Source organism: Pseudomonas sp. UM16 (genome assembly GCF_050312595.1).
Lineage (GTDB): Bacteria > Pseudomonadota > Gammaproteobacteria > Pseudomonadales > Pseudomonadaceae > Aquipseudomonas.
Map to the genome: position 1 here is coordinate 57,672 of NZ_JBNPJT010000013.1, position 57,011 is coordinate 114,682.

Annotated in this window: 58 protein-coding genes (2 of these 58 cut by a window edge); 25 read left to right on the forward strand and 33 right to left on the reverse strand. The window is 59.7% G+C overall.

Annotated features, from left to right (window positions below; genetic code table 11):
* Positions 1–2,100, forward strand: partial view of a valine--tRNA ligase gene (locus ACQRAX_RS16700; RefSeq protein WP_412038747.1) — the 3' portion only. Its footprint begins 747 nt before the window's first position; only the last 2,100 of its 2,847 coding nucleotides appear in the window; its start codon lies beyond the left edge, outside the window; it ends in the stop codon at positions 2,098–2,100.
* A 158-nt stretch (positions 2,101–2,258) separates the two neighbouring features.
* The gene (gene rlmF / locus ACQRAX_RS16705; protein WP_412038746.1) at positions 2,259–3,221 is read left to right on the forward strand and encodes a 23S rRNA (adenine(1618)-N(6))-methyltransferase RlmF; all 963 of its coding nucleotides are present in this window, start codon (positions 2,259–2,261) and stop codon (positions 3,219–3,221) included.
* 51 nt (positions 3,222–3,272) lie between these two features.
* Here rlmF and ACQRAX_RS16710 read toward each other — a convergent pair whose 3' ends face one another.
* Complete coding sequence (locus tag ACQRAX_RS16710) at positions 3,273–3,554, reverse strand: HU family DNA-binding protein (RefSeq protein WP_009398256.1); 282 nt, start codon at positions 3,552–3,554, stop codon at positions 3,273–3,275.
* Between the two features lie 406 nt (positions 3,555–3,960).
* Here ACQRAX_RS16710 and yejK point away from each other — a divergent pair, with 406 nt between their 5' ends.
* Entirely contained in the window at positions 3,961–4,968 is a 1,008-nt protein-coding gene (gene yejK / locus ACQRAX_RS16715; RefSeq protein ID WP_412038745.1) for a nucleoid-associated protein YejK, read from the forward strand.
* Here the strand turns inward: yejK and ACQRAX_RS16720 are convergent.
* From ACQRAX_RS16720 to ACQRAX_RS16785, 14 genes are all read right to left on the reverse strand, one after another.
* On the reverse strand, positions 4,949–5,242 hold the full coding sequence (locus ACQRAX_RS16720; protein WP_412038744.1) for a GIY-YIG nuclease family protein: 294 nt from the start codon (positions 5,240–5,242) through the stop codon (positions 4,949–4,951). The two genes, yejK and ACQRAX_RS16720, sit on opposite strands and share 20 nt — an antisense overlap.
* Positions 5,243–5,285: 43 nt before the next feature.
* Entirely contained in the window at positions 5,286–5,756 is a 471-nt protein-coding gene (locus ACQRAX_RS16725; RefSeq protein ID WP_412038743.1) for a nuclear transport factor 2 family protein, read from the reverse strand.
* Positions 5,757–5,894: 138 nt separating this feature from the next.
* Entirely contained in the window at positions 5,895–7,178 is a 1,284-nt protein-coding gene (locus ACQRAX_RS16730; protein ID WP_412038742.1) for a CynX/NimT family MFS transporter, read from the reverse strand.
* Between the two features lie 15 nt (positions 7,179–7,193).
* Complete coding sequence (locus ACQRAX_RS16735; protein ID WP_412038741.1) at positions 7,194–7,844, reverse strand: FadR/GntR family transcriptional regulator; 651 nt, start codon at positions 7,842–7,844, stop codon at positions 7,194–7,196.
* 139 nt (positions 7,845–7,983) lie between these two features.
* On the reverse strand, positions 7,984–9,030 hold the full coding sequence (hisC, locus tag ACQRAX_RS16740) for a histidinol-phosphate transaminase (protein WP_412038740.1): 1,047 nt from the start codon (positions 9,028–9,030) through the stop codon (positions 7,984–7,986).
* A 2-nt stretch (positions 9,031–9,032) separates the two neighbouring features.
* Positions 9,033–10,358: a histidinol dehydrogenase gene (gene hisD / locus ACQRAX_RS16745; RefSeq protein WP_412038739.1), complete on the reverse strand. Its 1,326-nt coding sequence runs from the start codon at positions 10,356–10,358 to the stop codon at positions 9,033–9,035.
* A 126-nt stretch (positions 10,359–10,484) separates the two neighbouring features.
* Positions 10,485–11,120: an ATP phosphoribosyltransferase gene (gene hisG, locus ACQRAX_RS16750; RefSeq protein WP_412038738.1), complete on the reverse strand. Its 636-nt coding sequence runs from the start codon at positions 11,118–11,120 to the stop codon at positions 10,485–10,487.
* Positions 11,121–11,227: 107 nt separating this feature from the next.
* Positions 11,228–12,493: a UDP-N-acetylglucosamine 1-carboxyvinyltransferase gene (gene murA / locus ACQRAX_RS16755; protein WP_107023556.1), complete on the reverse strand. Its 1,266-nt coding sequence runs from the start codon at positions 12,491–12,493 to the stop codon at positions 11,228–11,230.
* A 24-nt stretch (positions 12,494–12,517) separates the two neighbouring features.
* Complete coding sequence (locus ACQRAX_RS16760; protein ID WP_028942843.1) at positions 12,518–12,757, reverse strand: BolA family protein; 240 nt, start codon at positions 12,755–12,757, stop codon at positions 12,518–12,520.
* A 115-nt stretch (positions 12,758–12,872) separates the two neighbouring features.
* Positions 12,873–13,178, reverse strand: a complete 306-nt coding sequence (locus tag ACQRAX_RS16765; protein ID WP_412038737.1) for an STAS domain-containing protein — start codon at positions 13,176–13,178, stop codon at positions 12,873–12,875.
* Positions 13,175–13,825 carry an MlaC/ttg2D family ABC transporter substrate-binding protein gene (locus tag ACQRAX_RS16770; RefSeq protein WP_412038736.1) on the reverse strand — a complete coding sequence of 217 codons (651 nt, stop codon included), beginning with the start codon at positions 13,823–13,825 and terminating at the stop codon, positions 13,175–13,177. Before ACQRAX_RS16770 ends, ACQRAX_RS16765 begins: the two co-directional genes overlap by 4 nt.
* A gap of 9 nt (positions 13,826–13,834) precedes the next feature.
* On the reverse strand, positions 13,835–14,305 hold the full coding sequence (gene mlaD / locus ACQRAX_RS16775; protein ID WP_412038735.1) for an outer membrane lipid asymmetry maintenance protein MlaD: 471 nt from the start codon (positions 14,303–14,305) through the stop codon (positions 13,835–13,837).
* Entirely contained in the window at positions 14,305–15,102 is a 798-nt protein-coding gene (mlaE, locus tag ACQRAX_RS16780) for a lipid asymmetry maintenance ABC transporter permease subunit MlaE (RefSeq protein WP_412038734.1), read from the reverse strand. Before mlaE ends, mlaD begins: the two co-directional genes overlap by 1 nt.
* Positions 15,102–15,911, reverse strand: coding sequence for an ATP-binding cassette domain-containing protein (locus tag ACQRAX_RS16785; RefSeq protein WP_412038733.1), 810 nt, complete (start codon positions 15,909–15,911; stop codon positions 15,102–15,104). The genes mlaE and ACQRAX_RS16785 overlap by 1 nt, the downstream gene beginning before the upstream one ends.
* Before the next feature lie 245 nt (positions 15,912–16,156).
* Here ACQRAX_RS16785 and ACQRAX_RS16790 point away from each other — a divergent pair, with 245 nt between their 5' ends.
* The 10 genes from ACQRAX_RS16790 (at position 16,157) to ACQRAX_RS16835 (ending at position 23,163) form a co-directional block, all read left to right on the forward strand.
* Positions 16,157–17,131, forward strand: coding sequence for a KpsF/GutQ family sugar-phosphate isomerase (locus ACQRAX_RS16790; protein ID WP_412038732.1), 975 nt, complete (start codon positions 16,157–16,159; stop codon positions 17,129–17,131).
* The gene (locus ACQRAX_RS16795; RefSeq protein WP_412038731.1) at positions 17,132–17,656 is read left to right on the forward strand and encodes a KdsC family phosphatase; all 525 of its coding nucleotides are present in this window, start codon (positions 17,132–17,134) and stop codon (positions 17,654–17,656) included.
* Positions 17,657–17,664: 8 nt separating this feature from the next.
* Positions 17,665–18,237 (forward strand): LPS export ABC transporter periplasmic protein LptC, encoded by a 573-nt coding sequence (lptC, locus tag ACQRAX_RS16800; protein WP_412038730.1) that lies wholly within the window; start codon positions 17,665–17,667, stop codon positions 18,235–18,237.
* Positions 18,224–18,751: a lipopolysaccharide transport periplasmic protein LptA gene (gene lptA / locus ACQRAX_RS16805; RefSeq protein ID WP_412038729.1), complete on the forward strand. Its 528-nt coding sequence runs from the start codon at positions 18,224–18,226 to the stop codon at positions 18,749–18,751. Before lptC ends, lptA begins: the two co-directional genes overlap by 14 nt.
* Positions 18,752–19,477, forward strand: coding sequence for an LPS export ABC transporter ATP-binding protein (gene lptB / locus ACQRAX_RS16810; protein ID WP_123564347.1), 726 nt, complete (start codon positions 18,752–18,754; stop codon positions 19,475–19,477). It abuts the gene before it with no gap.
* Positions 19,478–19,656: 179 nt separating this feature from the next.
* Complete coding sequence (locus ACQRAX_RS16815; RefSeq protein ID WP_412038728.1) at positions 19,657–21,150, forward strand: RNA polymerase factor sigma-54; 1,494 nt, start codon at positions 19,657–19,659, stop codon at positions 21,148–21,150.
* A gap of 77 nt (positions 21,151–21,227) precedes the next feature.
* Positions 21,228–21,536, forward strand: coding sequence for a ribosome hibernation-promoting factor, HPF/YfiA family (hpf, locus tag ACQRAX_RS16820; RefSeq protein WP_028942831.1), 309 nt, complete (start codon positions 21,228–21,230; stop codon positions 21,534–21,536).
* 12 nt (positions 21,537–21,548) lie between these two features.
* A complete protein-coding gene (gene ptsN / locus ACQRAX_RS16825; protein ID WP_412038727.1) occupies positions 21,549–22,013 on the forward strand; it encodes a PTS IIA-like nitrogen regulatory protein PtsN in 465 nt (154 codons plus the stop codon).
* A 2-nt stretch (positions 22,014–22,015) separates the two neighbouring features.
* Complete coding sequence (rapZ, locus tag ACQRAX_RS16830) at positions 22,016–22,870, forward strand: RNase adapter RapZ (protein ID WP_412038726.1); 855 nt, start codon at positions 22,016–22,018, stop codon at positions 22,868–22,870.
* Between the two features lie 20 nt (positions 22,871–22,890).
* Positions 22,891–23,163 carry an HPr family phosphocarrier protein gene (locus ACQRAX_RS16835; protein ID WP_412038725.1) on the forward strand — a complete coding sequence of 91 codons (273 nt, stop codon included), beginning with the start codon at positions 22,891–22,893 and terminating at the stop codon, positions 23,161–23,163.
* A gap of 11 nt (positions 23,164–23,174) precedes the next feature.
* Here ACQRAX_RS16835 and ACQRAX_RS16840 read toward each other — a convergent pair whose 3' ends face one another.
* The 6 genes from ACQRAX_RS16840 to pmbA all read right to left on the reverse strand — a co-directional run bounded on the left by ACQRAX_RS16840 (position 23,175) and on the right by pmbA (position 28,427).
* Complete coding sequence (locus ACQRAX_RS16840) at positions 23,175–24,068, reverse strand: ZIP family metal transporter (RefSeq protein WP_412038798.1); 894 nt, start codon at positions 24,066–24,068, stop codon at positions 23,175–23,177.
* Between the two features lie 11 nt (positions 24,069–24,079).
* Positions 24,080–24,691 carry a superoxide dismutase gene (locus ACQRAX_RS16845; protein ID WP_412038724.1) on the reverse strand — a complete coding sequence of 204 codons (612 nt, stop codon included), beginning with the start codon at positions 24,689–24,691 and terminating at the stop codon, positions 24,080–24,082.
* A 2-nt stretch (positions 24,692–24,693) separates the two neighbouring features.
* Positions 24,694–25,155 carry a hypothetical protein gene (locus ACQRAX_RS16850; protein WP_412038723.1) on the reverse strand — a complete coding sequence of 154 codons (462 nt, stop codon included), beginning with the start codon at positions 25,153–25,155 and terminating at the stop codon, positions 24,694–24,696.
* A gap of 20 nt (positions 25,156–25,175) precedes the next feature.
* Positions 25,176–26,552, reverse strand: coding sequence for a class II fumarate hydratase FumC (gene fumC, locus ACQRAX_RS16855; protein ID WP_412038722.1), 1,377 nt, complete (start codon positions 26,550–26,552; stop codon positions 25,176–25,178).
* A complete protein-coding gene (locus ACQRAX_RS16860; protein WP_133217071.1) occupies positions 26,545–26,946 on the reverse strand; it encodes a FagA protein in 402 nt (133 codons plus the stop codon). Before ACQRAX_RS16860 ends, fumC begins: the two co-directional genes overlap by 8 nt.
* Before the next feature lie 134 nt (positions 26,947–27,080).
* The gene (gene pmbA, locus ACQRAX_RS16865) at positions 27,081–28,427 is read right to left on the reverse strand and encodes a metalloprotease PmbA (protein ID WP_412038721.1); all 1,347 of its coding nucleotides are present in this window, start codon (positions 28,425–28,427) and stop codon (positions 27,081–27,083) included.
* A gap of 108 nt (positions 28,428–28,535) precedes the next feature.
* On the opposite strand from pmbA, the gene yjgA reads away from it, so the two are divergent.
* Entirely contained in the window at positions 28,536–29,057 is a 522-nt protein-coding gene (yjgA, locus tag ACQRAX_RS16870; protein ID WP_412038720.1) for a ribosome biogenesis factor YjgA, read from the forward strand.
* A gap of 42 nt (positions 29,058–29,099) precedes the next feature.
* On the opposite strand, the gene tldD is transcribed toward yjgA, so the two are convergent.
* The 8 genes from tldD to mreB form a co-directional block, all read right to left on the reverse strand.
* Entirely contained in the window at positions 29,100–30,539 is a 1,440-nt protein-coding gene (tldD, locus tag ACQRAX_RS16875) for a metalloprotease TldD (RefSeq protein WP_412038719.1), read from the reverse strand.
* 2 nt (positions 30,540–30,541) lie between these two features.
* A complete protein-coding gene (locus ACQRAX_RS16880) occupies positions 30,542–31,393 on the reverse strand; it encodes a carbon-nitrogen hydrolase family protein (protein WP_412038718.1) in 852 nt (283 codons plus the stop codon).
* 14 nt (positions 31,394–31,407) lie between these two features.
* Entirely contained in the window at positions 31,408–35,217 is a 3,810-nt protein-coding gene (locus tag ACQRAX_RS16885; RefSeq protein WP_412038717.1) for a YhdP family protein, read from the reverse strand.
* Between the two features lie 85 nt (positions 35,218–35,302).
* Positions 35,303–36,760 (reverse strand): ribonuclease G, encoded by a 1,458-nt coding sequence (rng, locus tag ACQRAX_RS16890; RefSeq protein WP_412038716.1) that lies wholly within the window; start codon positions 36,758–36,760, stop codon positions 35,303–35,305.
* An 81-nt stretch (positions 36,761–36,841) separates the two neighbouring features.
* Positions 36,842–37,438, reverse strand: coding sequence for a Maf family protein (locus ACQRAX_RS16895; RefSeq protein ID WP_412038715.1), 597 nt, complete (start codon positions 37,436–37,438; stop codon positions 36,842–36,844).
* A 34-nt stretch (positions 37,439–37,472) separates the two neighbouring features.
* Positions 37,473–37,961 (reverse strand): rod shape-determining protein MreD, encoded by a 489-nt coding sequence (gene mreD, locus ACQRAX_RS16900; RefSeq protein ID WP_412038714.1) that lies wholly within the window; start codon positions 37,959–37,961, stop codon positions 37,473–37,475.
* Positions 37,961–38,986 carry a rod shape-determining protein MreC gene (gene mreC / locus ACQRAX_RS16905; protein ID WP_412038713.1) on the reverse strand — a complete coding sequence of 342 codons (1,026 nt, stop codon included), beginning with the start codon at positions 38,984–38,986 and terminating at the stop codon, positions 37,961–37,963. Before mreC ends, mreD begins: the two co-directional genes overlap by 1 nt.
* 202 nt (positions 38,987–39,188) lie before the next feature.
* Positions 39,189–40,226: a rod shape-determining protein MreB gene (gene mreB / locus ACQRAX_RS16910; protein WP_008371426.1), complete on the reverse strand. Its 1,038-nt coding sequence runs from the start codon at positions 40,224–40,226 to the stop codon at positions 39,189–39,191.
* 202 nt (positions 40,227–40,428) lie between these two features.
* Between mreB and gatC the strand changes: the two genes are divergently transcribed.
* The 6 genes from gatC to ACQRAX_RS16940 all read left to right on the forward strand — a co-directional run bounded on the left by gatC (position 40,429) and on the right by ACQRAX_RS16940 (position 45,579).
* Positions 40,429–40,716, forward strand: a complete 288-nt coding sequence (gene gatC, locus ACQRAX_RS16915) for an Asp-tRNA(Asn)/Glu-tRNA(Gln) amidotransferase subunit GatC (RefSeq protein ID WP_412038712.1) — start codon at positions 40,429–40,431, stop codon at positions 40,714–40,716.
* Positions 40,717–40,732: 16 nt separating this feature from the next.
* Positions 40,733–42,184, forward strand: coding sequence for an Asp-tRNA(Asn)/Glu-tRNA(Gln) amidotransferase subunit GatA (gatA, locus tag ACQRAX_RS16920; RefSeq protein WP_412038711.1), 1,452 nt, complete (start codon positions 40,733–40,735; stop codon positions 42,182–42,184).
* Between the two features lie 11 nt (positions 42,185–42,195).
* Positions 42,196–43,641: an Asp-tRNA(Asn)/Glu-tRNA(Gln) amidotransferase subunit GatB gene (gene gatB / locus ACQRAX_RS16925; RefSeq protein WP_412038710.1), complete on the forward strand. Its 1,446-nt coding sequence runs from the start codon at positions 42,196–42,198 to the stop codon at positions 43,639–43,641.
* Positions 43,642–43,710: 69 nt separating this feature from the next.
* The gene (locus ACQRAX_RS16930) at positions 43,711–44,085 is read left to right on the forward strand and encodes a septal ring lytic transglycosylase RlpA family protein (RefSeq protein ID WP_412038709.1); all 375 of its coding nucleotides are present in this window, start codon (positions 43,711–43,713) and stop codon (positions 44,083–44,085) included.
* A gap of 62 nt (positions 44,086–44,147) precedes the next feature.
* A complete protein-coding gene (locus ACQRAX_RS16935) occupies positions 44,148–45,191 on the forward strand; it encodes a calcium/sodium antiporter (RefSeq protein ID WP_412038797.1) in 1,044 nt (347 codons plus the stop codon).
* A 10-nt stretch (positions 45,192–45,201) separates the two neighbouring features.
* Positions 45,202–45,579: a carboxymuconolactone decarboxylase family protein gene (locus ACQRAX_RS16940; protein ID WP_412038708.1), complete on the forward strand. Its 378-nt coding sequence runs from the start codon at positions 45,202–45,204 to the stop codon at positions 45,577–45,579.
* 23 nt (positions 45,580–45,602) lie between these two features.
* Here the strand turns inward: ACQRAX_RS16940 and ACQRAX_RS16945 are convergent, their stop codons facing one another.
* The 4 genes from ACQRAX_RS16945 to ACQRAX_RS16960 form a co-directional block, all read right to left on the reverse strand.
* Positions 45,603–46,976: an amino acid permease gene (locus ACQRAX_RS16945; protein WP_412038707.1), complete on the reverse strand. Its 1,374-nt coding sequence runs from the start codon at positions 46,974–46,976 to the stop codon at positions 45,603–45,605.
* 51 nt (positions 46,977–47,027) lie between these two features.
* Positions 47,028–47,969, reverse strand: coding sequence for an AEC family transporter (locus tag ACQRAX_RS16950; protein WP_412038706.1), 942 nt, complete (start codon positions 47,967–47,969; stop codon positions 47,028–47,030).
* Between the two features lie 77 nt (positions 47,970–48,046).
* The gene (locus ACQRAX_RS16955) at positions 48,047–48,607 is read right to left on the reverse strand and encodes a response regulator transcription factor (protein WP_045184713.1); all 561 of its coding nucleotides are present in this window, start codon (positions 48,605–48,607) and stop codon (positions 48,047–48,049) included.
* The gene (locus ACQRAX_RS16960) at positions 48,607–49,863 is read right to left on the reverse strand and encodes an ATP-binding protein (protein ID WP_412038705.1); all 1,257 of its coding nucleotides are present in this window, start codon (positions 49,861–49,863) and stop codon (positions 48,607–48,609) included. Before ACQRAX_RS16960 ends, ACQRAX_RS16955 begins: the two co-directional genes overlap by 1 nt.
* A gap of 202 nt (positions 49,864–50,065) precedes the next feature.
* Between ACQRAX_RS16960 and ACQRAX_RS16965 the strand changes: the two genes are divergently transcribed.
* From ACQRAX_RS16965 to ACQRAX_RS16985, 5 genes are all read left to right on the forward strand, one after another.
* Positions 50,066–50,782, forward strand: a complete 717-nt coding sequence (locus tag ACQRAX_RS16965; protein WP_412038704.1) for an SIMPL domain-containing protein — start codon at positions 50,066–50,068, stop codon at positions 50,780–50,782.
* A gap of 329 nt (positions 50,783–51,111) precedes the next feature.
* The gene (locus tag ACQRAX_RS16970) at positions 51,112–52,737 is read left to right on the forward strand and encodes an ABC transporter substrate-binding protein (protein WP_412038703.1); all 1,626 of its coding nucleotides are present in this window, start codon (positions 51,112–51,114) and stop codon (positions 52,735–52,737) included.
* A 256-nt stretch (positions 52,738–52,993) separates the two neighbouring features.
* A complete protein-coding gene (locus ACQRAX_RS16975; RefSeq protein WP_412038702.1) occupies positions 52,994–54,586 on the forward strand; it encodes an ABC transporter substrate-binding protein in 1,593 nt (530 codons plus the stop codon).
* A gap of 164 nt (positions 54,587–54,750) precedes the next feature.
* Positions 54,751–56,130, forward strand: a complete 1,380-nt coding sequence (locus ACQRAX_RS16980) for an OprD family porin (RefSeq protein WP_412038701.1) — start codon at positions 54,751–54,753, stop codon at positions 56,128–56,130.
* Between the two features lie 75 nt (positions 56,131–56,205).
* Positions 56,206–57,011: the 5' portion of an ABC transporter substrate-binding protein gene (locus ACQRAX_RS16985; protein WP_412038700.1), read on the forward strand. Its footprint extends 790 nt past the window's final position; the window shows 806 of its 1,596 coding nt (coding positions 1–806); its start codon is at positions 56,206–56,208; the stop codon falls past the right edge of the window.

Sequence of the window (57,011 nt, forward strand, 5' to 3'; positions counted from 1 at the left end):
CCACTGGCTGGCCGCCGCATCCCGATCATCGGCGACGATTACTGCGACCCTGAATTCGGCACCGGTTGTGTGAAAATCACCCCGGCGCACGATTTCAACGACTATGAAGTGGGCAAGCGTCACGACCTGCCGCTGCTGAACATCTTCGACAAGAACGCCTTCGTGTTGCCGGCCGCCCAGGTCTTCAACCTCGACGGTAGCGTCAACGAAAGCGTTGACGCCACCCTGCCCGCTCAGTACGCCGGTCTCGACCGCTTCGTCGCGCGCAAGCAGATTGTCGCTGACTTCGACGCCGCTGGCCTGCTGGTCAGTGTCGACGATCACGCCCTGAAAGTGCCGAAAGGCGACCGCTCCGGCACCGTTATCGAGCCGTGGCTGACCGACCAATGGTACGTTTCGACCAAGCCGCTGGCTGAACCTGCGATCGCTGCTGTCGAAGATGGCCGCATCCAGTTCGTGCCCAAGCAGTACGAAAACATGTACTTCTCCTGGATGCGCGATATCCAGGACTGGTGCATCAGCCGTCAGCTGTGGTGGGGTCACCGGATCCCGGCCTGGTACGACGAGTCCGGCAAGGTCTACGTTGGTCGCAGCGAAGAAGAAGTTCGCAGTAAGCACAAACTCGGTGCCGACGTGGTTCTGAACCAGGACAACGACGTACTCGACACCTGGTTCAGCTCAGGCCTGTGGACCTTCTCGACCCTGGGCTGGCCGCAGCAGACCGAATTCCTCAAGACCTTCCACTCCACCGACGTGTTGGTCACCGGCTTTGACATCATTTTCTTCTGGGTCGCCCGGATGATCATGCTGACCATGCACCTGGTGAAAAATGAGGATGGCACCCCACAGGTACCGTTCAAGACCGTCTACGTCCATGGCCTGGTCCGTGATGGCCTGGGTCAGAAGATGTCCAAGTCCAAGGGCAACGTCCTTGATCCGCTGGACATCGTCGACGGCATCACCCTCGACGAGCTGCTGGAAAAACGTACCAGCGGCTTGATGCAGCCAAAGCTGGCGGAAAAGATCGCCAAACAGACCAAGGCCGAGTTCCCTGAAGGTATCGCCAGCTACGGCACCGACGCCCTGCGCTTTACCTTCTGCTCGCTGGCGTCTACCGGTCGCGACATCAAGTTCGACATGGGCCGCGTCGAAGGCTATCGCAACTTCTGCAACAAGATCTGGAACGCCGCCCGTTACGTGCTGGACAAGGGCGAAGACTGCGGCCAGAACGGCGAAGCCTACGAGCTGTCGCTGGCTGATCGCTGGATCATCTCTCAACTGCAGCGCACCGAAGCCGAAGTGACCCGCCAACTGGAGCAGTTCCGCTTCGACCTGGCCGCCCAGGCGCTCTACGAGTTCATCTGGAACCAATATTGCGACTGGTACCTGGAGCTGTCCAAGCCGGTTCTGTGGGACGAGAACGCGCCGGTCGAACGCGCTCGCGGCACCCGTCGCACGTTGGTGCGGGTGTTGGAAGTGGCGCTGCGCCTGGCCCATCCGTTCATGCCGTTCATCACCGAAGAAATCTGGCAGCGCCTGGCGCCGCTGGCCGGTGCTGAAGGCAAGACCATCATGCTGCAGCCATGGCCGGTGGCCAACGAAAGCCGCATCGATGCCGCTGCCGAGGGCGATATCGAATGGCTCAAGGAGCTGATGCTCGGCGTGCGTAACATTCGCGGCGAGATGAACATCGGCCCGGGCAAACCGCTGCAATTGTTCCTCAAGAACGCCAGCGCCGAAGACCAGCGTCGCCTGCAGGAAAACGAAGCGCTGCTGAAAAAGCTGGCGAAGATCGAGTCCTTCACCGTGCTCGGCGAGCAGGAAGAAGCACCACTGAGCGCTACCGCGCTGGTGGGTGACCTGCAAGTGCTGGTGCCGATGGCTGGGCTGATCGACAAGGACGCTGAACTGGCACGCCTGAACAAGGAGATCCAGCGCCTGCAAGGCGAAGTACAGCGTGTGGGTGGCAAGTTGTCCAATGCCGCCTTTGTCGACAAGGCCCCGCCGGCCGTGATCGACAAGGAACGCGCCAAGCTGGCTGAAGCCGAACAGGCCCTGGCCAACTTCACCGAGCAGCATGCGCGGATTGCCGCGCTGTAACGATCGCTGCCTGTAGGAGCCGGCCTTGCCGGCGATGGCTGCATCAGCAGCCCCTTCATGCAGCAAGGTCATGCATCAGACGCGACCGCGGTTAATCGCCGGCAACGCCAGCTCCTACGGGAGCAGGGCTTGCCGGCGATGTTTTTTACAGGACAGACATGACCACACCAGACAAACCGACCCTGCACCCGCGTAACCGCCATCAAGGTCGCTACAACTTTCCCGAGCTGATCAAGAGCAGCCCAGAACTGGGCCGGTTCATGATCACCAACCCCCACGGCAAGCCGAGCATCGACTTCGCCAATCCCGAGGCCGTGCGGGTGTTCAACCGAGCACTGCTCAAGGCCCAATACGGTATCCAGCATTGGGATATCCCAGCCGACTACCTATGCCCGCCGATTCCCGGTCGTGCTGACTATATCCACGTAGTTGCCGACCTACTGGCTCAGGACAACAACAGCGAGATTCCTCGCGGCGCACAGGTACGTGCCCTGGATATCGGTGTCGGTGCCAACTGCATCTACCCGCTGCTGGGCCACAGTGATTACCGCTGGCGCTTTCTGGGTACCGACATCGACACCACAGCGCTGGCTGCAGCCAAGGCCATTGTCCAGGCCAACGGCCTGGATAAAGCCATCAGCCTGCGTCAGCAAGCTAACCGAAAGCACATCCTGCTGGGTTTGCTCAAAAACGACGAGCGCTACGACCTGACCCTGTGCAACCCGCCCTTCCATGCCTCCCGGGAAGAAGCCACGCGCGGCAGCCAGCGCAAATGGCGAGCACTGGGCAAAGCCGATCCCAAGCGCAAATTGCCGGTGCTGAACTTTGGCGGGCAAAACAACGAACTCTGGTGCGAAGGCGGTGAGATCCGCTTCGTCAGCCAGTTGGTGGCGGAAAGCGCTGCCCTCGGCCAGCAAGTGCTGTGGTTCACCTCACTGGTGTCCAAAGCGTCCAACCTGCCCGGCATCCAGGCGGCGCTGAAAAAGGCCGGCGCTGCGGATGTGCGCGTCAGCGAAATGGGCCAGGGGCAAAAGCACAGCCGCATGGTCGCCTGGACCTTCCAGGATGCCAACGCCCGCCAAACCTGGCGGCAACTGCGCTGGGCCAGCAACAAGGCATAAAAAAACCGCGCCCGGGCAACCCGGACGCGGCTTTTTCGAAGCTGTTTACAATTACTTGTTTACAGCGTCGGTCAGCACTTTGGCTGGCACGAACTTGACGACTTTCTTGGCAGCGATTTCAATCGCAGCGCCAGTCGAAGGGTTACGGCCGGTACGGGCAGGGCGCTCGGTGATTTTCAGTTTGCCGATGCCTGGCAGAGTGATTTCGCTGCCATTTTCCAGTTGATCAGCAACGATCTGACCCAGTTGCTCCAGAGCGTTACGCGCGGTGGTTTTTGGCGCGTCGATAGCTTCAGCGATATCGGCGATCAGTTGGTCTTTGGTCAATGCCATGGTGGTGTTCCTTCCCTATCAAATTCAGTGAGTATGCAGAGTGCTACGTCAGTCATCGAGCCAGACCTGCGGGGATCCGGCGGTCCGGTGTTACAACCACATCAACGCGTATGTAGATACACAAATTGACGTTTGGTTCGACGTGACGCGAGCGGTCTGCCAGCAATGCGCCACACACGGGGCACAAGACCGGGCAAAACTACCACAGGAATGGATAAATATCCGCTGCTGACAGGCTAAATGTGCAGGTTTTTCGGGGGTTTGCGCGAAAAAACGCAAAAAACTGAACAAAAAACGAACAACCGCCATATCTGCCAACATCTGGCCGCTGAATCACCTCTGCGCTGAGGTACACTTGGCAACTTTGCAACGCGGCCTGCACCGCCCATTTTCAACCGAGAATCCCATGCCGATCCGTCATTGCATTGTCCACCTGATCGACAAGAAGCCCGATGGCAGCCCCGCTGTGCTACATGCACGTGATACTGAGCTTGCTGAGTCCAGCGCCATCGAAAACCTCCTGGCCGACCTCAACGACAGCTACAACGCCAAACAAGGCAAAGCCTGGGGCTTTTTCCACGCTGAATCCGGCGCCCACCCGTTCAGCGGCTGGCTCAAGGAGTACCTGGAAGACGGCAGCACCTTCACCGCCTTCAGCCGGGTGGCCGTCGAGCACCTGCAAAAGCTGATGGAAGAATCCAACCTGTCGGTGGGGGGGCATGTGCTGTTTGCCCACTACCAACAAGGTATGACCGACTACCTGGCGATTGCCCTGCTGCACCACAGTGAAGGGGTGGCAGTGAACGCCGACCTGGATGTCACCCCGTCGCGCCACCTGGACTTGGGGCAGTTGCACCTGGCTGCCCGCATCAACATTTCCGAGTGGCAGAACAACAAGGCGTCCAAGCAGTACATCTCGTTCATCAAAGGCAAGAACGGCAAGAAGGTCTCGGAGTATTTCCGCGACTTTATCGGCTGCCAGGAAGGCGTCGACGGCCCCGGCGAAACCCGTACCTTGCTCAAGGCATTCAGCGATTTTGTCGAAAGCGAAGACCTGCCTGAGGAAGCGGCCCGGGAGAAAACCCAGACCCTGGTCGAGTACGCTACCAGTCAGACCAAGGCCGGTGAACCGGTGACGCTCGAGGAGTTGTCGGGTCTGATCGACGAAGACCGTCCGCGGGCCTTCTATGATCACATTCGTAATAAAGATTACGGCCTGTCGCCGGAAATCCCCGCTGACAAACGTACCCTGAACCAGTTCCGGCGCTTCACCGGTCGTGCCGAAGGCCTATCGATCAGCTTTGAAGCCCATCTGCTAGGTTCAAAGATCGAATACGACGAAGAGAACGGCACACTGATCATCAAAGGACTGCCGACGCAGCTCACCGATCAGCTCAAGCGTCGCAAAGACTAAGCCCCTGCCAGGAGGCCACCAAGGCTTCCTTGGCGCTCTTGCGCAATTTTTTCACCAGGCGCTCCTGGCGCAATGCCTCGCCCTTGTCCGGCCATTGCTCGACGTAGACCAACGCGATGGCCGGGCTGGTTTTGAAGTACCGTGCGCCAATGCCCTTCTGGTGGGCGGTAAAACGCCGTTGCGGATTATCACTGATGCCGCAATACAGCGAGCCGTTGGCAGCGCGCACCAGGTATACGAACCAGGGTTTGGGAATAGCTGATAGATCGGTCACAGGTAACATCGTGGCGAGGCGGCAAAGCCGACAGCTTACCGCGTCAGCGACCGGCCTGAAACGCGCGTAAGCCCTTAGTTGCCTGCGCCCGTACTTTATCCGCCAGCAGCGGCGTCCAGCCCAATACAAGACCTTTAAAGCCCAATGCCTGCCGCGACCAGCGCCACAGATCAAAGCTGTCGTGGTGCTCGCAGATTTTGCCGTCACGGAAGACGAAACGGGCCTGGATGTCATTGACCACGGTGCGACCGGTCTGGCTGAACAAATAGCTGGCCACCCAGTGCACTGCGCCGCTGTGTTCATCCGCCCGCACGTCGTCGAAGGTCAGGGAAAAGTTCTGGGCGCGGGTGGTGAGCATGCGCCACATGTCACCGGCATCCTTGCCGCGCAAGGTGCCGAAGACCGGGTCGCTGAATGTGATGTCGTCACTGTAGCAAGCGATCATGGTTTCGGCGTCCAAGCGTTGGAAAGCTTGGTAGAAACGGTTGATCAAGGCACTGTTGGCGTCGCTCATGCGGCAGGTCCGTTGCGATGGAGTAAACACGCACAATAGGTCGCTCATGGAGCAAAAAGCTATCGGCATTTACCGGACGAATACCGAGGTAGATTCATCCGGAGTATCGGACCTGCATGTGACTTTGTGGGAACGTTTTCAAACCCGCTCGCTGACCGCCTGTACATGTAAGTTGCGACCGGCCTTCAAACCAAAGCCAATGGCGCCAATACCCAGTACCGCAAAGATCCAGCCAACGGCATCCCAGCCACCAGTCAAATCGTGCACAAGCCCCACCGCAAACGGCCCCATCGACGCCAACGTGTAACCCACACCTTGCGCCATGCTCGACAGGTTGGCGGCAACATGGGCGTCCTTGGAGCGCAGGACGATGAGGGTCAATGCCAGCGCAAAGGTACCACCCTGCCCCAGCCCGAGCACAATGGCCCAACCCCACAAGCCATCGAGCGGCGCATACAGGCAACCAAACAGCCCGGCCAGGGCCAGTAACATGACCACGACAATGGCCAGACGCTGGTCCTTGCCTCGTGTGGCCAGCCAAGGCGCGCTGAGCGAGCTGATCAACTGCACGATCACCGAGCCGGACAGCACCAGTCCCGCCTGGGTCGGCGACAAGCCACGGCCGATAAGAATCGAGGGCAGCCAGCCAAAGACGATATAAGCCAACGACGATTGCAGGCCCATGTACAGGGTTACCTGCCAAGCCAGCGGATCACGCAACAGACCACGCACCCGATAAGCCACATGATGCGCTCCATGGCCTTGGCGCGCCTGCGGCAACCAGATCAACGCTGCCAACAGGGCTGGGATCAGCCAGAAACCCAGACCCAACGACCAACTGTCGCCGAAGTGCTCGCTCAAGGGAACCGTGGCACCAGCGGCCAGAGCGGCGCCCAGACACAGCGCCATGGTGTAGACCCCGGTCAAAGTGCCAGCATGCTTGGGAAAGTCGCGCTTGACGATACCTGGCAGCAGTACACCAATCACGCCGATACTTGCCCCAGCCATAATACTGCCGACGAAGACCCCGGTGCTGCCAAAGGCACTGCGCACAGCAATGCCCATGGCCAGGGTGAAAAGGATGCCGAGAATCACCCGTTCGCTGCCGAAGCGGCGGGCCAGCACCGGTGCCAATGGCGCAAACAGACCCAGGCAAAGCACCGGCAAGGTGGTCAGTAATCCGGCTTGGGAAGCGCTAAGCCCAAGGCTATCGGAAACCAATCCGAGTAGAGGCGCCAGGCTCGATAGCGCCGGACGCAAGTTCAGCGCCACCAGCACCAAGCCTACCAGCAGCAGCCAGGGGCGCTTGAGCAGCACCGGCTGTTGTTGCACTTGTTCGTCGTCGACTTCAGCGTCGATCAGCAATTCTTCAAGTTCCGACCCATTGGCCGGTGCAGCAGTTCGGGGAGTGTCATGCGCCATGGCAATCTCGTAAGGTCAGGATTCGTTGATCAGGGTCCGGCTCAGGGCCTTGGCCTTGGCTGAATCGCGTTGTTCGATGGCAGCGAGAATCTGCCCGTGCAGGTCAAACACCAGCTGGCAGCGAGGGGCGTGGCTGAGGTTGTGATGCACGGTGGCAGCCACTACCCCGGAAAAGTAGCGATACAGCTCGCTCAAGGCCGGGTTATGCGCAGCATCCACCAGGCGCTGGTGGAAGATCAGGTCGCAGCACACGTACTGCTCCAGGTCAGCGTGAAAATGCTTGCTGCTATGGGCCAACGCTTCACGCAACCCCAGCAAGTCTTCTTCGGTACGCCGCAACGCTGCCAGGCCAATGGCCTCGGCCTCGAGGATGTGCCGGGTTTCCCGCGCCTGTTCGAGGTTGCAGCGTGACAGCGCCTGGACAGCCTGTAGCGGATCGACCGCTGTACGCAGGTAGCTGCCATCGCCCTGGCGAACTTCGACCAAACCACTGAACGCCAGCACCCGCATCGCTTCGCGCACGGTATTGCGGCTGATGCCAAGCTCGCTCGCCAGTTCCGCCTCGGTAGGCAAGCGCTGGCCCACGGTCCAGCTCCCCGAGGCGATACGTTCACGCAATTGCTCAACGGCCTGCTCGACCAGAGAGCGTTTGATTATCAAGGTCATGTTTACATCCAATCATCGGATGAATTAAGCCGAAGGAGCATAGCCCTAGTGTGCAGCTTAGAAAGACGCCTGCCTCCGTTCGCAGCACGGCACCGGAGGCAGGCAAACGTCCCTAGGCGCGGGTTTGCCCCGCGATGAATCAGTTCAACGCATCTAGCAACGCCTGGTTCTGCTCCGGTGTGCCGATGGTAATACGCAGGAACTGGGCAATGCGCTGTTGCTTGAAGTGACGCACGATCACCCCCTGTTCTCGCAACTTGGCAGCCAGCTCGCTGGCATCGTGCTGCGGATGCCGAGCGAAGATGAAGTTAGCCGCCGAAGGCAACACCTCGAAACCACGAGCAGCAAGTTCACCCACCAACTGCTGGCGGCTGTCGATCACCTTGCGGCAGGTTTCATCGAAGTAGGCACGGTCCTCGAACGCCGCCGCAGCGCCGACAATCGCCATGCGATCGAGCGGATAGGAGTTGAAGCTGTTCTTGATCCGCTCCAGGGCTTCGATAAGGTCCGGGTGACCAACCGCCAGGCCCACCCGCAAGCCAGCCAACGAACGCGACTTGGACAGGGTTTGGGTAACTAGCAGGTTGTCATAGCGGTCAACCAGGCTGATCGCCGTCTGGCCACCAAAATCGATGTAGGCTTCATCGACCACCACTACCGATTGCGGGTTGGCCTTAAGCAGTTGCTCGATCGCCTCCAGCGCCAACAGGCAACCGGTCGGAGCATTGGGGTTGGGGAAGATGATCCCGCCATTGGGCTTGGCGTAATCCTCGACGCGAATCTGGAATTGTTCGTCCAGCGCTACCGTCTCGAAGGGAATCCCATACAAGCCGCAATACACCGGATAGAAGCTGTAGCTGATATCCGGGAACAGCAGGGGGGCGCCGTGTTGGAACAGGCCGTGAAAAATGTGCGCCAGCACTTCGTCCGAACCATTGCCGAGGAATACCTGATTGCCCTTGACCCCGTAGTACTCGGCCACCGCCTGCTTGAGCAGGTCGCTATTGGGGTCCGGGTACAAGCGCAGGTTGTCGTTCAACTCGCCACGCATGGCCTGCAACGCCTTGGGCGACGGGCCATAAGGGTTTTCGTTGGTGTTGAGCTTGACCAGCCTGGCCAGCTTTGGCTGCTCACCCGGAACGTAAGGCACCAGGTCCTTGACGAAGGGGCTCCAGAATTTACTCATGTTCAGTTTCCCTCTTGGTCGGCAAGGATACGGTATTCAGCGCTGCGGGCATGGGCGGTCAGGGATTCACCCCTGGCCAGCACCGAGGCAGTGTGGCCGAGCTCCGACGCGCCCTGCTCGGAACAGAAGATGATCGACGAGCGCTTCTGGAAGTCATACACCCCCAACGGCGACGAGAAGCGCGCGGTGCCAGAGGTGGGCAACACGTGGTTGGGACCTGCACAGTAGTCGCCCAGGGCTTCGCTGGTGTGACGGCCCATGAAGATTGCACCGGCATGACGAATCTGTGGCAGCCAGGCTTGCGGATCAGCCACCGACAATTCCAGGTGCTCAGGCGCGATGCGATTGGCAACCTCCATGGCCTGTTGCATGTCCCGCACCTGAATCAGCGCGCCACGCGCATTGATCGAGGTCTTGATGATCTCGGCACGCTCCATGGTCGGCAGCAATTTGTCGATGCTGGCAGCCACCTTGTCGAGGAAATCGGCATCCGGACTGACCAGGATCGACTGGGCATCTTCGTCGTGCTCGGCTTGGGAAAACAGGTCCATGGCGATCCAGTCGGGATCGGTCTGACCATCACAAACCACCAGAATTTCCGAAGGCCCGGCAATCATGTCGATACCGACCTGGCCGAACACATGACGCTTGGCCGTAGCCACATAGATGTTACCGGGGCCCACTACCTTATCTACCTGCGGCACGCTTTCGGTGCCATAGGCCAGCGCCGCGACAGCCTGAGCGCCACCGATGGTGAACACCCGGTCAACGCCGGCAATGCAAGCGGCGGCGAGCACCAGTTCGTTAACTTCGCCGCGTGGCGTCGGCACCACCATCACCACTTCGCCGACACCGGCCACCTTGGCCGGGATCGCGTTCATCAGCACCGAAGACGGATACGACGCCTTACCGCCCGGGACATACAAGCCAGCACGGTCCAGCGGCGTGACCTTCTGCCCAAGTACGGTACCGTCCGCTTCGGTGTAGCTCCAGGAGTCCTGCTTCTGCCGTTCGTGGTAGCTGCGCACACGGCTGGCAGCCTTTTCCAGGGCTTCGCGTTGGGCTGGTGTGATGCGCGTCAGGGCCAGCTCCAGACGCTCGCGGCCGAGGATCAGGTCGTCGATCGACTTGGCTTGAACACCATCGAAACGTTGGGTGAACTCCACCAGCGCCGCATCACCGCGCTCACGCACGGCCTTGATGATGTCGAGTACGCGTTGGTTGACCGCGTCGTCAGAGACACTTTCCCAGCTCAACAGATGATCCAGATGTCGGGCGAAATCCGGGTCAGCGGCATTGAGTCGGGCAATTGCAGTGGACGTGGTCATAGCGAGGGCCTCAATAAATGGCGGATGCTCAGGCGCCCTAAGCTACCAGTCCATCCGCGCGGGCACCCGAGAAAATTGGCTATGACGCGGATAGACGGGCGCGACAGCGAAGGTCGCGCGCAGAAGTCAGCCGCGGTGTCGCGATTCGACAGCCTGGCGCAGGGTGTCGATCAGGCTTTGGATGCGGGCGTGCTGCATCTTCATCGAAGCCTTGTTGACCACCAGCCGGGAGCTGATGGTAGCAATCAGTTCCTGGGGTTCCAGGCCATTGGCACGCAGGGTGTTACCGGTGTCGACGACGTCGATGATCTTGTCCGCCAAGCCGATCAGCGGCGCCAGCTCCATCGAACCGTACAACTTGATGATATCGACCTGACGGCCCTGTTCGGCATAGTAACGCTTGGCGACATTGACGAACTTGGTCGCCACGCGCAAACGGCCCTTGGGTTCAACAGCGCCGACAGCACCGGCGGTCATCAGCTTGCACTGGGCGATTTGCAGGTCCAGTGGCTCATACAGACCCTGGCCGCCGTACTCCATCAGCACGTCCTTGCCGGCCACACCCAGATCGGCGGCGCCATGCTCGACATAGGTCGGCACGTCGGTAGCCCGTACGATCAGCAGGCGCACATCGTCCTGGGTCGTCGGGATGATCAGTTTGCGGCTCTTGTCCGGGTTCTCGGTCGGCACGATACCGGCTTCCGCCAGCAGCGGCAGGGTATCGTCGAGAATCCGACCTTTGGATAGCGCGATGGTCAACATGGGAAACGTCGGTCCTTATGCGGCTACAGCCGATCAGGCCCGATGGGGCCCGACCGCATTCAATTCGGTGCAGCAATGGGCGGGCGCGTCCCTGCGCCGGTCACAGACTAGCCCGGTACGCGACGGATCTTCGCGCCCAGCATCTGCAGTTTTTCCTCGATGCATTCGTAACCACGGTCAATGTGGTAGATGCGATCGATCAGGGTATCGCCTTCGGCTACCAGTGCCGAGAGTACCAGACTGGCCGAAGCCCGCAGGTCGGTGGCCATGACTGGCGCGCCCTTGAGGGTTTTGGTGCCGGTGACGATGGCGGTATTGCCTTCGACCTGGATCAGCGCGCCCATGCGGTGCATTTCGTACACGTGCATGAAACGGTTTTCGAAGATCGTCTCGATCACCGCACCGGTGCCTTCGGCAATGGCGTTGAGGGAGATGAACTGCGCTTGCATGTCGGTCGGGAACGCCGGGTACGGGGCGGTACGCAGGTTGACCGCTTTTGGCCGCTTACCGTGCATGTCCAGCTCGATCCAGTCTTCACCGGTGGTGATCTCGGCGCCGGCTTCCTTGAGTTTTTCCAGGACAGCTTCAAGGATGGTCGGATCGGTATCCTTGACCTTGACTCGGCCACCGGTAACGGCAGCGGCGACCAGGTAGGTTCCGGTTTCGATACGGTCCGGCATGACACGGTAGGTTGCAGAACCCAGACGCTCGACGCCATCGATGGTGATGGTGTCAGTACCGGCACCCTGGACCTTGGCGCCCATGGCATTGAGGAAGTTGGCCAGATCGACCACTTCCGGCTCACGCGCGGCGTTCTGCAGCACGCTGCGGCCCTTGGCCAGGGCTGCGGCCATCATGATGTTCTCGGTACCGGTAACACTGACGGTATCGAAGAAGAAGTGTGCGCCACGCAGGCCACCTTCAGGCGCCTTGGCCTTGATGTAACCGCCTTCGACCTCAATCTTCGCGCCCATGGCTTCAAGGCCACGGATGTGCAGGTCAACCGGACGCGAACCGATGGCACAGCCGCCAGGCAGCGCAACTTCAGCTTCGCCAAAGCGGGCAACCATCGGGCCCAGTACCAGGATTGAGGCGCGCATGGTTTTCACCAGCTCGTAAGGCGCAACCAGGGTCTTGATGGTGCGTGGATCGATTTCCACCGCAAGCTTCTCGTCGATCACCGGCTCAATGCCCATGCGCCCGAACAGCTCGATCATGGTGGTGATGTCGTGCAGGTGCGGCAGGTTGCCGACCGTGACCGGACCATCGCAAAGCAGAGTACCGGCTAGAATCGGCAAGGCCGCGTTCTTGGCACCGGAAATGCGGATTTCGCCATCAAGACGAACGCCGCCAGTAATAATCAGTTTGTCCATTTCTGTCTCGCCGCCAATTTAGGCTCAGTTGCGCTCAGCCCAGGCTGCGCTGCTGAAAAATTTCATGGTTACCGCATGGATGCTGCCATCGGTGATCCAAGGATTAAGATGAGCATAGATCTGCTGCTGACGCTTGACCGGGCTCAGGGCCGCCAATTCGTCGCTGATCACGTTCAACTGGAAGTTGCAGCCTTCGCCTTCAACTTCGACCCGGGTTCCCGGCAACTTTTCTTCAAGGAAGTTCTTAACTTCTACGGCCTGCATGCTCAACCTCAATCGGCGCCCTGTGCGCGCGGGTCGGCCATCATACAAAAAAGCCCCTCGCCTGCGAACCCCGTAATCGAGGACTCTGACAGAGGGGCTGCTCATCGACTGGCGGTCATTGCCCCGCCAGCACCTCGTCGAGGTCATAAACCCCGGCGATTTCACGCATGTCTTGAGGCATCGCCCGCACCTTTACAGCCTTGCCGGCGGCCTTGGCATCCCGCATGAACGCCAGCAGCAGAGACAGGCCAACACTGCTGGACTTCTCGACCTGCGAGCAATCGAGCACCAGCGCCGCGTCCTTGCTGGCCGCGATCAGCGCGCTGCCCTGCTTGCGCAGGGTCGGGCCGGTACGATAGTCCAGCACCCCAGACAAGCTGAGCACACCGTCCGCACCGAGGGTGATTGTGCTGTCGGTCATTGCGCTTGCTTCTCGGACTCTTGCTCGGCGGTTTCCTTGGCTTTGGCCACTTCACCAGCCCAATTGTCGATGGTCATGTCCAGATTGTTGCCATTGCGATTCATGGCGTCGGCGAACTGGTCACGGAACAGCTTGCCGATGTTGATGCCATTGACGATGACGTTGCGCACTTTCCATTCGCCATTGAGGTTGGTCAGGGTGTACTGCACCGGATACACGGCGCCGCTGTTCCCCTTGACCGTCATGTCAACGCTGGCGCGGTCAGGACCGTCCTTCTTCTCGGCCCCGACGGTAATACCTTGATTGTTGTATTCAAGCAGGGCATTGCCATAGAACTGCATCAGGCTGCGCTTGAAATTTTCCTCGAAGCGTTTCATCTGCTCCGGGGTGGCTTTACGCGAGTACTTGACGGTCATGATGCTTCGGGAAATGCCGTCGGCATCTACCACCGGCCCCAGGTTGGCGTTCAAGGCATCGTAGAAGGCACTTGGATTGGCCTTGTACTGTTCCTTGTTGGCCTTAAGGTCAGACAGCAACTGCGTGGTGGTCTTCTCGATCACCTGTTTAGGTGATTCGGCAGCTGCGCCAGCCATCAAGGGCAGCGCCGCCAGCAACACCAGCAAGCCGCGTCGCAGGATCGAAATCATGGAAACTCCTTATTTAGCTTCTTTGCCAACGGTATTGAGCAGGAACTTGCCAATCAGATCTTCCAGCACCAGCGCCGATTGGGTGTCGTGAATGGTTGCACCATCCTTGAGCACCGCCTCTTCTCCGCCGACGCTGAGGCCGATGTACTTCTCGCCGAGCAAGCCCGCGGTGAGGATAGATGCAGTGGAGTCGGTAGGCAGGTTGTCTACGCGTTTTTCCAACTGCAATGTCACCCGACCGGTGTACGTGTCACGGTCCAGATCGATGGCCGTGACCTTGCCGATGGTCACACCGGCCATGGTCACTTTAGCTCTGACCGTCAAACCGGCGATATTGTCGAAGTAGGCATAAACTTTATAGGTGTCGCTACTGCTCGGGCTCGCCGACAGGCCACTGACACGCAGGGCCAGCAGGATCAGCGCCAGGATCCCGGCCAGAAGAAACAGGCCGACACCGATTTCCAGGGTGCGGTTTTGCATCAGAAATCTCCAAACATCAAGGCGGTCAGAATAAAGTCCAGACCCAGGACTGCCAATGAGGCATAGACCACGGTCTTGGTAGTGGCACGACTGATCCCTTCTGAAGTGGGCTCACAGTCATAGCCTTGGAATACGGCAATCCAGGTCACAACAAAGGCAAACACCAGGCTTTTGATCACGCCGTTGAGCACGTCATCGGTAAACGAAACGCTGTTCTGCATGTTGGCCCAGAACGAACCCTCATAGACCCCCAGCCAGTCCACCGCCACCCACGAGCCACCCCAGATACCGACCACACTGAAGATCAGCGCCAGCATCGGTAGCGAGATAAAGCCGGCCCACAGGCGCGGGGCAATGATGTACTTGAGCGGATCGACACCGATCATTTCCAGGCTGGACAACTGCTCGGTGGATTTCATGTTACCGATTTCCGCAGTCAACGCAGAACCGGCACGCCCGGCGAACAGCAATGCCGTGACCACAGGCCCCAGTTCACGCAGCAAAGTCAGGGCAACCATCTGCCCCACTGCCTGCTCCGAACCGTACTTGGTCAGGATGCTAAACCCCTGCAAGGCCAGGACCATGCCGATGAACACGCCGGAAACGACAATGATCGCCAGCGACAGCACACCGACCGAATACAGCTGCTTGATCAGCAGTTGAAAACCGCCGCCGGTGCCGCTGCGCCCGACCAACGAGTGCAGCAGGAACAAAAAGGAACGCCCAAGCACAGCCAGCACGTCGATGGCCGAGCGGCCAAAACGGCGAATTCGTTCGAGTAAGGATTTTCTGCGCATCAACGCTTCCCCAGAAGATCGGCGCGGTAATCCGGCGCAGGAAAGTGAAAGGGCACCGGACCGTCCGGATCACCTTTCATAAATTGACGAATGCGCGGGTTGTCCGAGCCCATCAGCTCATCCGGCGTACCCTGGCCCAGCACCTGCCCATCGCCAACCACATAAATGTAATCGGCAATGCTCGCGGTTTCGGCCAGGTCGTGGGAGACCACGATGCTGGTGATACCCAGAGCATCGTTGAGCAGGCGGATCAGGCGCACGAGCACCCCCATGGCGATCGGGTCCTGGCCGACAAAGGGTTCGTCGTACATGAGGATTTGCGGGTCCAGCGCGATGGCCCGGGCCAGGGCAACACGGCGCTTCATACCGCCGGACAACTCGTCGGGCATCAGCTCAATGGCACCGCGCAGGCCAACGGCCTGCAGTTTCATCAGCACGATGTCACGGATCATTTCGTCGGACAGCTGGGTATGCACGCGCAGCGGAAACGCGACGTTTTCGAATACGTCGAGGTCCGTGAACAGCGCGCCGCTCTGGAACAGCACGCCCATCTGCTTGCGGGCATCGAACAGATCGCTGCGCGACAAGGTCGGCAAGTTTTGCCCGGCCACCCAGACCTCACCACTGGCCGGGCGCAACTGTGCGCCCATCAGACGCAACAATGTGGTCTTGCCGCACCCGGAAGGTCCCATGATGCCGGTGACCTTGCCGCGGGGAATGCGTATATCGACATTACTGAAGATGCTGCGCGAACCGCGCTTGAAGGAAACACCCTTCAACTCGACCGCGTAGGCGTTATCAACGCTCATCTAGACTCCTTGCGATGCAGCCTTCTCACTCAGACGCGCGCCCCCTTCATGGAGGCACGCACGCCCTGAGCGGGCCGAACAGGCGGCGAACTATAGCATTGCTGATAGCAACGCCCCAAGGCCGCCGCCGCGCTTGTTCAGCTAGGGTTAAGGTTGCACAGCGACTGTATGACAATCACAGGGTGAGGGTTTTGCGCATTACCGCTATAATCGCCGCCTTTTCATCAGGCAACCCGATTTCCGACATGAGCCAATCCAGCGACCTGATCCAATCCGCGCAACGCACCATCCGTTTCGAAATCGAGGCGGTTGAGGGCTTGCTAGCCCACATCGACGCCGATTTCGTCAAGGCCTGCGAGCTGATCCTGGCCAGCAAGGGCCGGGTCGTGGTGGTCGGCATGGGCAAGTCCGGGCATATCGGCAACAAAATTGCCGCAACCCTGGCCAGCACCGGCACCCCGGCGTTCTTCGTGCACCCGGCCGAAGCCAGCCATGGCGACATGGGCATGATCACCCGCGACGATGTCATCCTCGCCCTGTCCAACTCCGGCACGACCGCCGAGATCGTCACCCTGCTGCCCTTGATCAAACGCCTCGGGATCCAGCTGATCAGCCTGACTGGCAACCCCGACTCGGCACTGGCCAAGGCCGCCGAAGTCAATCTCGACGCCCGCGTCGCCCAGGAAGCCTGCCCGCTGAACCTGGCTCCGACGTCCTCGACCACAGCGGCACTGGTACTGGGCGATGCCCTGGCCATTGCGCTGCTTGAGGCACGTGGCTTTACTGCTGAAGACTTCGCCTTCTCGCACCCTGGTGGCGCCTTGGGACGCCGCTTGCTGTTGAAGGTCGAGAACGTCATGCACGCCGGCCAAGAGCTGCCTCAGGTGCAACGTGGCACCCTGCTCAAAGACGCATTGCTTGAAATGTCTCGCAAAGGTCTGGGCATGACCGTCGTCCTCGAAGCCGACGGACGGTTGGCCGGGATCTTCACTGACGGCGACCTGCGCCGCAGCCTGGATCGCAACATCGATGTGCACACCACGTTGATCGAAGAGGTCATGACCGCTCATGGCAAGACCGCGCGCGCCGACATGCTCGCTGCCGAAGCCCTGAAAATCATGGAAGACCACAAGATCAGTGCCCTGGTTGTAATCGACAAGGACGAGCGCCCGGTTGGCGCCTTGAATATGCACGACCTGTTGCGTGCGGGAGTGATGTAAATGAGCCAGGACCTGCTCCAACGTGGCAAGGCCATCAAGCTTGCGGTATTTGACGTTGACGGCGTACTGACTGACGGTCGCTTGTACTTCCTCGAAGATGGCAGTGAATTCAAAACCTTCAACACCCTCGACGGACAAGGCATCAAGATGCTCATGGCCACGGGCGTGACCACCGCCATCATCAGCGGCCGCAAGACCCCGGTGGTCGAGCGCCGAGCCAAGAACCTTGGCATCCCCCACCTGTATCAGGGGCGTGAAGATAAATTAGTGGTTTTGGACGAACTTCTTGGCCAGCTCAACCTAAGCTATGAACAGGTCGCCTATTTGGGCGACGACCTGCCTGACCTGCCGGTGATCCGCCGTGTTGGCCTGGGCATGGCTGTAGCCAGTGCCGCAGCCTTCGTCCGCGAGCACGCCCACGGGATTACCAAGGCCCGCGGCGGTGAAGGTGCAGCCCGTGAGTTTTGCGAGTTGATCCTGCAAGCCCAGGGCAACCTCGACGCGGCCAACGCCCACTACCTGTAGAGCGACACATGTTCAGTAAAAAGATTCGCACCATTGCGCTGTTCAGTGTGATTGCCGCCTTGCTGGTGGCTGTCGGCTACTGGAACATCAGCCCGGAGAGCTTTCTCGACAAGCCGGTCGCCAGCGTCGACGAAAAGGCTATCGATTATTACGCCACCAATGCTCACAGCGTGCAGTTTCTGCCTGATGGCAAGATGCAGTACGAGATGACTGCCGACAAGGTCGAACACCTCAAGGTCAGCGAAGTAACGTTGCTGACCAAGCCTGACCTGCAACTGTATCGCGGCACCACCTACCCCTGGCACGTGCAGAGCGACAAGGGCGAGGTCAACCCCGATGGCAGCGAAGTGGAATTGATTGATTCGGTACGGGTCGCCCGCACCGATGAAAAAAACCGCACCATGATCATTACCAGCAGTCGCATGACGGTATTCCCGCAGAAGCAATATGCGCAAACCGAACAAGCCGTTAAAATCGACGGCGCCGGTGGTGTTACTACGGGCAATGGAATGAAAGCGTATTTGAAAGACGGCAGGATGGACCTGCTGTCCAACGTAAGAGGACAGTATGAGGCTCGTTAAAACACTCCCCTTTTTGCTCAGCCTGAGCGCAGCACTGGGAAGCGCGAGCGCCTGGGCCCTGCCGAACGACCGTGACCAGCCAATCCGTATCCAGGCTGACCAAGCGCACCTGGATGACAAGAAAGGGGTCGCCACCTACACCGGCGACGTCATCATCACCCAGGGTTCGATGATCATCAAAGGCAACACCGTGACCATTACGCGTGCCGCCAATGGCGATGTCGACGTCGTGACATCGGTCGGCAACCTTGCCTATTTCGAGCAGCAACAAAGCGCCGAAAAACCGGACAAGATGAAAGGTTACGGCAAGCAGATCCAGTACCAGTCGCAAAAGAATCTGGTGGTATTGACCGACCAGGCCAAGGTGGAAACCAGCGATGGCAACACCACTGAAGGCGAGAAAATCGTTTACAACACCCAATCCCAGGTGGCGACTGCCGGCCGCGGTGGATCGGTGTCAACGCCTCGCCCACGGATCGACATGGTGATCCAGCCGAAGAAGAAGGCCGAGTAAATGGCGACCCTCAAAGCCCAGCACCTGGCCAAGAGCTACAAGAGTCGGCAAGTGGTACGTGACGTCAGCCTGTCCATCGACAGCGGCCAGATCGTCGGCTTGCTCGGTCCTAACGGCGCCGGCAAGACCACCTGCTTTTACATGATCGTTGGCCTGGTCCAGGCCGATCAGGGCCGCGTGCTCATCGATGACCTGGATGTCAGCCACCAGCCGATGCACGGCCGTGCCCGTGCCGGTATTGGCTACCTGCCACAGGAAGCCTCGATCTTTCGCAAGCTGTCGGTTGCCGACAACATCATGGCGATCCTCGAGACCCGTAAGGAGCTCGATCGCGATGGCCGGCGCAAAGAACTGGAAAGCCTGCTGCAGGAATTTCACATCAGCCATATCCGCGACAACCTCGGCATGAGCCTGTCCGGTGGCGAACGTCGCCGCGTGGAGATTGCCCGGGCCCTGGCTACTGCGCCGAAATTCATCCTGCTCGATGAACCCTTTGCCGGTGTCGACCCGATTTCGGTCGGCGACATCAAGCAGATCATCCATCACCTCAAGGCCAAAGGTATCGGTGTATTGATCACCGACCACAACGTCCGCGAGACCCTGGACATCTGCGAAACCGCTTACATCGTCAACGATGGCCAACTGATTGCCGAAGGCGATGCAGAGACCATCCTGGCAAACGACCTGGTGAAAGAGGTGTACCTGGGCCACGAGTTCCGCTTGTAAGTTCGAGGCGACACAGCGCTTGCCATGGGCTGCTAACCCGGTGAAAACCGGCTTTATTGTCACAGCGGCCTAGGCAAACGCTCCAATTTCAGGCATATAATTTGCTTAAAGTTGGCGCTTCGGTGCCCTTGTAGTGGATGGCGCATGTGCGCCGGCAAAAAAGGTGTAAAGCCCCTGCCATGAAACCATCGCTCGTCCTAAGAATGGGCCAGCAACTGACGATGACACCGCAGTTGCAACAGGCTATCCGTCTGCTCCAGCTTTCTACTCTGGACCTCCAGCAGGAAATCCAGGAAGCGCTGGAATCAAACCCGATGCTCGAACGCCAGGAAGAAGGCGACGACTTCGACAACAGCGACCCGATGGCCGACAACGCCGAAAGCAAGCCCGTCGCCGAAGTTCAGGACACCACCTACCAGGAAACCACGCAAACCGTGGACAACCTGGAAGACGGCGAATGGAACGAGCGCATCCCCAACGAACTGCCCGTCGATACCGCCTGGGAAGACATCTACCAGACCAGCGCCAGCAGCTTGCCCAGCAACGACGATGACGAGTGGGACTTCACCACCCGCACTTCGGCGGGCGAGAGCCTGCAAAGCCACTTGCTTTGGCAACTCAACCTGGCGCCGATGTCGGACACCGATCGGCTGATTGCGGTCACCCTGATCGACTGCATCAACAGCCAGGGCTACCTCGACGAAACCCTCGAGGAAGTCTGCGAATCCTTTGACCCTGAGCTGGATATTGAGCTCGACGAAATCGAGGCCGTGCTGCACCGCATTCAGCAATTCGAACCTGCTGGTATCGGCGCACGCAACCTCAGCGAATGCCTGCTGCTGCAACTGCGCCAACTGCCTGCCAGCACCCCTTGGATGGCCGAAGCCCAGCGCCTGGTACGTGACTATATCGACCTACTCGGCAGCCGCGACTACAGCCAGCTGATGCGGCGGATGAAGCTCAAGGAAGACGAACTGCGCCAGGTCATCGAACGGGTTCAGAGCCTCAACCCGCGTCCTGGCTCGCAGATTGAATCCAGTGAAGCCGAATACGTGGTCCCTGACGTGATCGTGCGCAAGGACAACGAGCGCTGGCTGGTCGAGCTCAATCAGGAGGCCGTGCCGCGCCTGCGGGTCAACCCGCAATACGCCGGGTTCGTCCGCCGCGCCGACACCAGTGCCGACAATACGTTCATGCGCAATCAGTTGCAGGAAGCCCGCTGGTTCATCAAGAGCCTGCAGAGCCGCAACGAAACCCTGATGAAAGTCGCCACCCAGATCGTCGAACACCAGCGCGGCTTCCTCGATCACGGCGACGAAGCGATGAAGCCGCTGGTCCTGCATGACATCGCTGAAGCCGTGGGCATGCACGAGTCGACCATTTCCCGGGTCACCACGCAGAAATACATGCACACACCGCGGGGTATTTACGAGCTGAAGTACTTTTTCTCCAGCCACGTCAGCACCTCCGAAGGCGGTGAATGCTCGTCCACAGCGATTCGCGCGATCATCAAAAAATTGGTTGCAGCGGAAAATCAGAAAAAGCCATTGAGTGACAGCAAGATCGCTGGTTTACTGGAGGCACAAGGCATCCAGGTAGCCCGTCGCACCGTCGCCAAGTACCGCGAGTCCCTCGGCATTGCACCGTCGAGTGAGCGCAAGCGACTGATGTAGCCCCTGAGATAGCCATCGCAGTTCAGTGGCAGGCGCAACACCTGCCTCTTATGCTCGGGCAACAAAGGAGAAGCTGTATGCAAGTCAATATCAGTGGACAGCATGTAGAAGTCACCCAGCCGCTGCGCGAATACGTCGAGCAAAAACTCAAACGTCTGGAGGGGCACTTCGACAAGATTACCAATGTGACGGTAATCATGAAGGTCGAGAAGCTGCAGCAGAAGATTGAAGCAACGCTGTTTATTCCCGGCGGCGAAGTTGTTGCAAATGCCGAACACACAGACATGTATGCAGCGATCGATGCTTTGACCGACAAGCTCGATCGTCAACTGAAAAAACACAAGGAAAAACAGCAAAGCCTGCTGCAAGGTGCAGCGGCCCGCTGATCCCCCTCATCCATGATCCGACTTGAAACCATCCTGACCCCCGGCCGTTCCTTGGTGAACGTGCCGGGAGGCAGCAAAAAGCGCGCACTCGAACAGATCGCCAACCTGATCGGCAAAGAAGTGCCCGAACTGGACACCCAGGACGTGTACGAAGCCTTGATTGCCCGAGAAAAACTCGGCTCAACCGGCTTTGGCAATGGCATTGCCATTCCCCATTGCCGCCTCAAGGGTTGCGAATCGCCTGTCAGTGCACTGCTGCATCTTGACGCCCCTATTGATTTCGACGCCATTGATGGCGCTCCGGTCGACCTGCTGTTCGTGTTGCTGGTCCCGGAAGCAGCCACCGATGCGCACCTGGAGCTGCTGCGCCAGATCGCCAGCATGCTCGACAGCAAGGTCGTACGCGACAAGCTGCGTGCGGCCCCCAGCAACGACGCGCTGTACCAGGTCGTTCTGGATGTACAGAGCGGGCCCTGAATATGCGCTTGATCATCGTTAGCGGCCGCTCCGGCTCCGGAAAAAGTACCGCCCTCGCGGTCCTTGAGGACAACGGCTACTACTGCATCGACAACCTACCTGCCGGGTTGCTGCCGCAGTTGGCCGAGAACGCCCTGATCAACACCGAACTGATGCAGCCCAAAGTGGCGGTATCGATCGATGCGCGCAACCTGCCCAGCCACCTCAGTCGCTTCCCCGAGCTGCTTGAAGAGGCGCGCGGGCGCCATATCCAGTGTGATGTGCTGTACCTGGATGCCGACGAAGACACCCTGCTCAAGCGCTTCTCGGAAACCCGTCGGCGTCACCCGCTGACCAACGCCAGCCGTTCGCTGGCCGAAGCGATCAAGGACGAGACCGAGCTGCTGGGGCCGATTGCCGACCTCGCCGATCTTAAAATCGACACCACCAACCTGAACCTGTATCAGTTGCGTGACTCGATCAAACTACGCCTGCTTAACCAACCGGAGCCTGGTACCGCGTTCCTGGTCGAATCCTTCGGCTTCAAGCGTGGCATGCCGGTAGACGCCGACCTGGTGTTCGATGTGCGCTGCCTGCCCAACCCCTACTGGAAGCCGGAGCTGCGTGAGCACTCCGGTCTGGAGCAACCGGTCATCGACTATCTGGCAGCCCAGCCTGATGTCGAAGATATGTTCCAGGATATCTCCAGCTATCTACTCAAATGGTTGCCACGCTTTGCCGCCAGCAACCGCGCCTATGTGACCATTGCCATTGGCTGTACCGGTGGACACCACCGTTCGGTTTACCTGACCGAACGCGTGGGCCAGTTGCTGCAGCAATCCTTGAAGAATGTCCAGGTTCGCCACCGCGACCTCTAGCCCACAGGACCACCGCCGCGATGCCCGCTCGTGAAATCACCATCATCAACAAGCTGGGGCTGCACGCCCGGGCGGCGGCAAAGTTTGTCGGCGTGGCCGGACGCTTCCCTTGCACTGTACGCGTAGGCCGCACACCTGAATCAATGGTCGATGGCAAGAGCATCATGGCTGTGATGATGCTCGCAGCGGGCAAAGGTACCCAGGTACACCTGCATACCGAAGGCGAAGGAGATGACGCAGCGCTCGTTGCGCTGGTCGAGCTGATCAATAACTACTTTGATGAGGGCGAGTAACCGCCCCCTCCTCACGCCAGCGCCGTATCCATCACCATCATCAGACAGAAACCAACGCACAGCCCTAGACTCGCCAGGCGATGATGACCGTTGCTGCGAGATTCGGGAATTATCTCCTGGGTCACTACCAGCAACATAGCTCCGGCTGCGCAGGCCAAGCCCAGAGGCAATAGCAGTTCTGCCACGCTCACCAGCCAGGCACATATCAACGCTGCCACCGGCTCGACCAGTCCAGACGCTGCACCGATGGCAAAAGCCTTGAACCTAGCCATGCCTGCCCCGGCCAGTACCAGCGCAATGACTAACCCTTCGGGCACATCCTGCAAGGCAATGCCCATGGCCAAGCTGTCGGCATCCGGCATCCCGCCACCCGCCGACACCCCGATGGCCATGCCTTCGGGGACGTTGTGAGCAATGATGGCGATGACAAACACCCATATCCGCGCGGCAATCACCGGTTGCTGGGCAGTGCCCACCAAAGCTTCGGGCGAAGCACCCGACACCTTAAGATCGACCAGGTACAGGAAGAACGCCCCGAACAACAAGCCGAAGCTGATCAGTGCGCCTGCGCCCCACTTACCCAGACCAATGGCTTGCGCGGCGTCCAGGCCAGGAATAATCAGGGAGAAGGCCGTTGCCGCCAGCATCACACCGGCGCCGAAGCCGAGCAAGGTATCGGCCAACGCCACCGGCATGCTGCGAATCACCAGCACCGGCACAGCACCCAACGCCGTGCCCAATGCACACAGAGCACCGCCTTCGAGCGCGCGCATCATGCGCGGCTCAAGGTCAAGCCAGGCGATACCCTGCGCCACCAACAAAGCGCTCCCCACCAGCAACAACAGGGTTCCCAGCGCCAGGCGAAACAGGCGCATTCCGCCTATGGACATCACATCGGTACGCATACCGGAACGACTCACGCCAGGGCAGCTAGATAACGGCGCTCTACCTCGGACCAGTCGATCACGTTGTAGAAGGCATTGATGTATTCAGGACGGCGATTCTGGTACAGCAAGTAGTAGGCATGTTCCCAGACATCCAACCCCAGAATCGGCGTATTGCCGCTCATCAACGGGCTGTCCTGGTTACCACTGCTCTCCACTACCAACTTTTTCTCCGGGGTCACGCTCAGCCAGGCCCAGCCGCTGCCAAAACGCGTCAGTGCGGCCTTGGTGAAAGCCTCCTTGAAGGCCTCGAAGCCGCCCAGTTGCTCATCGACTGCCTTAGCCACCACACCTTGAGGCTGACCTCCACCCTTGGGCGACATCACCATCCAGAACAACGAGTGGTTGGCATGACCGCCACCCTGGTTGATTACCGCATTGTGTAGTGCCTGCGGCAGTTGCTTGACTCTGGCGACCAGTTTTTCCACCGGCCACTCGGCGAACTCCGTGCCTTCTACCGCCGCATTGAGGTTGTTGATATAGGTCTGGTGGTGCCTGCTGTGGTGAATCTGCATGGTCTGGGTATCAATGTGCGGTTCCAGCGCATCGTAAGCGTAAGGCAATGCAGGCAAGGTATGAGGCATAGTCAGTGGATTCCGTAGTGAAGGGCTGAAGACCCGGCGCGCTCCTTAACAGCTAAAACTGCCGGTTGCGGGCCGTGGCTATGGAGCAGGCGCTCAGTTCGCGGGTACTGGCCGTACTCACTGATGAAATTGAGCAGCTCGGTGTAGGTCTTGCTACTGTGGCGCAGCGCCGCTTCGCGCAGTGCTGGCGCCAGGCGTTGGTCCTGCAGGGCCTGCAACAGGCGCTGGTGGATAGCGCAGAGGTACTCCGCACTCTCCTGCGGCTGATTCAGGCGCAAATGCAGGTCGGCCAGGTTGTGGTGGGCAATGACACACACAGCCACCGCTTCGTCGGCGTCATGCCAGCGCTCGAACAACACCTGGGCCAGAGCCAGGGCCTGCAGATACAACTCGCGGGCATCGACCAGATCGCCCTGGTCGAACAAGCGATTGGCGATTTCGGTGGTGCGTTTCCAGTGCTGCATGACAAACCTCCAAGGCGCTATCAGATACCGCCAGCCGTGAGCTTTTCCGGATCGAGCAGCACTTCCAGCTGGTTACGCGACAGGTCGGTGTGCTCCAGGGCTACGTCAATGATCGGCCGACCTTGCTTGTAGGCCGTCTTGGCAATCTCGGCGGCCTTTTGGTAGCCGATGATCGGGTTCAACGCCGTCACCAGGATAGGGTTACGCGCCAGCGCTTCCTTGAGCTTGGGTTCGTTGACCTTGAAGCTGGCGATGGCTTTGTCGGCCAGCAGGCGGCTGACGTTGGCCATCAGCTCGATGCTGCTCAGCAGGTTGTGGGCGATGATCGGCAGCATGACGTTAAGTTCGAAATTGCCCGATTGGCCAGCCACGGCAATGGCCGCATCGTTACCGATGACTTGGGCAGCAACCATGGCGGTGGCTTCCGGAATCACTGGATTGACCTTGCCAGGCATGATCGAAGAGCCCGGCTGCAAGCCTTCCAGCTCGATTTCACCCAAGCCCGCCAGCGGGCCGGAGTTCATCCAACGCAAGTCGTTGGCAATTTTCATCAAGGCGACCGCCGTGGTCTTGAGCTGGCCAGACACGGCCACTGCGGTGTCCTGCGAACCGATCAGGGCAAACAGATTCTGCCCAGGCGTAAACGGCACGCTGGTCAGCTCACTCAACTGCTGGCTGAAACGCGCGGCAAACTCGGGGTGGGCGTTGATCCCAGTGCCCACGGCGGTCCCGCCCTGGGCTAGCGCTTGCAGGGCCGGCAAGGTCGACTCTAAATGGCCTGTAACCGCTCTGATCTGCGCCGCCCAACCGCCAAGCACCTGACTCATACGCACCGGCATGGCATCCATCAGGTGGGTACGACCAGTCTTGATGAATGGATGAACTTCTTCGGCTTTGCGCTCGATAACCTGGACCAAGTGCTTGAGTGACGGCAGCAGTTGCTCATGCAAGGCCAAGGCGCCACTGACATGGATAGTGGTTGGAATGATGTCATTGCTGCTTTGGCCGCAATTGACATGATCATTGGGGTTGACCGTGTCACCGAGGATGCGGCTTGCCAGGGTGGCGATCACCTCGTTGGCGTTCATGTTCGAGCTGGTACCGGAGCCGGTCTGGTAGATATCCACCGGGAAATGCTCGATGAAATCGCCAGCCAGCAGTTGCTCGACCGCCTTGACGATGGCCGTGCCCTGCCCAGCGTCCAGTTGCTTGAGCTCGATGTTGGCCTTGGCCGCAGCAGCCTTGGCCAGCAGCAAGGCGCGAATGAACTGGGTAGGCATGCGTTGCTGGCTGATCGGAAAGTTGTTTACCGCGCGCTGGGTTTGAGCGCCATACAGGGCCTCGGCCGGCACCTGCAGTTCACCCATGCTGTCACGCTCGATACGGGTATTACTCATCATCAAGTCCTTGCATCAGTTCAGCGAAAGAAATCGAAGGCAGCAGCGTGCAGTTCGCCAATTGCAGAGCAAAAGGCTGCCAACGCTGGCCATGCTCACCGCCGTCGAGCTTGCGCAGCTGCAACAGCGGTTTCCAGGCCTGATCCAGGCACAGGCAACGCCAATGCCAAGGCAGCATGCGATCGCAGGCGGTATCCAGGAGCAGGCGGAATGAGGTCAGGGCGACGGTCCAAGCCGAGGTCTCGGTGCAACACACCAGATAGCGACCTTCGGCCAGGTAGTGTTCGATCAAGCGCGGTTCGTCCGGCTCCATCGCACAACGGATGCGGCGACTGAGCCAGCGCCAGTTTTCGAGGTAGGGCAATTCGTGAAGGACGGGTTTCATGAACATCATCGCCTAGATAATGATATTCATTATTGATTGATAATCAGAATCAGTTCAAGGCAATGGCAGAAGAAAAACAAAAAGCCCGACACAGGGCCGGGCTTGGTAGTGGAGGGGCACGGGTAATTCCCGCTGCTACAGGTTCAGCTGCCGGCCACAGTCATCCGCTCGATCAGAACCGAACCGGTATGGATGTTGCTGCGGGTTTCCAGATCATTACCGATCGCGACAATTTGCTGGAACATGTCCTTCATATTGCCGGCGATGGTCACTTCCTGAACGGCGAATTGAATCTCACCGTTCTCGACCCAATAGCCTGCTGCACCACGGGAATAATCACCAGTCACCATGTTCAGGCCATGCCCCATCAGCTCGGTCACCAGCAAGCCCCGCCCCATACGACGAATCAGCGCCGCCTGATCTTCGACGCCGTGGGTGACATACAGGTTATGCACGCCACCGGCATTGGCGGTGCTCGGCAATCCAAGCTTGCGCCCCGAATAGGTACCCAGCACATAGGACACCAACTCGCCCTTTTCGACGAACGGTTTGGCGTAGGTCGCCAGACCGTCACCGTCGAATGCGGCACTGCCCAGCGCACGCATCAGGTGCGGGCGCTCGTCCAGGGTCAACCAGGTGGGAAACAAGCGCTGGCCCATTGCGCCATCAAGAAATGACGACTTGCGGTACAGGTTGCCACCCGAGATTGCCGACAGGAAACTGCCGAACAGGCCGCCAGCAAGCTCAGCGGAAAACAGCACCGGCACCTCGCAGGTCGGCACCGGGCGCGCGCCGAGGCGGCTGGCAGCACGCTGCGCAGCACGCTGACCAATGCTGCGTGGATCAGCCAGCAGTTCGCCCTGACGATTGACGTCGTACCAGTAGTCGCGCTGCATCTGGCCTTCAGCTTCGGCGATCATCACGCAGCTCAGGCTGTGCCGGGTCGACGCGTAGCCGCCGATAAAACCGTGGCTGTTGCCGTAAACCCGGCAGCCTTGGTGAGTATTGAGGGTGGTGCCATCGGCATTCTTGATTCGCGCATCGGCATCGAACGCCGCTGCTTCGCAGATCAACGCCTTCTCGATGGCTTGCTCAGGGGTAATGTCCCAGGCGTGATAGAGATCGAAATCGGGCAGATCTCGCGCCATCAACGCCGGGTCGGCAAGCCCTGCGCACTCATCCTCGGAGGTGTGCTTGGCAATTGCCAGGGCCGCAGCAACAGTCTCGCGAATGGCCTCTCTGCCACTGGCCGAGGTGCTGGCCGAGCCTTTGCGCTGGCCGACATACAGGGTGATGCCAAAACCCTGGTCGCGGTTGAACTCCACGGTTTCCACTTCACGCTGACGCACCGAGGTAGACAACCCCTGTTCCAGCGATACCGCCACTTCACAGGCACTGGCCCCCTGGCGCTTGGCCTCGGCAATGATCTGTTCGACCTGCTCCTGCAACGCCGGCAGGGCCTGTGGACCTACGCTCTGGACTGCACTCATGGTTTTCTCCACTCAAATTCTGCGTTCGGCGTGGGTCAATCTACGACCGGACCGGACAAGCGGCCCCCGACTGGTTATCATGGCGGCGATTCTCAGCGGACTGCCCCCATGGTTGATTCTTACGACACCGCCTTTGACGGCGAAAAAAGCAAAACCCAAATCAAGCGCGAGATGCAGGCGCTGGTCGATATGGGCGAGCGCCTTACTACGCTCAAGCCCGATATTCTGGCCAAACTGCCGTTGACCGACGAACTGCGCATGGCGCTGGAAGAGCACAAGAAGCACACCGCAAACGAAGCGAAAAGACGTCACCGGTCGTTCATCGGCAAGCTGATGCGTGACCAGGACATCGACGCGATCACTGCGCTTCTTGACCAGCTCGACGCCTCCTCGCGCCAATACAACGAGCGTTTCCACAACCTTGAACGCTGGCGCGACCGGCTGATCGACGGCACCGACGAAGTCCTGGAAAAATTCGTCCAGGAATATCCGGATGCCGACCGCCAGCAACTGCGCTCGCTGATCCGCCAGGCCCAGCACGAGCTGAAGACCAACAAGACACCTACGGCCAGCCGCAAGATCTTCAAGTACATCCGCGACCTCGACGAGATCCAACGCGGCCTGCGTTGATCTTCGCCACCGGGCAGGCGCCCTGCCCGCCCGGTTTCAATTTCATGCGCCCGTGCCACCCACGGTAATCGCATCGATCTTCAGTGTCGGCTGACCCACGCCAACCGGAACTGACTGCCCATCCTTGCCACAGGTCCCGACACCGCTGTCCAGGGACAGGTCATTACCGACCATCGACACGCGGCTCATCGCTTCCGGACCATTGCCAATCAAGGTCGCGCCTTTGACCGGCGCAGTGATCTTGCCGTCTTCGATCAGATAGGCCTCACTGGTGGAGAACACGAACTTGCCGCTGGTGATATCGACCTGGCCGCCACCAAGGTTGGCGCAATAGATGCCGCGCTTGACCGACTTGATGATTTCTTCCGGGTCACTTTCACCGGCACGCATGTAGGTGTTGGTCATCCGTGGCATTGGCAGGTGCGCATAGGACTCACGACGACCGTTGCCGGTGACCGCCATGCCCATCAGTCGCGCGTTGAGCTTGTCCTGCATATAGCCCTTGAGAATGCCGTTCTCGATCAGCGTGGTGCATTCGGTCGGGGTGCCTTCGTCATCGACGCTCAACGAGCCGCGACGACCTTCGAGGGTGCCGTCATCAACAATGGTGCACAGACTCGACGCAACTTTCTCACCCAGGTGGCCGCTATAGGCCGAACTGCCTTTGCGGTTGAAATCTCCTTCAAGGCCATGGCCGACGGCTTCGTGCAGCAATACACCCGACCAGCCGGAACCGAGCACCACCGGCAAGGTGCCAGCTGGCGCTGGGATCGCCTCAAGGTTGACCAAGGCTTGACGCAGGGATTCGCGGGCATAGCCCATGACCCGTTCATCGGTGAAATAGCGATAGTCGGTGCGACCGCCACCACCGTGGCCACCTCGCTCGCGGCGGCCGTTCTGCTCGACGATCACGCTGACACTAAAGCGCACCAGTGGACGTACATCCGCCGCCAGACTGCCATCAGCTGCGGCGATCAGGATGCGTTCCCAAACCCCGGCCATACTCACGGTGACTTGCTGGATACGCGGATCCAACGCACGGGTGGCGGCATCAACACGCTTGAGCAGCTCGACTTTCTCGGCCCGGCTGAGCACCTCCAGCGGGTTGTCGGCACCATACAACTGGGTAACATCCTGGCTCTTGAAGGCCTGGACACTGCCGTTTTGCCCGGCACGAGAAATCGAGCGGGCAGCACGGGCAGCAGAAGTCAGGGCTTCGAGGCTGATGGCGTTGCTGTAGGCGAAACCAGTTTTCTCGCCAGACTGGGCACGCACGCCCACACCCTGGTCAAGGTTGAAACTGCCTTCTTTGACAATCCCGTCTTCAAGTGCCCAGGACTCAGAAATCTGCCCCTGGAAGTACAGGTCGGCGGCATCGATGCCTGGCCCGGCCAACTCACCCAGCACGGACTGCAGGCTGTCCAGGGTCAATCCCCCCGGCGCCAGCAGGTGCTCGCTGACAGTGGATAACATCTCGCTCATAGTCACTCCGAGGTGTGCGCAGGCCGCAAGGCGTCCTGCGAGAAAAAGCGCCGGTGCAAGGCCACCGGCATCCGCGCCCGAATGGACGCCTGTTCGCTGCTGTCGCGTTCGCTCAGCAGCACGGCCTCGCCGCTGGCCTGTTCGGCGACAATGCGCCCCCAGGGATCGACGATCGCCGCATGACCATAGGTTTCCCGTGCCCCCGGGTGGGTACCGCCCTGAGCGGCGGCCAAGACATAGCACTGGGTTTCAATCGCCCGCGCACGAATCAGCACTTCCCAATGTGCCGCACCAGTGACTGCAGTGAATGCTGCAGGCGCACTGATCAACTCAGCACCGGCAGCGCGCAAGGCGCTGTATAGCTCCGGGAAGCGCAAGTCATAGCATACGCTCAAGCCCAGGCGCCCCACCGGGGTATCTGCCACGACGACCTGACTACCATGGGCATAGTCATCAGACTCTCGATAGCGCCCGCGGTTGTCGGCGACATCGACGTCGAACAAGTGCAGCTTGTCGTAGCGGGCAACAGTTTGCCCGTACTCGTCGATCAGCAGTGAGCAGGCATGGGACTTGGCCTCGGGCTGTCCTTGAGGTGGTAATGGAAGGGTACCGGCGACCAGCCACAGCTTGAGGTCGCGCGCGGTCTGTTCCAACCACGGCAGGATTGGACCCTCGCCCAAGGCTTCGGCACGACCGATGACGGCGCTGTCGCGACGGCCCATGGCAGCGAAGTTCTCCGGCAATACGGCCAGCCGCGCACCGCCCGCTGCAGCCTGTTCCAGCAAGCGTCGAGCCTGTTCCAGGTTGGCCAGGATGTCGCTCTGACTGACCATCTGGATCACTGCTGACTTCATGCGCGCTCCTGGGCTTATTTGTCGAACGGTTTGATAAAGGTCATTTTAGGCTCTTTCCAAGGGCCTTCGATGCGGTAATGCACACTGGCGTAACGCGCCACCCGGTCGCCGAGCAGGCGATCGACCAAAAACAGTGCCCCACCCACCGCCGGTGCACCGACAATCAACGCCGCCAACGGCAGGTTATTGGTCACCGGCAAGGTCACCTGCAGGGTCGCATCGACGCGATCACGAACCATATCCAGGGTGCCTTCAAGCTCAAGGTTACTCGAAGGTCCGGTCAGAGTGATCGGCTCGCGGGTCACGTAAACCCCCTCACTGGCCACCAACAGACCTTTGACCCGATCGTAGCTCAGCCCCTTGTCGAGCAAGTCGGAGAAGTCCAGACGCAAACGTCGGCCAATCGAGTTGAAATTGAGCAAGCCAAACACCCGCAGCGCCTGGGCGCCGCCCTCGACTTCAACGAACTGACCTTTGCGCAAGGCCGCGTCAAGACTGCCGGAGTATCGGTTAAGGCCAACCCAGGCCGGTGATCCCGGCCAGCGCCCATCGACATCCAGACGAAAATCGCGACTGGTGACCGTCGGGGCAAAATTCCAAGCCTTCAACACGTCGGCGAGGTTCTTGCCTTCCAGGCGCCCCTTGTACCAACTGCTGCTGGCTCCCGGAGCGCCCTCCCAGCCACCGTTGCCATCAATCATCAAGCCTTTGAGGCTCAGGTCGAGGTCGTTCAGGGCAATGCCCTTGGCGGTCGAGCGGATCTTCACCGCAGCACTGCCGAGCAAGTCGTCGCCACGAAACAGTTTGTCGATATTGAGGTCGATCGAGGGAATCTTGCGCGGGTCGATCGCCGCCATCGGATCAGGTGCGTTGGGCGAAGCCACTTCAGCCGGATCCGCTGCCGGCAGGTGGATTGTCTGCAGGTTGACCACCAACGGCGCGCCCTTGGCGTCAGGCACCCGAGCGTTACCAATGATTTCTTTGCTGTCCAGCCGCAGCGCCCAGTTGTTGCTGTTGCGGTCCAGACGCACCACTGCCTGGTTCAGGTTCAGACCGAAGCCCTTGAGTTTACCGATACTCAAATCGACACTGCGCAACAGTTGAGCGGCACTGCCGCCTGCATCTTTACCCGCCAGGCCTTCTGCTTGTTGCTGCCAAGGCTGCAAATCCAGTTCAGCCAATCGACCGCGCACCTGTATGCCCTGACCATTGGGCAACTGGGCGCTGCCGCCACCAAACACCAGCTCACCACGCCCTTGGGCCAGTTTGTCCATGGGCGCGGCGTAGAGCATATTAGCCACATTGTCGTAGCTTAAGCTGAAGCGCCGCTCCGGCCCTTGCAGAGTCATGCCGAACTGGCTGTCGCGGGTTTCGTCGGCGCTCTTGCCGAACGGCGCTGGCAAGTTGATAGCCAACCCTTTGAGACTGGAATCGACTTTGAGCTGGTTATCGCGACTGCCCAGGCTGAGCTGCAACTGGTAAGGCAGTTCTCCGGATAGCGGCAAGGCTTGCTTGACCTGTAACCATTGACTCAGAGCCGTCACGGCAACGCGGCCTTTGGCGTCGACACGCGTTTGCAGTTCACCGGGTTTGCCCTCGGCAAAGATCTGTGCCGTGATCGGTTTGTCGAAGACCCGAGCGTTTATGTTCTGGCCACTGAGGCCCTTGCCATAGTCGAAACGAAACGTGCCCTTGAGCTGGTTCAGCTCAATCTCCGGTGCGGCAATTTTCAGCCGTGCATCGTTGGTGTCGAAGTCGACCACCACTTTAGGCTGCTGGCCCTTGGCCAGAGGAATGTCCAGTTTGAGCTTGCCTTTGAGGCCACCCTGGCCTTCCCAGCCTGCGAACATGGCGGCAGTACCGATCGGTGCTTCCTGGAGGATTTTCAAGCCATCGCCGAGGTTACCGTCGAAGCCGCCGTCGAGAAACAGATGGCTGTGTTCTCCGCTGGCGACGTGGGGGATGTTGACCTGCACGTCGCTGACCTGGGTATCGAGCAATTGGCCACGCTGTGCATTGATTCGCACGCCATCGTCGTCGATAGACACTTCACCAGAGACTTTCTGTACCTGCGGCCAGCCGGGCTGAAAATCCAGCGCGGCATCATGCACCTTGAAAAACAGGCTGATGCTGCGCGCCTGCTCGGCCGCTCCATGATTGAGCGAGCCCTGGTACTGGAAATAACCTTCGTCGACCGCACCTTTGAGAATTGCCGTGCGTAGCCATTCATCCAGCGCTGGGCTCAAGACCTCAGGCAGGTACTTCGCGGTGTAGCGACCGTCGCCGTCGACCAAGCCGACGCGCAGGTCCATATAGTCTTCTCGCGTTTCATCGAACAACAGGCGGATCAGGAAGTCACCGGCAATCTTGCCTTCCTCGCCCAGCACCTTCAAATACGGAGCAACCAGGGTGAAGCCTTCTTGATCCAGGCGCCAGGTCAAACGCGCATTGGCTTTCTGGTAATTCCAGGGTTTGGCGAAGATCGGGTAGAGATGAAGCATGAACGCATCAGTATCCAGGCGCAGCTCGCCATGCCCAAGGTCACCACTGATGCTACCGCTGACATTCCCCGCTGCTGGCGCACCGTGATAAGCACTGAAGCCAACCCGTTCAAGATTGGCAGCAAAATTCAGGCGTTGGTCACCGCTGGCCTTGGGACGGATATCCAGCTGGACATTGCGCAAGCTACCTTTGACGTTTAACCCCTCGACCACTGCCATGACCTTTTCCGGCAACGGCGCCAGCGACTCAATCAACGGTGTGAGTGGCGTCAGGTCGAGACGGTCGGCCTGAACCCTCCAGGTTTCCTCACTCGTTTCACTGCCAGCCTCCTGCTTGAGCTGTAGGTGCGTCTCCCAGCGGGTCTTGCCCAGGCTCATTGCCAGTGAGTTCAGTTGCACATCGAAACCTTGCTCACGGTGCTGTAACCAACCATTGAGCGCCAGGTTTTCCACCTTGGCCTCTTCGCGCCCGGCATGGTTTCCACGCAGTTGCGGCGCGTTCAGGCGCACCGTCGCACTCTGCAACTGGCCCTTGCCCCAATTCAGCCAGAACTCACCACCGGCCTTGAGTTCCTGGGCCTGCCATTGCCCGAGCAACTTTGGCGGCAACCAGCGCGCCCAATCGCTCTGCGGCAGGCTCAGGTAGGCGTCGAGCTCACCCTCACGCCAGTGAGCCGGGCGAATACGGCTGCGCACATTCATGGCGACCGGCTGACCATCGGGCAAGGTCAGGCGTACATCCAGACGCTGGCGAACGCTGCCAGTCTGCAGCCCCAGGCTGACATACGTGAGGGTCATCGGCTCACGCTGAAAAGGCTCGAGGGTCACCTGACTATCCAACACGGTGATCTTCGCTACCGCCCTCAGGCGTTGCAGCAACTGCTCAGGGTCGAGCGGCTGATTGTCGGTTTTCGGTAAGCCGTCCAGGGTCCACGCCCCTGCCTCATCCTCGCGCAAGCTCAAATGCAGGCCACCGACCTCCAGATTGGCCAGGCGCAGTTGACGATCGCTCAGGCTCGACCACAGATCCGGCACCACCTTGACGGCATCCAGGCGCAACGCAGTGGCACCTTCGCCGACCTCAATATCGTTCACCACCAGTATGGGTGCCAGGCCGCTCCAGTGCCCTTCCAGGCTGCCGATATGTACGGGCATGCCCAGAGCCTGCACGGCCTTGTCTTCGACTTCGGCGCGGTATTCGGCCACCAGAGGCACCAGTTGCCGGCCCAGGCTGACGTACAGCGCCACCAGCACCGCCAGCAAGGCACAGATGCCCAGGCCCCAGCGGGTCATCGCGCCTAGAACGCGGATCAGACGCTCCATGGCAATGGCCCTCCCTCTCGAGCCTTAACTATGGCCGCAACCGGGCGCTTTGCCAGCCCTGGCGACAGCCAGATGCGTGCAGCGGTCAGAGCAGCACCACATCGTATTGTTCCTGGGAGTACATCGACTCGACCTGGAAGCGAATGGTGCGACCGATGAACGTCTCAAGTTCGGCGACGTTACCCGATTCCTCATCGAGCAAGCGGTCCACCACTTTTTGATTGGCCAGTACCCTATAGCCTTCGGCCTGATAAGCACGAGCTTCGCGAAGAATTTCGCGGAAAATCTCGTAACAAACCGTCTCGGGGGTTTTCAGCTTGCCCCGCCCCTGACAGCAATGGCAGGGTTCACACAACACCTGTTCCAGGCTTTCACGGGTGCGCTTGCGAGTCATCTGCACCAGACCCAGCTCAGTGATGCCGATGATGTTGGTCTTGGCGTGATCGCGCTCCAGCTGCTTTTCCAGAGTGCGTAGCACCTGACGTTGGTGCTCCTCATCTTCCATATCAATGAAGTCGATGATGATGATGCCGCCGATATTGCGCAGGCGCAGTTGCCGGGCAATGGCGGTGGCCGCTTCCAGGTTGGTCTTGAAGATGGTCTCTTCAAGGTTCCGATGCCCTACGAACGCGCCGGTATTGACGTCGATGGTGGTCATCGCCTCAGCCGGATCGACCACCAGGTAGCCTCCGGACTTGAGCGGTACCTTGCGGTCCAGCGCGCGCTGGATCTCGTCTTCAACGCCATACAGGTCAAAGATCGGCCGTTCGCCCGGGTAGTGCTCAAGGCGGTCAGCGATTTCCGGCATCAGTTCGCCGACGAACTGCGTAGTTTTCTGGAAGGTTTCCCGCGAGTCGATGCGGATCTTCTCGATCTTCGGGTTGACCAGGTCGCGCAGAGTGCGCAACGCCAGGCCCAGGTCCTCATAGATTTCCGTTGGCGCGCCAACGGTCTTGATCTGTGCACCGATCTGATCCCACAGCCTACGCAGGTAGCGGATGTCCATCAGGATCTCATCGGCACCGGCGCCCTCAGCGGCGGTACGTAGGATAAAACCACCGGCATCCTGGATGTTTTCTGCGGCGACGCAATCGGTAACCACCTGCTTCAGGCGCTCACGCTCGGCTTCGTCTTCGATCTTCAGGGAAATACCGACATGACTGGTGCGTGGCATGTACACCAGGTAGCGCGAAGGAATCGACAGCTGCGTGGTCAGTCGTGCGCCTTTGGAGCCGATAGGGTCCTTGGTTACCTGTACCACCAGGCTCTGACCTTCGTGCACCAGGGCGCTGATACTTTCTACCGAAGAGCCTTCGCGCTGGGAGATTTCTGAAGCATGGATAAAGGCGGCACGGTCCAGGCCGATGTCGACGAACGCCGCCTGCATCCCCGGCAATACGCGAACCACTTTGCCCTTGTAGATATTGCCGACAATGCCACGGCGCTGCGTGCGCTCGACATGCACCTCCTGCAGAACACCGTTCTCCACCACCGCCACGCGTGATTCCATCGGTGTGATATTGATCAGAATCTCTTCACTCATGGCAGGCTCTCGTCAAAGGACTTCAGTAATGATGGATCGCGCGCGGGCGACTGGCTAGCAGCAGTCTTGTCTTGTCCTCGCTCAACGGGCCGACAACAGTTGCCAACAAGGGATTTCAAATTGCTTGAGCAGCTCGGCGGTTTCACTCAACGGCAAGCCAACCACCGCCGAGTAGCTGCCTTCAATGCGTTGCACGAATACCGCCCCCAAGCCCTGGATGGCATAGGCACCGGCTTTATCCAGCGGCTCACCACTGGCCCAGTAGGCTTCGGCTTCCTGCGGGGTAATGTGCCGAAATTGCACCTGACTGGCGACACAAACGCTCAGACAGCGCTGCTGGTCAACCACCGCTACAGCGGTGAGCACCTGATGCTCACGGCCAGACAACGCGGCAAGCATTGCCAACGCATCGTCACGATCAAAGGGTTTACCCAGAATTCGCCCATCGAGCACCACAGCGGTATCAGCACCGAGCACAGCCAGGGGGACGCTTGCATCAAGCGTTGCCAGTCCGGCACTGGCCTTGGCTCGCGCCAGGCGCTCGACATAAGCCGGTGCGGCCTCAGCAGGCAGCGGGTTTTCGTCGACCGCTGCACTGAGGGGGGTAAAGGGAATACCGATTTGTGTCAGCAATTCCCGACGGCGGGGTGAACCAGAGGCCAGGTACAGCGGGGTCATCGTGACTTCTCCCTGTCGACGTCGAAACGCAGGCTTAGTTGATGCTCAGGCGCAAGCGCAGCCCACGCAGGGCGAAGCTGATCCACGGCCAGAGCAAGGCACTGATGACCGCCGACCAGATCAGCGCCAGAGTTGGCAGACGGTTGCCGGTCAGCGCACTCAGCCACAGCTGTACCAACTGCGCCAAACCGAATACCACCAGGATCACCAGGCTTTGCTGCCACATTGGGAACATCCGCAGGCGCTGCTGCAAGGTCAGCACCAGGAAGGTGATCAGGGTCAGCACCAGGGCGTTCTGCCCCAGCAATGTGCCATACAACACATCCTCGGCAAGGCCGAGGACAAACGCGGTGGTCATGCCGACTTTATGCGGCAGGGCCAGCGTCCAGAACGCCAGCAGCAAGGCCAGCCACATGGGCCGGAAAACTTCCATGAACTGCGGCAACGGCGAAACGCTGAGCAGCAGTCCAATGACGAAAGTCAGCCAGACTACCCAGCCGTTTCGGCTGCGAGTACTCACCATCAGTGTCTCTCCCGGGAAGGCGGCGCGGCAGCAGCCGGGGTCGCCGAAGGCGCAGCTACTGACGATGCACCAGGTGCTGGAGCAGGGCTTGCCGGTGTCGGCGCAGCAGCACCAGCGGCTGGCGTCGGAGATACGGCCGGTACCACCGGCGGAGTCGCCTCAGCATTGCTGCCCGGCAAGCCCTGACGATCAGCCGCTTCCTGCGCCATGGCGGCGTCGGTGGCGCGCTGCTCTGGCGTGCGACTGTCAGTAAACACCAGCAACAGGTAACGGCTGCGATTGAGTGCGGCCGTCGGAACCGCCCGGACAATGGCGAACGGTTGGCCGGAGTCGTGAATCACTTCTCTTACCGTGGCCACCGGATAACCGGCTGGGAAGCGTTGCCCCAGGCCCGAGCTGACCAACAGGTCGCCTTCCTTGATGTCGGCGGTGTCGGCAACATGGCGCAGCTCCAGGCGCTCGGGATTGCCGGTGCCGCTGGCAATCGCCCGCAAGCCGTTGCGGTTGACCTGCACTGGAATGCTGTGGGTGGTGTCGGTCAGCAACAACACCCGCGCGGTGTAAGGCATCAACTCGACCACCTGGCCCATCAGACCACGGGCATCAAGCACGGGTTGGCCGAGGACCACGCCGTCGCGCTCACCCTTGTTGATCAGGATGCGATGGGTGAACGGATTGGGGTCAACACCGATAAGCTCGGCCACCTCGACCTTCTCATTGACCAATGCCGACGAATTGAGCAGCTCGCGCAGGCGCACGTTTTGCTCGGTTAGGGCCGCAAGCTTCTGCACCCGCCCTTGCATCAGCAATGCTTCAGTCTTGAGTTTCTCGTTCTCGGCGATCAGCTCGGTACGACTGCCAAACTGGCTGGCGATGCCCTGCCACAGCTTCTGCGGCAAGTCGGTGACCTGATAGGACTCCATCAGCACCAGCCCCATCTGGCTGCGTACCGGTTTGAGCAGGGGAAAGCGCGCATCAACCACCATCAGGGTGATCGACAGTACAACCAGCACGAGCAGGCGCACGCCCAGCGAAGGGCCCTTGGCGAAAAGCGGTTTAATAGGCCGCTCCTCGTGGACGACGATTCAAGAGGTCATTCATACGGCAACGCACCGGCCTGCTTGTGGATTGACGGAAAATGACGCCCACACGGACGTCAGCCCAGCACATACAGGTAGCACTGTGGGCACTACCTGTAAACCGGGCGGCATGTTTGCTACAGCCAGCTTACTCGCTGGAGAGCAGGTCCATGGTGTGTTTATCCATCATTTCCAGGGCACGACCACCGCCACGGGCAACACAGGTCAGCGGGTCTTCGGCAACGATGACCGGCAGGCCGGTTTCCTGGGCCAGCAGCTTGTCGAGGTCGCGCAGCAAGGCGCCACCACCGGTCAGTACCAGGCCACGCTCGGCGATGTCCGAAGCCAGCTCTGGAGGCGATTGCTCCAAGGCGCTCTTGACTGCCTGAACGATAGTCGCCAGGGACTCCTGCAGGGCCTCGAGCACTTCGTTGGAGTTGAGGGTGAAGGCACGTGGCACGCCCTCAGCCAGGTTACGGCCGCGAACATCCACTTCACGCACTTCGCCACCCGGATAGGCGGTACCGATTTCCTGCTTGATGCGCTCAGCGGTGGATTCACCGATCAGGCTGCCGTAGTTACGACGCACGTAGGTCACGATCGCTTCGTCGAAGCGGTCACCACCAACACGTACGGATTCGGCATAGACCACGCCATTGAGCGAGATCAGCGCGATTTCAGTGGTACCACCACCGATATCGACGACCATCGAACCACGGGCTTCCTCGACCGGCAGGCCGGCACCGATAGCGGCAGCCATTGGCTCCTCGATCAGGAACACTTCGCGGGCACCGGCGCCCAGCGCCGATTCACGAATGGCGCGACGTTCGACCTGGGTCGACTTGCACGGCACGCAGATCAGTACCCGCGGGCTTGGCTGCAGGAAGCTGTTCTCGTGAACCTTGTTGATGAAGTACTGCAGCATTTTTTCGCAAACGCTGAAGTCGGCGATCACGCCGTCTTTCATCGGACGAATGGCAGCAATGTTGCCGGGCGTACGGCCCAGCATGCGCTTGGCTTCGGTACCTACCGCGACGACACTTTTCTGGTTGCCGTGAGTACGAATGGCCACAACGGAAGGCTCATTCAGGACGATACCGCGCTCACGCACGTAAATAAGGGTGTTGGCAGTGCCCAGGTCGATGGAAAGATCGCTGGAAAACATGCCACGCAGTTTCTTGAACATGGGAAAGTGACCCTAGGCAACGCGTGGGTAAAAAAGTGCGGCAAACTCTAACAACGGCGGGGATTTTGGGCAAGGCGCCAATATGTTAAATTGGCAGTTTTTCCGAGCAAGCCTGCACACAATCGCGGCCTTATGACCGTAAATCTGCCAGCATGTTCCTCATCGCGGACCAAATCCGTTTTTGTTTCCCCAGGAGATCCCCATGGCGCTTGAACGCTGCGACGTGGAAAAGATCGCTCATTTGGCCCGACTGGGCCTGAATGAAACCGATCTGCCACGCACTACCGATGCCCTGAACAGTATTCTGGGACTGGTCGACCAGATGCAAGCAGTCGACACCACTGGCATAGAGCCACTGGCGCACCCACTGGAAGCCAATCAGCGCCTGCGCGCCGATGTGGTAACAGAAAGTAACCATCGAGACAGCTACCAGGCCATCGCCCCGTCGACGGAAGACGGCCTGTACCTGGTTCCGAAAGTCATCGAGTAAGGGAATAGAGCCTGCCATGCATCAATTGACCCTGGCCGAGATCGCCCGCGGACTCGCCGACAAGAGCTTCTCCTCCGAAGAGCTGACCCGCAGCCTGCTGGCGCGGATCAACCAGCTCGACCCGCAACTCAACAGCTTCATCAGCGTCACCGAAGAGCTGGCCATCAGCCAGGCCCGCGCCGCCGACGCCCGTCGCGCCGCCGGTGAGAACGGCCCCCTGCTCGGCGCCCCGATCGCCCACAAGGACCTGTTCTGCACTCAGGGCATCCGCACCAGCTGCGGCTCGAAGATGCTCGACAACTTCAAGGCGCCTTACGACGCAACCGTGGTCAGTAAGCTGGCCGAAGCCGGCACAGTGACTCTGGGCAAGACCAACATGGACGAATTCGCCATGGGTTCGGCCAACGAATCCAGCCACTACGGCCCGGTGAAGAACCCGTGGAACCTTGAGCACGTACCCGGCGGCTCGTCTGGCGGTTCGGCAGCGGCGGTGGCTGCGCGGCTGCTGCCGGCAACCACCGGCACCGACACCGGCGGCTCGATCCGACAGCCGGCGGCACTGACTAACCTCACTGGCCTGAAACCGACGTACGGTCGTGTTTCGCGCTGGGGCATGATTGCCTACGCCTCGAGCCTAGACCAAGGCGGCCCACTGGCGCGCACTGCCGAAGACTGCGCACTGCTGCTGCAAGACATGGCCGGTTTCGACGCCAAAGACTCCACCTGCATCGATGAACCGGTCCCGGATTACAGCGCCGGCCTCAACGCCTCGCTGGAAGGTCTGCGCATCGGTCTGCCGAAGGAATACTTCGGTGCCGGCCTGGACCCACGCATTGCCGACCTGGTTCAGGCCAGCGTCAAAGAGCTGGAAAAGCTCGGCGCGGTGGTCAAGGAAATCAGCCTGCCGAACATGCAGCACGCCATCCCGGCCTACTACGTCATCGCCCCGGCGGAAGCCTCATCGAACCTGTCGCGTTTCGACGGCGTGCGTTTCGGCTATCGCTGTGAGAACCCGGTGGACCTCACCGACCTGTACAAGCGCTCCCGCGGCGAAGGCTTCGGTGCCGAAGTACAGCGACGTATCATGGTCGGTGCCTACGCCCTTTCGGCCGGTTACTACGACGCTTACTACCTGCAAGCGCAGAAGATCCGTCGCCTGATCAAGAATGACTTCATGGCAGCATTCAACGACGTCGACGTGATTCTCGGCCCAACCACGCCAAACCTGGCCTGGAAAATCGGCGCCAAGAACAACGACCCGGTCGCTGCGTACCTGGAAGACGTTTACACCATTACCGCCAACCTCGCCGGCCTGCCAGGCCTGTCGATGCCGGCCGGTTTTGTCGACGGTCTGCCGGTTGGCGTGCAACTGCTCGCCCCGTATTTCCAGGAAGGCCGCCTGCTCAACGTCGCGCACCGCTATCAGCAAGTCACTGATTGGCACACTCGCGCACCTACCGGCTTCTGAGGGATCACCACATGCAATGGGAAGTTGTCATTGGGCTGGAGATTCACACCCAGCTCGCCACCCAGTCGAAGATTTTCTCCGGCAGCGCCACCACTTTCGGCTCCGAGCCGAACACCCAGGCCAGCCTGATCGACCTGGGCATGCCCGGCGTACTGCCGGTGCTCAACCAGGAAGCAGTGCGCATGGCCTGCATGTTCGGTCTGGCAATTGACGCCGAGATCGGCCATCACAACGTTTTTGCCCGCAAGAACTACTTCTACCCCGACCTGCCCAAGGGTTATCAGATCAGCCAGATGGAGCTGCCGATCGTCGGCAAGGGCCACCTGGACATCGCCCTGGAAGACGGTACGGTCAAGCGCATCGGCATCACCCGTGCGCACCTGGAAGAAGACGCCGGCAAGAGCCTGCACGAAGACTTCAGCGGCTCTACCGGGATCGACCTGAACCGCGCTGGCACGCCGCTGCTGGAAATCGTTTCCGAACCGGAAATGAGCAGCGCCAAGGAAGCCGTGGCCTACGTCAAGGCCATCCATGCCCTGGTGCGCTACCTGGGCATCTGCGACGGCAACATGGCCGAAGGTTCGCTGCGCTGTGACTGTAACGTCTCGATCCGCCCGAAAGGCCAGACCGAGTTCGGCACTCGCTGCGAGATCAAGAACGTCAACTCGTTCCGTTTCATCGAGCGGGCGATCAACAGCGAAATCCAGCGCCAGATCGAACTGATCGAAGACGGTGGCAGGGTCATTCAGGAAACCCGCCTGTACGACCCGAACAAAGACGAAACGCGCTCGATGCGCAGCAAAGAGGAAGCCAACGACTACCGTTACTTCCCCGATCCTGACCTGCTGCCGGTGGTCATCGAGGCTGCCTACCTCGACAGCATTCGCACCACCCTACCGGAACTGCCGCCGCAAAAGCGCGAACGTTTCCAGAGTCAGTTCGGCCTGTCGGCCTACGACGCCAACGTACTGGCTTCGAGCCGTGAGCAAGCCGACTACTTCGAACAAGTGGTCGCCGTGTGTGGTGATGCCAAGCTGGCCGCCAACTGGGTCATGGTCGAGTTGGGCAGCCTGCTCAACAAGCTTGGTCTGGAAATCGATCAGGCGCCGGTGACTGCCGCGCAACTGGGCGGCATGCTCAAGCGCATCCTCGACAACACCATCAGCGGCAAGATTGCCAAAGTGGTGTTCGAGAAGATGGCCGCCGGTGAAGGCGACGCTGACCAGATCATCGAGGCTGAAGGTCTGAAACAGGTGACTGACAGCGGCGCAATCGAGAAGGTCCTGGACGAAATGCTCGCGGCCAACACCGAGCAGGTCGAGCAGTACCGCGCCGCCGATGAAGCCAAGCGCGGCAAGATGTTCGGCTTCTTCGTCGGTCAGGCCATGAAAGCGTCCAAGGGCAAGGCCAACCCGCAGCAAGTGAACCAATTGCTCAAGAGCAAGCTCGAAGGGTAATCGCATCACCCTGTGGGGGCCGGCAATGGCGACCCCCACAGGTGATCATTTCACTTCGGAGCAACTGAATTGATGTGGCGTTCCCTCAGCGCACTCGCGCTTTTTAGCCTGCTGGCCGGCTGTGCCAGCCACGACATCGACCCTCGCGGTTACGACAAATCCGGCACCGCCTCCTATTACGGCTCCCGTCACCACGGTAAACGCACCGCCAGTGGCGAGCCCTTCAATAAAAACGCCATGACAGCCGCCCACCGCAGCTTGCCCTTCGGCACACGGGTCAAGGTCACCAACCTCAACAACGAACGCAGCGTGGTCGTGCGCATCAACGACCGTGGCCCGCATACGCGTGGCCGATTAATTGATCTGTCACAGGCCGCAGCAGAAAAACTCGGCATGATCCGTAGCGGAACCGCGCGCGTACGGGTACAAAGTCTCAGCGACTGACCCTGTTACGGAGCACGACCATTTTCGACCTGGCCGCATTACCCACCTTCAGCCTGCTGCAACTGGCTTTCGGCCTGATCCTGCTCATCGCTGGCGCCGAACTGCTGGTACGCGCGGCCTTGCGCATCGCTGCCAGCCTGCACGTACGCCCGCTGATCATCGGCCTGAGCCTGGTGGCCTTCGGCAGCAGTGCGCCACAACTGACGGTCAGCCTGCAGGCGGCCTACACCGGCGCGCCTGATGTGGCGGTGGGCAGCGTGATCGGCAGCAACATCTTCAACATTCTGGTCACCCTGGGCCTGGCCGCCTTGATCATTCCCCTGCGCGTCTCACGGCAATTGGTGCGCCTGGACATTCCACTGATGATCGGCGCCAGCCTGCTGGTGTACCTGCTAGCGCTCAACGAACTGCTCGGGCGCCTCGAAGGCGCACTGTTGCTCGCCGGCCTGCTGGGCTACCTGGCGATGCTCTGGCATCAGTCTCGCCACTATGCCCGCACCTACCCAAGCCCCGGCCCGCGCCCGCAACGCGGCGGCACCTTCTGGCTCACCAGTCTGCTGTTGATGCTTACTGGCCTGGGCCTGTTGAGCCTCGCCGGCCATCTGCTGCTGGAGGCCGCCGTCGAAGTGGCGCTGGATCTGGGCTTGTCGGAACGGGTCATCGGCCTGACGGTGGTGGCGGTCTGCACCTCGCTGCCAGAAATGGCCACCTCATTGATTGCCGCGCTGCGCGGCGAACGCGAGATCGCCGTGGGCAACGTCATCGGCAGTAACCTGTTCAACTTGCTCGCAGTGCTCGGCCTGACCGCCCTGATCGCTCCCGAGCCACTGTCGATCTCGCCCAACGCCCTGGATTTTGACTTGCCGGTGATGCTTGGCGTTGCCGCTTTGAGCCTGCCGGTTTTCTACTCAGGCTACCGTGTGACCCGCGCCGAAGGCCTGGTGTTTCTTGGCTTGTACCTGGCTTATGGTCTGCATGTGGTGGCCTTCACCACCGGCATGCCGCTGGCCACCCGCCTGGAAAAACTGATGCTGTTCTACGCATTGCCTGCACTCGGGGTGCTGTTGCTGTACACCACCCTACGCGCGTGGCGCCGCCAACACTAAGGAACACAACATGGGCGATAACAACAAAACCGGCGAGCAGGTTCGCCGCCAAGTGATGGGCGATGCCTTCGTCGATCGCGCACTGGGCAATGCCACCGAGTTCACTCAACCCCTGCAGGACTTCGTCAATGAACATGCCTGGGGCAGCGTCTGGAGCCGTGAAGGCTTGCCGCTGAAAACCCGCAGCCTGATCACGCTTGCAGCTCTGACCGCACTCAAGTGCCCACAGGAGCTCAAGGGCCACGTGCGTGGCGCCTTGAACAACGGCTGCAGTGTCGAAGAGATTCGCGAAGCGCTGCTGCATTGCGCGGTGTACGCCGGCGTGCCGGCGGCGATCGATGCGTTTCGCGCCGCCCAGGAAGTGATCGACAGCTACCAAAAAGGCTGATCGATCCCCCAAAAAGCAGGCCGTCAGTCGGCAGTGACGGCGGCCTTGTGGCCCTTTTTCTTCAGCCAGAAGGCCACACCCAACACCGCCAACCACGCCGGGATCAACAGCACTGAAATGCGGATGCCCGGGGTCAGGTACATGATCACTAGAATCAGGGCGAGGAAAGCCAGGCAGACATAGTTGGTCAGCGGATAGCCCCAACTCTGGTAGAAGGTGGTCTCGCCCGCAGCCTGCTTGGCGCGGCGGAACTTCAAGTGAGTGATACTGATGATGCCCCAGTTGATCACCAGCGACGACACCACCAGCGCCATCAGCAAACCAAAAGCCTCAGCCGGCATGAAGTAGTTGATCAGCACACACAATCCGGTCGCCAGGGCCGAAATCCCCAACGCCGCCAACGGCACCCCGCGCACATTGACCTTGAGCAGCCGCTTTGGGGCATCCCCCTGGATTGCCAGGCCAAACAGCATGCGGCTGTTGCAGTACACACAGCTGTTGTACACCGACAGAGCGGCGGTTAGCACCACGAGGTTAAGCAGCGTTGCCACCAGATCGCTGTCCAGGGCATGGAAAATCATCACGAAGGGGCTGCCGCCCTGCACCACTTTTTGCCACGGGTACAGCGACAACAGCACAGCCAGGGCGCCGATGTAGAAAATCAGGATGCGATAGATCACCTGATTGGTCGCCCGCGGAATGCTGTGCTTGGGATTGTCGGCCTCAGCAGCGGTGATCCCCACCAGTTCCAACCCACCAAAGGAAAACATGATCACTGCCAACGCCATCATCAGGCCGCTGATGCCATTGGGGAAGAAGCCGCCGTACTGCCAGAGGTTGGCCACACTGGCATCCGGCCCGCCGTTGCCACTGATCAGCAAGTAGCCACCAAAGGCAATCATGCTGACGATGGCCACCACTTTGATCAGGGCAAACCAGAATTCCATCTCACCATAGACTTTCACCTGGCTCAGGTTGATCAGGTTGATCACCACGAAGAAGATCGCTGCGGTTGCCCAGGTCGGGAAGCCTGGCCACCAGTACTGGATATAGATCCCCACGGCGGTCAGCTCGGCCATGCCGACCAGCACGTACAGCACCCAGTAGTTCCAGCCCGACATGAAGCCTGCGAACTCACTCCAGTAACGATGGGCGAAATGACTGAAGGTCCCGGAAACCGGCTCTTCGACCACCATCTCACCGAGTTGGCGCATGATGAAAAAGGCGATCAGGCCAGCAATTGCATACCCCAACAGCACCGAGGGGCCAGCCAGCTGGATGGTTTGGGCAATGCCCAGAAACAGACCAGTGCCGATTGCGCCACCCAGCGCAATCAACTGGATATGGCGATTCTTCAGCCCGCGGTGTAACCGTTCTGGGGTGATCTCATCTTGCATGAAGTGTCCTCGACGGTGAGAGGCAGTGTTGGAATTGTTTTCTTACAGAATCTAGATCCAGCCACCCCACTGCAAGAAAAAGATACCGATGTTGGTGGTAATAGCGGCCATCAGGGTAGTGATGACGATGATCGCTGCGGCCAGTTCGTGATTACCATTGGTGGACCTGGCCATTACATAGCTGGCCGCGGCCGTCGGGCTGCCGAAATACAGAAAGAGGATGCCCAGCTCAGCGCCGCGATAGCCCACCAGCCAGGCTCCGAACGTCGCCAGCACAGGCAGCCAGACCATTTTCAGCAAACTGACACTGACGGCCAGGTTGCCACTCTGGCGTAGCGAGGCCAGTGACAGGGTGCCACCGATACAAATCAACGCCAGCGGCAGCGTCATCTGCGCCAGGTAATCACTGGAAGTCAGCAGCCAGTTGGGCAGGGCAACTTGGCCATACGCCAGGGCAGCCGCCAACAGCACGCTGATGATCAGCGGATTACGCAGGATGCTTTTGCAGATACTCCAGGGGTCGGACTTGGCGCTGGGGCTGTACACGGCCAGCACCACCACCGACAGCGAGTTGTAGAGCAGGATTACCAGCCCAGCGAGGACCGCGCCAAGGGAAATCCCATAATCGCCATACATGCTCGCGGCCAGCGCCAGGCCGATCACCCCGTTGTTGCCGCGAAACGCGCCTTGGGTATAGATCCCGCGGTCTTGCCGCGGGCAGCGCCAGATGGCGATGCCCCAGGCCAGACCGAAGCCGATCAGGGTGGCGATGGCAAAGTACAGCAGCAGCCCAGGCTGCACGGCCGTTGTCAGGTCTGCGTGATAGATACCCAGGAACAACAGCGCCGGCATGCAGACGTTGAACACCAGTGCCGAGGCGGTATGGATAAAGCCGTCGTTGATCGCATTGATGCGTTTAAGCAGCACGCCCATGAACAACATGGCAAAGACCGGCGCCGTGATGTTCAGCGTCTGAAGGAAAAGGGCGAGCATGCAGGACGGTCCCGGTGGCTGTCGTTAGGGGGCTAATGATACGCCTGCGCCGAGCCCCAGACACAGTCTGAACGCTATCAGCGTCGAACCGGGCGCTTCTGCAATTTGCGCTGCAGGGTGCGCCGATGCATGCCCAAGGCACGCGCGGTGGCGGAGATGTTGCCTTCATGCTCGGTCAGCACGCGCTGGATGTGTTCCCACTGCAGGCGGTCGACCGACATCGGGTTTTCCGGTACCAGACTGTCCAGATCGGCATGCTCGGACAGCAACGCGGCCAGCACGTCATCGGCATCCGCCGGTTTGCACAGGTAGTTGCAAGCGCCACGCTTGATGGCTTCGACGGCGGTAGCAATGCTCGAATAACCGGTGAGGATCACCACGCGCATTTCCGGATCAAGCTCGAGCAGCTTGGGCAACAACACTAAGCCCGAGTCACCGTCCATCTTCAGGTCGAGGGTGGCGTAATCAGGCACATCCTGCTGAGCCAGCACCAGCCCCTCTTCAGCAGAACCTGCGGTGCTCACGCGAAAACCGCGGCGGCTCATGGCCCTGGCCATGACGCGGGTAAAGGTGGCGTCGTCATCTACCAGCAACAGGTGCGGGAGTTCTTCGCCTTCAACCTGGATTTCATCACTCATCACACATCTCCTCGGGCGTCACGCGGCAGGCGCAGCTCGGTGAGCGTTCCGCCTTCTTCATGACTATAGAGTTTTACCGAGCCGCCAGCACGGGTCACGCTGGCCTTGCTCAAGAACAGGCCCAGGCCAAAGCCTTTGCCCTTGGTGGTAAAGAAGGGTTTGCCGATCGACTCGGCTATCGCCACCGGCACACCCGGGCCATGGTCACGAATGCTGATCACCATGTCCTGGGCATCCCAGTCCAGGCGCACTTCAAGGTCGTCCGGACAGGCATCGGCGGCATTGTTCAACAGGTTCAACAACGCCTGAGTCAGGTCAGGTGGCGGCGCCACACGCGGCACGCTGCCCTGACCGAGACGTTGAAAGCGATAGCTGGCTTCAGGACGCATCAGGTGCCAACGATTGAGGGCCTCATCCAGCCAGGCGGTAACTTCCTGGTCTTCCACCGCCATGCGCCGATTGGCTTCGGCGGCGCGCACCAGGTTCTGCAGGGTTTCCTTGCACAACTTGACCTGGTCCTGGAGCACCGCCAGGTCTTCCTGCAGCAATGGGTCGCTGTGGTCCTGGCGCATTTCCTTGATCAATACGCTCATGGTCGCCAGCGGCGTACCCAACTCATGGGCAGCACCAGCAGCCTGGGTCGCAACCGCCAGCAGCTGTTGGTCGCGCAGGCCTTCTTCCCGTCGCTCGGCACGCAGTTGCTCCTGACGACGCAGCTCTTCAGCCATTTTCGCCGCAAAGAAGGTGATCACCGCAGCCGCCAGAGCAATGCTCAACCACATGCCGTAGACCTGCATCTTCTCCCGCGCCATGGGGAAGGTCTCCAGCGGGTAGAACTGCACCAGCAGCAAGCTGTAGGCCGCCAGGGCGATGCCCGAGAGCACCAACGAATAAACCCAGGGCAAGGTCACCGCAGCAATGGCCAATGGCACCAGGTAGTAAGACACGAAGGGGTTGGTCGAGCCCCCCGAGTAATACAGCAAGGCACTGTGGATCAATAGGTCACAGGCCAGCTGGAAGGCATACTCAAGCTCGGTGACCGGCAACGACAGGCGCAGGCGCAGGGCGGTGAAGGCACAGAGCAAGCTCGACAGGCCAAGGGTGATGACCAGCGACAACCAAGGCAGCGGTAGCAGGTCCGTCCAGTAGGCGACGCCCACCGAGCCGGCCTGGGCGGCCAGTACCAGAATGCGAATGAAGGTCAGGCGCCAGAGGTTCTGACGGGTAGCGGACAGCATTTGTACGGGGGCGAGCATGAGCTCTCCTGATGAGTGCTCCAGGGCGAATCGTGGCGAGTATACCGAAGCTGCGCGACGCGCTGCTGACCTGCGGCAAAGCGCCACACTTTTTTACACATCAATGATGGCCATTTTGAACCTCACTACACTCTTGCGAGTCTCATGGGCCTGCGTGGAATGGATAACACAGCGTCCACGCCTCAATTTGAAGGAGTCATACATGCTTAATTCCCGCCGCAGCGCCGCCCTCGTGATGGCCACCAGCCTGCTCGCCAGCCTCCCGGTGTTGGCTGAAGAGCCCCGCTACAACCAGATTTCGCTGCGTGCTGAAGTCAGCAAGGAAGTGGCCCGCGACCTGATGATCGTGACCCTGTACAGCGAAGCGCAAAATACCGACCCGGGCAAGCTGGCCAAGGAAATCACCGAGACCATGAACAAAGCGGTGCAACAGGCCCGCGAGGTCAAAGAAGTGAAGATCAGCCAAGGCAGCCGCAACAGCTACCCGATCTATGACAACAAGGGCCAAAAGATCACCGGTTGGCGTGAGCGCGCGGAATTGCGCCTGGAAAGTGCCGACTTCCCGGCCCTGTCCAAGCTCACCGGCGAGCTGTTGCAACAGCTGAAAATGGGTGGCATGGATTTCTCCATCGCCCCGGCCACGCGCAAGTCCAGTGAAGACGCGTTGCTCAAGGACGCCGTCAATGCATTCAAGACCCGCGCCCAATTGGCCACCGAAGCGCTGGGCGGCAAAGGCTACAAAGTGGTCAACCTGAACCTCAACAGCAGCGGCTACCCCCACCCCTACGCACGCAGCGCGCCGATGATGATGAAAGCCAGCATGGATGCCGAAGGCGCCGCGCCGAGCCCGGATATCGAAGCGGGCACCAGCCAGGTCAGCCTGAGCGCCGATGGAACCATCGAAGTGCAAATGCCTTAAGTAGCACTACCCTCAATAGCGTTACTTTTATGCAGGTTCGCGGCAGCTTCGGCTGCCACGAACGCCGTTACGCGTAGCAACCGCGCGCACCATTTCAGTGCCATACATGACTCTCCTAGTGCAATACGTCTTCGAAACATACTGAAATATACCCTCGCAAACGTTCAACTCCGTAAAAAATTATACGAATGCGACATTCCTGTACGTTCGTCCCACTCTTTCTCGCCAGCTATCCTTTTGAGTGTTGCATTGGGTATGAGGCCTGCATAAGTATCCGCAGGTCGGCTCACAAGGCCCCCTCAATCAAAAATGACAACAATGAGGCCACCATGCTCAAACACGCGGTCATTCCGTTTCTAGTCGGCGCAGGCTTGCTTGCCAGCGCACCCTCTGCCCTTGCGGCGACTAACCTGGTGTTCTGCTCAGAAGGCAGCCCGGCCGGTTTCGACCCAGGCCAGTACACCACCGGAACCGACTTCGATGCCTCAGCCGAGACAGTCTTCAATCGCCTCAGCCAGTTCGAGCGTGGCGGCACTGCGGTTATCCCGGGCCTGGCAACCCGCTGGGACATTTCCGATGACGGCCTGACCTATACCTTCCACTTGCGTGAAGGGGTCAAGTTCCACACCACCGAATTCTTCAAGCCAAGCCGCGAATTCAACGCCGACGACGTACTCTTCACCTTCAATCGCATGCTCGACAAAGACATGCCGTTCCGTAAGGCCTACCCCACCGAGTTCCCGTACTTCACCGACATGGGCATGGACAAGAACATTGCCAAGGTGGAGAAGGTTGACGATCACACGGTCAAGTTCACCCTCAACGGCGTCGATGCTGCGTTCATTCAGAACCTGGCCATGAGCTTTGCCTCGATCCAATCGGCGGAGTACGCCGAGCAGTTGCTCAAGCAGGGCAAGCCCGCCGATATCAACCAAAAACCGATTGGTACCGGGCCGTTCGTGTTCAGCAAGTACCAGAAAGACGCGCAGATCCGCTTCAAGGGCAACAAAGATTACTGGCAACCCGATGACGTCAAGATCGACAACCTGATCTTCGCCATCACCACCGATGCCTCGGTGCGCATGCAAAAACTCAAGAAGAATGAATGCCAGGTCACGCTGTTCCCACGCCCGGCCGATATCGAGCCACTCAAAGCCGACCCGAACCTGAAAATGCCCGACCAGGCTGGCTTCAACCTCGGTTACATCGCCTACAACGTGATGGACAAAATCAAGGGCAGTAACGAGCCCAACCCCATGGCGCAACTCAAGGTCCGCGAAGCCCTGGACATGGCGGTGAACAAGCAGCAGATCATCGACTCGGTGTATCAGGGCGCGGGGCAATTGGCAGTCAACGCCATGCCGCCGACTCAATGGTCTTACGACACCACCATCAAGGATGCCAAGTACGATCCGGAAAAGGCCAAGCAACTGCTCAAGGAAGCGGGTGTCAAAGAAGGCACCGAGATCACCCTGTGGGCCATGCCGGTACAGCGCCCGTACAACCCCAATGCCAAGTTGATGGCTGAAATGCTGCAGTCCGATTGGGGCAAGATCGGCATCAAGGCGAAAATCGTCAGTTACGAGTGGGGGGAATACATCAAGCGCTCCAAAGGTGGCGAGAACGGCGCCATGTTGATTGGCTGGAGCGGAGACAACGGTGACCCGGACAACTGGCTCGGCACCTTGTTCGGTTGCGATGCCATCTCCGGCAACAACTTCTCCAAATGGTGTGACCCTGAGTACGACAAACTGATCAAGCAGGCCAAGGCCACCTCCGATCAGGCCAAACGTACCGAACTGTACAAGCAAGCCCAGCACCGCCTCAAAGAGCAGGTGCCAATGACCCCGATCGCCCACTCGACGGTGTATCAACCCATGCGTAAAACCGTACAGGACTTCAAGATCAGTCCGTTCGGCTTGAACTCCTTCTATGGGGTAAGCGTAACCAAATAGCAGCCAGCTGACTCGGTCCCGGGGTGCCATAGGGCACCTGGGGCAGAAGTCTGATGGCCTTGGCAGGTCAACCGCTAGCGCATCGACACGGAAACGTCGCTCAACGCTGACGGACACCTCCTACACATCCTTGCGAACTCGTACCTCGCCGAAGCGCGCTGACGCCCCTACCGTCAAGTCAGTGCTGCAGGCGATGCGACTTACATCGTTGTGTGCTGTGGACTGATCAAAAAACAACAAGAAATCAAGGATCGTTATGCGCCATATCCCTGTTTTTGCCGCGTTGCTAGGCCTCGGCCTGCTAACCCAGAGCCCTTTGAGCCAAGCCAACAACCTGGTGTTCTGCTCCGAAGGCAGTCCTAGTGGTTTTGACACCGCGCAGTACACCAGCTCCACCGACAACGACGCCGCCGAGCCGATCTATAACCGCCTGGTCGAGTTCGAGCGTGGCGCCACTGCGGTCCAACCCGCTTTGGCCAAAAGCTGGGAGGTGTCACCCGACGGGCTGACCTACACCTTCCTGCTGCGTGAAGGCGTGAAGTTTCATAGCAACAAGGACTTTACCCCCAGCCGAGAGCTCAACGCTGACGACGTACTGTTCACCTTTAACCGCATGCTCGACCGCGAGCACCCGTTTCGCAAACTCTACCCCACCGAGTTCCCTTACTTCGTCAGCATGAGCCTGGACAAGAACATTGCCCGGGTCGAAAAGACCGGACCGATGACCGTGGTGTTCACCCTCAACAGTGTTGATGCCGCGTTCGTGCAGAACCTGGCCATGAGCTTCGCGGCGATCCTTTCTGCCGAGTACGCCAACCAACTGATGACGTCCGGGCGCCCCAGCGACATCAACCAGAAACCGATTGGCACCGGGCCTTTCGTGTTCCAGCGCTATCAGAAGGATTCGCAGATCCGCTATCGCGGCAACAAGGATTACTGGGACCAGGATAAGGTCAAGCTCGAGCAGTTGATCTTTTCGATCAACACCGACCCGTCAGTGCGCATCCAGAAGTTACGCAAGGGGGAGTGTCAGGTCACCGTCAACCCGCGGCCGGCAGACCTTCAAGCGCTGAAGAACGATGCGCAATTGCAAGTCATCGAAAACCCTGGTTTCAACCTCGGCTACATCGCCTACAACGTCCAGCACAAACCCTTTGACCAGCTTCAGGTCCGCCAGGCCATGGACATGGCAGTGAACAAGTCGGCCATCGTCCAGGCGGTTTACCAACATGCCGGCCAACTGGCAGTGAACAGCATGCCACCGACCCAATGGTCCTACGATCACAGCATCAAGGATGCTGGCTACAACCCGGACAAGGCCCGTCAGATGCTCAAGGCCGCCGGGGTCAAGGAAGGTACTGAGATCACCCTCTGGGCCATGCCCGTGCAACGCCCCTACAACCCCAACGCCAAGCTGATGGCCGAGATGCTCCAGGCTGATTGGGGCAAGGTCGGCCTCAAGGTCAAGATTGTCAGCTACGAGTGGGGCGAATACCTCAAGCGTACCAAGGACGGCGAACATGACATCTCGCTAATCGGTTGGACCGGCGATAACGGTGACCCGGACAACTGGCTGGGCACGCTGTACAGCTGCGACGCCATCGGCAGCAACAACTATTCCATGTGGTGCGACCCGCAGTACGACGAACTGGTCAAGAAAGCCAAGACCATCACCGACCGCGAACAACGCACAGTCCTTTATCAGCAGGCCCAGCAACGCCTCAAACTGCAGGTGCCGATCACCCCGATCGCCCACTCGACGGTCAATCAGCCGCTCAGTGCCAAGGTCGAGGACTTCAAGGTAAGCCCCTTCGGGCGCAACGTCTTTTCTGGCGTAAGCATCGAGTAACCCCTGCCACGTTCAAGGGAGTGCAATCCACTCCCTGGAACGCTTGCAGCCTGAACATGCCCGATTGTCATCGAGCAAACGTTTGCAACCCTTGTTTCACCAAAAAGAACGCCAAGCTCACGAGGCCCGGCGCTAACAAAAAAGAAAAGAAAGGGAGCTTTACCTTGAGACGAACCACAACCGCAGTACTGGCCTTGTCCATCACCGGATTGTCCGCCTTGGCGCATGGCGAAGCCATCAGCCAGGACTTTGTTCCGATCAGCGTCAAGGACAGCAGTGCCCAGAGTGAAGCCACCGGCTTTTTCGAAGGCCAGAGCCTCTCTGGCTCGACGCGCAACTGGTATGCCCGCGAACGCGCCACCCGAGCACCGCTGTGGAAGTACTACAAAAGCGATGGCACTCGTCATGACACCCACAGCCGCGATAACTGGGTGCAAGGCACCATCCTCAATTACAGTTCGGGCTTCACCGAGGGTGCCATCGGCTTCGCCACCGAAGTTGCGGCCTACAACGCCATTGCCCTGGAACAGGGGCGCGCGGCGGTCGCCGGGCCAAACAACCGCACCCTGACCCACAGTGACGGCGACGTCATCGGCCAGTGGAGCAAGATGGGCCTGGCCAACGTCAAGGCCCGGGTCTCCAACACCACCTTGACCGCCGGGCGCCAATCGATGGATACCCCGGTAATCGCCTACATCGGCAACCGTGCCCTGCCGTCGAGCTTCCAGGGCGTAAGCATTCACAGCGAAGAATTCGACAACCTGTCGTTCGACGCCGGCAGCTTCGACCGGGTATCACCACGTAGCGAACAGAGCCTGAGCAAGTTTCGCTCCGAGTACGGCGCTAATGGTGCAGAAACCGACCGCATCAGCATGGCCGGCCTCAACTACCAGCCCCTGCAAAGCCTGCAGACCAGCCTGTATGTCTCCAAAGTCGAAGACTTCTGGAACCAGTACTACTTCGGTGCCAATCACCAACTGGGTGACAGCTCGGTGCTGAGCCTGACCACCGGCCTGAACTACTACAAAACCAAAGATGAAGGCCGCAGTGAACTCGGTGAGATCGATAACGACACCTACAGTCTGTCGCTGGGCCTGACCCACCAGGCACACAGCCTGACCTTCTCCTACCAGCAAGTAAACGGTAACGAGTACTTCGACTACCTGCATGAAACCAACGCGATCTTCCTGGCCAACTCCCTGCTCTCGGACTTCAACGGTCCGAACGAGAAGTCGATGCAGATCGCCTATGTGCTGAACATGGCCCAGTACGGCGTACCGGGCTTGAAGTTCAACCTGTACAACGCTCGCGGCTGGGACATTGACGGTACTCACTACCGGGGCAGCGGTTACGACGTGAAAAACCTTGATGGCGAGAACCACTATGAGTGGGGTATTGGCACCACGTATGCCGTGCAGAGCGGCGCACTCAAAGACACCACCATCCGCGCCACCTACACCGCGCACCGCGCTAGCAAGAACCAGGGCGACGGTAGCCTGGACGAGCTGCGTATCGTGACCACTATTCCATTCAACATCCTCTAAGCCTCGACCGCCACGGCAGGTTCACGGAATCGGTCGTGGCGGCTACGCTGGCTTAATTGATAGCAGGGAGTTTTCATGAAATTGCTACCGCTACAGACTGCCCTGGCAGCCGTCCTGTTGAGTGCTGCGGCGGGCCTGTCGGCCAAGCCGCTGGTGGTGTGTACCGAGGCCAGCCCGGAAGGCTTCGATATCGTTCAGTACACCACCGCGGTGACCGCCGACGCTTCGGCTGAAACCGTGTTCAACCGGCTGGTCGACTTCAAGCCCGGCACCACTGAAGTCCAGCCAGCTCTGGCCGAGCGTTGGGAGATCAGCCCAGACGGCCTGACCTACACCTTCCATCTACGCCGTGGAGTGAAGTTCCATAACACCGACTACTTCACGCCCACCCGTGAAATGAACGCCGACGATGTGCTGTGGAGCTTCCGACGACAGCTGGACCCGAATCACCCATGGCACAATAAAACCAGCATCGGCTTTCCGTACTTCGAGAGCATGGGGTTCAAGGACCTGCTCAAAAGCGTAGAGAAGACTGACGACCATACCGTGGTCTTCACCCTCACCCGCCCGGAAGCACCATTTTTGCCTGACCTGGCCATGGCCTTCACTTCGATCTACTCGGCCGAATACGGCGACCAGTTGCTCAAGGCCAACAAGACCGCCGACCTCAACAGCAAGCCGATAGGCACAGGGCCGTTCATCTTCCAGCGCTACAACAAAGACGCTCAGGTTCGCTACAAACCCAACCCCGACTACTTCCGTGGCAAACCACCGGCCGATGCGCTGATTTTCGCCATCGCCAACGACAACAACGTACGTCTGCAGAAGCTCAAGGCCAACGAATGTCAGGTAGCGCTCTATCCCAAGCCTGATGATATCCC

Coding starts and splice junctions, on each gene's coding strand:
- rlmF (WP_412038746.1), top strand. CDS start 2,259: ATGACCACACCAGACAAACCGACCCTGCACCCGCGTAACCGCCATCAA.
- ACQRAX_RS16710 (WP_009398256.1), bottom strand. CDS start 3,554: ATGGCATTGACCAAAGACCAACTGATCGCCGATATCGCTGAAGCTATC.
- yejK (WP_412038745.1), top strand. CDS start 3,961: ATGCCGATCCGTCATTGCATTGTCCACCTGATCGACAAGAAGCCCGAT.
- ACQRAX_RS16725 (WP_412038743.1), bottom strand. CDS start 5,756: ATGAGCGACGCCAACAGTGCCTTGATCAACCGTTTCTACCAAGCTTTC.
- ACQRAX_RS16730 (WP_412038742.1), bottom strand. CDS start 7,178: ATGGCGCATGACACTCCCCGAACTGCTGCACCGGCCAATGGGTCGGAA.
- ACQRAX_RS16735 (WP_412038741.1), bottom strand. CDS start 7,844: ATGACCTTGATAATCAAACGCTCTCTGGTCGAGCAGGCCGTTGAGCAA.
- hisC (WP_412038740.1), bottom strand. CDS start 9,030: ATGAGTAAATTCTGGAGCCCCTTCGTCAAGGACCTGGTGCCTTACGTT.
- hisD (WP_412038739.1), bottom strand. CDS start 10,358: ATGACCACGTCCACTGCAATTGCCCGACTCAATGCCGCTGACCCGGAT.
- hisG (WP_412038738.1), bottom strand. CDS start 11,120: ATGTTGACCATCGCGCTATCCAAAGGTCGGATTCTCGACGATACCCTG.
- murA (WP_107023556.1), bottom strand. CDS start 12,493: ATGGACAAACTGATTATTACTGGCGGCGTTCGTCTTGATGGCGAAATC.
- ACQRAX_RS16760 (WP_028942843.1), bottom strand. CDS start 12,757: ATGCAGGCCGTAGAAGTTAAGAACTTCCTTGAAGAAAAGTTGCCGGGA.
- ACQRAX_RS16765 (WP_412038737.1), bottom strand. CDS start 13,178: ATGACCGACAGCACAATCACCCTCGGTGCGGACGGTGTGCTCAGCTTG.
- ACQRAX_RS16770 (WP_412038736.1), bottom strand. CDS start 13,825: ATGATTTCGATCCTGCGACGCGGCTTGCTGGTGTTGCTGGCGGCGCTG.
- mlaD (WP_412038735.1), bottom strand. CDS start 14,305: ATGCAAAACCGCACCCTGGAAATCGGTGTCGGCCTGTTTCTTCTGGCC.
- mlaE (WP_412038734.1), bottom strand. CDS start 15,102: ATGCGCAGAAAATCCTTACTCGAACGAATTCGCCGTTTTGGCCGCTCG.
- ACQRAX_RS16785 (WP_412038733.1), bottom strand. CDS start 15,911: ATGAGCGTTGATAACGCCTACGCGGTCGAGTTGAAGGGTGTTTCCTTC.
- ACQRAX_RS16790 (WP_412038732.1), top strand. CDS start 16,157: ATGAGCCAATCCAGCGACCTGATCCAATCCGCGCAACGCACCATCCGT.
- ACQRAX_RS16795 (WP_412038731.1), top strand. CDS start 17,132: ATGAGCCAGGACCTGCTCCAACGTGGCAAGGCCATCAAGCTTGCGGTA.
- lptC (WP_412038730.1), top strand. CDS start 17,665: ATGTTCAGTAAAAAGATTCGCACCATTGCGCTGTTCAGTGTGATTGCC.
- lptA (WP_412038729.1), top strand. CDS start 18,224: ATGAGGCTCGTTAAAACACTCCCCTTTTTGCTCAGCCTGAGCGCAGCA.
- lptB (WP_123564347.1), top strand. CDS start 18,752: ATGGCGACCCTCAAAGCCCAGCACCTGGCCAAGAGCTACAAGAGTCGG.
- ACQRAX_RS16815 (WP_412038728.1), top strand. CDS start 19,657: ATGAAACCATCGCTCGTCCTAAGAATGGGCCAGCAACTGACGATGACA.
- hpf (WP_028942831.1), top strand. CDS start 21,228: ATGCAAGTCAATATCAGTGGACAGCATGTAGAAGTCACCCAGCCGCTG.
- ptsN (WP_412038727.1), top strand. CDS start 21,549: ATGATCCGACTTGAAACCATCCTGACCCCCGGCCGTTCCTTGGTGAAC.
- rapZ (WP_412038726.1), top strand. CDS start 22,016: ATGCGCTTGATCATCGTTAGCGGCCGCTCCGGCTCCGGAAAAAGTACC.
- ACQRAX_RS16835 (WP_412038725.1), top strand. CDS start 22,891: ATGCCCGCTCGTGAAATCACCATCATCAACAAGCTGGGGCTGCACGCC.
- ACQRAX_RS16840 (WP_412038798.1), bottom strand. CDS start 24,068: ATGCGTACCGATGTGATGTCCATAGGCGGAATGCGCCTGTTTCGCCTG.
- ACQRAX_RS16845 (WP_412038724.1), bottom strand. CDS start 24,691: ATGCCTCATACCTTGCCTGCATTGCCTTACGCTTACGATGCGCTGGAA.
- ACQRAX_RS16850 (WP_412038723.1), bottom strand. CDS start 25,155: ATGCAGCACTGGAAACGCACCACCGAAATCGCCAATCGCTTGTTCGAC.
- fumC (WP_412038722.1), bottom strand. CDS start 26,552: ATGAGTAATACCCGTATCGAGCGTGACAGCATGGGTGAACTGCAGGTG.
- ACQRAX_RS16860 (WP_133217071.1), bottom strand. CDS start 26,946: ATGATGTTCATGAAACCCGTCCTTCACGAATTGCCCTACCTCGAAAAC.
- pmbA (WP_412038721.1), bottom strand. CDS start 28,427: ATGAGTGCAGTCCAGAGCGTAGGTCCACAGGCCCTGCCGGCGTTGCAG.
- yjgA (WP_412038720.1), top strand. CDS start 28,536: ATGGTTGATTCTTACGACACCGCCTTTGACGGCGAAAAAAGCAAAACC.
- tldD (WP_412038719.1), bottom strand. CDS start 30,539: ATGAGCGAGATGTTATCCACTGTCAGCGAGCACCTGCTGGCGCCGGGG.
- ACQRAX_RS16880 (WP_412038718.1), bottom strand. CDS start 31,393: ATGAAGTCAGCAGTGATCCAGATGGTCAGTCAGAGCGACATCCTGGCC.
- ACQRAX_RS16885 (WP_412038717.1), bottom strand. CDS start 35,217: ATGGAGCGTCTGATCCGCGTTCTAGGCGCGATGACCCGCTGGGGCCTG.
- rng (WP_412038716.1), bottom strand. CDS start 36,760: ATGAGTGAAGAGATTCTGATCAATATCACACCGATGGAATCACGCGTG.
- ACQRAX_RS16895 (WP_412038715.1), bottom strand. CDS start 37,438: ATGACCCCGCTGTACCTGGCCTCTGGTTCACCCCGCCGTCGGGAATTG.
- mreD (WP_412038714.1), bottom strand. CDS start 37,961: ATGGTGAGTACTCGCAGCCGAAACGGCTGGGTAGTCTGGCTGACTTTC.
- mreB (WP_008371426.1), bottom strand. CDS start 40,226: ATGTTCAAGAAACTGCGTGGCATGTTTTCCAGCGATCTTTCCATCGAC.
- gatC (WP_412038712.1), top strand. CDS start 40,429: ATGGCGCTTGAACGCTGCGACGTGGAAAAGATCGCTCATTTGGCCCGA.
- gatA (WP_412038711.1), top strand. CDS start 40,733: ATGCATCAATTGACCCTGGCCGAGATCGCCCGCGGACTCGCCGACAAG.
- gatB (WP_412038710.1), top strand. CDS start 42,196: ATGCAATGGGAAGTTGTCATTGGGCTGGAGATTCACACCCAGCTCGCC.
- ACQRAX_RS16940 (WP_412038708.1), top strand. CDS start 45,202: ATGGGCGATAACAACAAAACCGGCGAGCAGGTTCGCCGCCAAGTGATG.
- ACQRAX_RS16945 (WP_412038707.1), bottom strand. CDS start 46,976: ATGCAAGATGAGATCACCCCAGAACGGTTACACCGCGGGCTGAAGAAT.
- ACQRAX_RS16950 (WP_412038706.1), bottom strand. CDS start 47,969: ATGCTCGCCCTTTTCCTTCAGACGCTGAACATCACGGCGCCGGTCTTT.
- ACQRAX_RS16955 (WP_045184713.1), bottom strand. CDS start 48,607: ATGAGTGATGAAATCCAGGTTGAAGGCGAAGAACTCCCGCACCTGTTG.
- ACQRAX_RS16960 (WP_412038705.1), bottom strand. CDS start 49,863: ATGCTCGCCCCCGTACAAATGCTGTCCGCTACCCGTCAGAACCTCTGG.
- ACQRAX_RS16965 (WP_412038704.1), top strand. CDS start 50,066: ATGCTTAATTCCCGCCGCAGCGCCGCCCTCGTGATGGCCACCAGCCTG.
- ACQRAX_RS16970 (WP_412038703.1), top strand. CDS start 51,112: ATGCTCAAACACGCGGTCATTCCGTTTCTAGTCGGCGCAGGCTTGCTT.
- ACQRAX_RS16975 (WP_412038702.1), top strand. CDS start 52,994: ATGCGCCATATCCCTGTTTTTGCCGCGTTGCTAGGCCTCGGCCTGCTA.